The organism is Massilia phyllostachyos (assembly GCF_021044825.1).
GTDB classification, from domain to species: Bacteria; Pseudomonadota; Gammaproteobacteria; order Burkholderiales; family Burkholderiaceae_D; genus Telluria; species Telluria phyllostachyos.
In genome coordinates this window covers 282,258-339,928 of record NZ_JAJNOC010000005.1, presented here as the reverse complement: position 1 = coordinate 339,928, position 57,671 = coordinate 282,258, and the positions used below count along the sequence as shown (strand labels likewise).

Sequence of the window (57,671 nt, the reverse complement as noted above, 5' to 3'; positions counted from 1 at the left end):
CGTCATGCCCACGAAAAGTTTGCGCAGGGTGAGTTCGTCCATCTCCTCGAAGTCGATCTCGGTGAAGATCAGCGCCGGCGCCGACTGGCCCTTGAAGCGGTAGACCGATTCGGCCAGCAATCCGCCTTCGCGGAACACCGGGTTGCCGAACAGGTCGTAGGCGCCGGTGAAGGAGCGCAGCGTGTGTGCGTCGCTCAGTTTATCGAGCTTGAGGATGGCGGATTTCTCGCGTCCGCGGAAGGAACAGATCGCGATGTCCTGGCGCCCGAAGCCAGCGGCCAGGCAGGAGGTGACGGCGCGCCGGGTCTGGTTCAGCATGGCCTCGACGTCGCCTTCCGGGTACAGCATCTCCTCGATGTCGGCGCCCTTGAACGGGCTGCCCGCCTCCACCGGCTGGCTCACCGCGCCGATCGAGGACAGCATCTGCACCACTTCCCGCGGACTGCGGTAGTTGGTGTTCGAGTGCAGCACCACCCAGCCGGGCAGCGCCACCATCTCTTTGCCATACAGATTCTGGTCCGGGTCTTCCAGCCAAATGGCGCGCCCGCCGTTCTTCAGCATGCGCAGCACGATGTCGCGCCAGGCCTGGGTGAAATCCTGGCCCTCGTCGACGATCAGGACGTCGTAGTGCCAGGTCTCGGGCAGGTCGGCCGAGGCCAGCACGCCCTCGATCTCGGTCCAGACGTCGGGCTTGCCGTAGTCCGGGCTCTCGCCTTTGGCGCGCAGCCAGGCGTCGCACAGTTCGTGGAAGTTGGCGACCCGCCCGCCGGGCGGCACCAGGCGCTGGATGTGGTCGGCCAGCGGCCGGTTGAAGCAGACATAGAGCGGGCGCAGGCCGGCGTCGATGGCGGCCGTGTATTCGCTCAGGGCCAGCTGGGTCTTGCCGCTGCCGGCGGTGCCGACCACGCGCAGGCGGAACGGCGAGAATTCGAGCCGGCGCGCCCAGGTGGCCAGGCCGCCGGACAGGCGCGTCACCATCTGCGTGGCGCAGCCGATCATCGAGCTCGGGTCGGGGCGCAGGCTCAGGGTGTCGCCGAGGTAGCGGGTGACGCGGTCGAACTCCTCGGTGCGCGCGGTGACGGGCAGGATCTCGCGGATCTTGGCGCCCAGGCGGCCCTTGGTGGTGGCGTCGATGATGTGGCTGGGGTCGATGCCGGCCTGGACCGGGTCCTTGACGATGTAGTCGGGGCAGTACAGCAGGTAGTCGATCGACAGCTCGCCCTGGTAGCGCTTGGCGAAGCCTTCGATGGTGTGGATGATCTGGTGGCGGATCTTGCGCGGCTTGCCCTGGTAGTTCTTGACCAGGCCATCGCGCGTCTCGCCCAGGAAACCGGCGATCTGCTCGATAAGGAGCAGGCGGCCATTGGGCGCAAGGATGATGAAGTCGATGTCGCCGTAGGCCGAGAAGCCGTGCTCGACGTTGGTCCAGTGCACGCCGTGGTAGATCTCGTAGGGCGTGTCGGACAGACGCTTTTCCAGCAGCGTCAGCGTTTCGATCTCGCGGGCGGCGGCGCCGGTGACGGACATCTCGCGCCAGCCGGCTGGATGGATGTGGGCCATGGTCGGATTCGCCTGTATTTTGAGTTATCAACATTGTAATGCCGATCACACGATGGCAAACACGCGGTAGGTATGGACGAAAAAAAAGCCCGCGTTTGCGAGCTTCATTTCAAGCATTACCGATTTATCGCCGCTCCAGCCCATGCTATCTGCGTGGTGCGGAGCTGATGGCCACCAATGCTATCTGCAAGGTGTGGCCGCTGTACAGGCTGACTGATATGTCGAAAACACACCGTCCGCGAAAGCCGCGCACTGCACAGGCGCGGGAACTGGTTCGGACGGGTCTGGCGGAGCCACAGGCTCTACCCGAAAACAGAGTATAAAAGGTTTTTTGTGCAGTGCACAAAAAATGTGAGCCGGCCTTCCTGCGCCGGCTCCTTCTCGCAGCGCCCCGTGGATGGGCGCCTGCGGTTTAGCGGCGGCGCGGGGCCGGACGCGGGCCGGACGGGCCACGATTTTCGATGTGGCGGAAGGTGATGCGACCCTTGTTGAGGTCGTACGGCGACATCTCGAGGGTGACGCGGTCGCCCGCGATGATGCGGATATGGTTCTTCTTCATGCGGCCCGAGGTATAGGCGATCAACTGGTGACCGTTGTCGAGGTCGACGCGGAAACGCATTTCGGGCAGGATTTCGGAAACGAGCCCGTTCATTTCGATGAGTTCTTCTTTGGCCATGCTGGTTCTCCTGATGCATTGCATGTACGGCCCGGGCGGCGCACGGGTTCGGTAAAGCGTCGGTCGCACCGCCGATGCTGCCTGGCAGTGTTTGGTGCTGGCCGGACCGGGCCAGGTGGAGAGAGAAAAGCGCGCGAGGCGTGGACGGCGGCGCAGCGTTGCGAATCGACTACGGGGCCGGGGGAGAGTCGGAAAGCTTCTTCGACGACACGAAGCCAGTATACCACTTACCGTGCTGCGCTGCAGGACGGCCCCGGTTTTCGTAGGATGGGCGGTCCTCCGCCCACGCGTCCAACTCCCTCTGAACCGACGAAACGGCTGATCATCGGCTGCCTGAACGCGTGGGCGGGGACCGCCCACCCTACGGAAAACCAGAATAATCACGAGCAAAATGTACGATGCGCCGCACAAATTTTTGCTTGACACACCAAAAATACTCTTCTAAAGTCTTTTGCATGTCTTTCCACCCGCATCTGCCATCCCTCCTACCTGCCACCGGCGCGCTAGCGCTGGGCCTGCTACTACGCGCGTAATCCACGCCGTACGTCCCGGCCACAAGCCGGCCCCACAAGCAGTCGCGCAGTCCCAGGAAGTGAACAGATGTCCCCCTTCTCCACCCCAGCATCACCCAGCAAGTCCTCCGGCCCTATCCTGCCGTCAGGTTCGCGCGCATTCGTCCGCCTGCTGCTAAAGCTACCGATCGGTTGCCTGGCCTAGCGTTCCCGCGGCCCGCCCGGCAGCCCCATCGCCGCACTCCCGCCCCATCCAGGGCCTGAAGCGCCACGTAGTCATGCAACCAGGAGCACACGATCATGCTGAAGAATCCCGCCGCCAAATACCGTCCCTTCCCCGCCGTTCCGCTCGCCGACCGCCAGTGGCCAGGCCGCACCATCACCCAGCCGCCGATCTGGATGAGCACCGACCTGCGCGACGGCAACCAGGCCCTGATCGAGCCCATGAGCCCGGAGAAGAAGCTGCGTTTCTTCGAGATGCTGGTGAAAATCGGCGTCAAGGAAATCGAAGTCGGCTTCCCCTCGGCATCGCAGACCGACTTCGACTTCGTGCGCATGCTGGTCGAGGAAAACCGCATCCCGGACGACGTCACCATCATCGTCCTGACCCAGGCGCGCGATGAGCTGATCCGCCGCACCGTGGAATCGGCGGTGGGCGCCAAGCGCGCCATCGTCCACATCTACAACTCGGTGGCGCCAGTGTTCCGCCGCGTGGTGTTCGGCATGGAGCGCGAGGAGATCGTGCAGATCGCCGTGAAGGGCACGCAGCTGATCAAGGAACTGGTCGCCCAGCACCCGCAGACGCAATGGGGCCTCGAGTATTCGCCGGAGTCGTTCTCGACCACCGAGCTCGATTTCTCCAAGCAGATCGTCGATGCAGTGGGCGCCGTGTGGCAGCCGACGCCCGGCAACAAGATGATCGTCAACCTGCCCTCCACCGTGGAAGCGGCCACCCCGAACGTCTACGCCGACCAGATCGAGTGGATGTGCCGTCACCTCGACAATCGCGAGTCGCTCGTCATCAGCGTCCACCCGCACAACGACCGCGGCACGGCGGTGGCGGCCGCCGAACTGGCCGTGATGGCCGGCGCCGACCGGGTCGAGGGCTGCCTGTTCGGCAACGGCGAACGCACCGGCAACGTCGACCTGGTCACCCTCGCCATGAACCTCTACACGCAAGGCGTCGCCCCGGGCCTGGACTTCTCCGACATCGACGCGGTGCGCCAGCTGGTCGAGGAATGCAACCAGCTGCCGGTCCACCCGCGCCACCCCTATGTGGGCGACCTGGTGTTCACGGCGTTTTCCGGCTCGCACCAGGATGCGATCAAGAAGGGTTTTGCGAAGCAGCAGCCGGACGCGATCTGGGAAGTGCCCTACCTCCCGATCGACCCGGCCGACCTGGGACGCAGCTACGACGCCGTCATCCGCGTCAACAGCCAGTCGGGCAAGGGCGGCATGGCCTACCTGCTGCAGCAGGAATATGGCCTCGAGCTGCCGCGCCGCCTGCAGATCGAATTCTCGCGCGCGGTGCAGCGCATGGCCGATAGCACCGGCCGCGAAGTGGTGGCCTCCGACATCCACGCCCTGTTCTCGCGCGAATACCTGGAGCAGGACCGGCCCTACGACTACGTGGCCCACCGCATGGTCGAGGACAGCGCGCACGGCGTGCAGATCGACCTCGACGTCACCCAGGGCGGCGCGAAGCAGGCCTGCCGCGGCGCCGGCAACGGCCCGATCGACGCCTTCGTGAATGCGCTCGGCCTCGACATCCGCCTGATGGACTACCACGAGCACGCGATCGGCCGCGGCGCCGACGCCCGCGCCGCCTGCTACGTCGAGCTGCGCGTCGGCGATGGCGCGACCCTGTTCGGGGTCGGCATCGACAGCAATATCGTGACGGCTTCGTTCCGCGCGGTGCTGTCGGCGGTGAACCGCCACCTGGCGCAGGCCGGGGAGCAGGGTGCGCCGGTCGCCCGGGCAGCGTAAAACAGACGGGTTCGTTATCAGCTTGACCAGAGGAGGTTGCTTTAACGAAAAATTCGTTGTGGCGTTCCATTAACTCATGCACACTTTCGGGAATTGACGCTTTGATACAAGACAAGTTGTGTCCATTCCCTACCCATTCATGCTGAACCTTGCCCGCGCGCTCACGAAGCGCCGCGGACCGTCGGCATGGATGGCGGCCTGCCTGCTGGCGCTGGCGGGCATGCTGGGCAGCGGCGCGGCGCAGGCCACCACCTACACCTTCAACGGCAACGCCGTCGACAGCTGCACCCTGTCGAACAAGGTCTACACCTGCCCCTATCCGGCCTATCTGGAATGGAACGATGCGGTCGTCATCGGCAGCGGCTACACGCTCAAGGTCACCAACAACGTCGCGGTCGGCTGGAACCAGGGCCTGTCGATGGGCAGCGGCGCCAGGCTCATCGTCACGGGCGACCTGGACCTCAACGCCATCAATCCGGCCAACCTGAAAATCTCCGGCGGCGACATCGAAGTCGGCGGCACCTTCTCGATGGGCGCCTCGCAGCACACGGCGACCGCCAACATCAGCGCCGGCGCCATCCAGCTGGGCACCGACCGCGTCACCATCACCGGCAACCTCACCTCGCGCGGCGTGGTCAACATCAGCTCCTCGTCGCGCATCACCGGCGACGTCAGGGGCACGGTCGTGACGGCCGGTTCGCCGGTCACCATCACCGGCGACGTCAATGCCAGCAGCAAGTTCTCGCTCGGATCCGGCAGCACCGTCAGCGGCGACGTCACGGCGCCGGTGTTCGACATGCTGGCCTCCGGCAGCCGGGTGACGGGGACCATCGTCGCCACCACCTCGATGACCATGGGTTCCGGGAACACCGTCACCGGCAGCATCACGACCGGCACCTTCAGCATGGAAGCCTCGGGCAGCAAGGTCACCGGCAACGTGACCGCGACGAAAAGCATGACCATGGGTTCGGGCAATGCGGTCACCGGCAACGTCGACACCGGCGACCTGCTGCTGCAATCTTCCAGCGCCGTCATCACCGGCGACGCGCGCGTGAACTGGGCGACGCTGGAGTGGGCCGGACGGGTGACCGGCACGATCTACTGCAAGAACGGCACCGCGAAGAACAAGTGCGACTGCGTGACCAACAACAGCGGCTACCAGGTGAATTCCACCAACGGGCCGCGCTGCGAAGGACTGGCGCCGGCCACCCCGCACCACTTCCTGATCACGCATGACGGCGAAGGCGACACCTGCCTCGAAGAGAAGATCACCGTCACCGCCTGCGCCAACGCGGCCTGCACCGCGCCGCACTTCGCAGGGGCCGTCACCGGAGGGAAGCTGAAACCCTTCGACGCCGCCTTCTCGATTCCTGCCAATGCCGGCTCGCAGACCGTAAACGTGACCCGCTTCGCCGCAGGCGCGGTCACCCTGGCCCTGGAGGGCGTCAGCGCCCAGGCAGCGACCACCTGCTACCGCACCGGCAACAACAGCGGCAGCTGTTCCATGACCTTCGCAGGCGGGATCAAGCTGCGCGTCGACGTGCCCGACCACGCGGCAGGCGCCGGCGGCATCCTGGCCACGATCCAGGGCGTCAAGGCGAACGCCAGCCAGACCGCCTGCGTCGCCGCCTTCGAGAACAAGACCTACGACGTGAGCTACAGCTGCAACTACAGCAAGCCGAAGACCGGCTCGGAAAAGCTGACGCTGGGCGGCAAGGCGCTCAGCTGCGGCGCCGCCACCGCCAGCGCCGCAACCACCAGCATCCGGACCGAATTCAAGACCGCCGGCATCGCCACGCTGGCGCTGTCCTATCCGGACGCGGGCGAGGTCAGGCTGAACGCCTCCGCCGCCATTCCCGACGACGTGACCGCCACCGGCGCGGGCAACTTCATCACGGTCCCGGCGAAATTCACGCTGGCCCCCGCCGCCGGCCCGCTGCGCGCCGGCGCCGCCTTCAGCGTCGGCGTCACGGCGGTCAACACGGCCGGCGTCAAGACCCCGAATTTCGATACCGCGGCGCTGGACGCCGCCGGCGCGGTCGCGCCCAAGGTCACGCTCGACATCGCCTGCCGCGCGCAGAACGGCGTCACCGACGACGCCTTCGCTTCCGATCTGCTCGCGTTCAAAGGCGGTGTCGCGACCCCGAACGCCAGGTGGTCCGAGGTCGGCAGGATCGACCTTGCCGCCAGCCTGGACGGCTTCATGGGCAACGATGCCCTCAAGGCTGCCGGGTCGACCAATACTGCGGCGGCCGGCAAGTGCTCGGGCAGCGTGGGCGCCTTCATTCCGCAGTACTTCCAGGTGGCGATCGAGCGGCCGGGGACCGAGACGGAACGCACCTGGCACTATTCGCGCGAGCCCTTCGTCATGAAGGTCACGGCCATGAACGCGGCCGGCATCGCTACCCGGAACTTCGATGCCGGGGTCAGGAACCAGACCACGAATGCCGCCTATACCGAGGACGTCAACCTGTCGGTGGTCGACGAGAACGGCGCCGCACTCGCCGCGACGCCGGGCGCCCTGAATGTGGCAGGCGTCGCGCTTACCAAAATCCAGGCGGCGCAGTTCGTGAAGGGCAGCGTGACGCTGCTGCCGAACTATGCGTTCACGAACCTCAAGACCGCGCCGCTCACGATCCGCCTGCGCGGCGCCAACGGCAAGGTGGCGCCGGCCGACGTGACGTCGGCATTCAGCGCCAGCCCCGACCCGGACGCCGGCAAGGAAGCGAAGACCAATATCCGCAGCGGCCGCCTGCGCCTGGTGAACCGCTTCGGCAGCGCGCGCGGCGAACTCAAGATGCCGGTGCTCGCCGAGGTCTGGCGCGGCAGCAGCTGGGTGCAGCATACCGACGACGTCTACACCGCCATCCCGCTCGACGCCTTCGTGGTGGTTCCGAAAAAACAGTCGAATGCGGCTGCGAGCGGAGCGCCGTTCAAGGTGAACAAGTCCAACACCGAGGTCAAGCTCAAGCTCGTGGGCGGCATCGGCGCGCTCGGGCTGATGCCCAGCGGCGGCGGCCCGGGCTGGGGCGACGTCGCCGCCAACCTCGGCGACACCGCTGCCGACAGCGCCTGCATGGAACAGCTTGTCAAGCCGGTGTCGACCGGCGCCAAGCTGCCCTGGCTGCGTTCCCTGAACGTCTGCTCGAAGGACAACAAGCCCGACACCGATCCGTGGGCGCGCGCCACCTTCGGCGTGTTCGAGCCCGAGACCAAGCGCATCATCCACGTGCGCGAGGTGTTCCGATGAAGCGTGCAATGCGGCGCCAGCAGGGCTTCACGATGATCGAGCTGGTCACGGTGATGGTCCTGATCGGCGTCCTGGCGGCGATCGGCATCCCGCGCCTGATGGGCAGCGACAGCACCGGCACGCTGGTGTTCGGCGAGCAGGTCGTGAACGCGGTGCGTTACGCGCACAAGACCGCGATCGCGCGCCGGCGCCTGGTGTGCGCGACCCTGTCCGGCAAGACGGTCCGGCTGCGCATGCGCGAAGCGCCCGGCCTGCCGGCGGCGGGCGGCGCCGCCTGCGCGCTCGGCATCGGCGTCTCGGACACCGAATACGACAGCACCAACAACAGCACGGTGGCGGGCGGCGGCGGCTTCGCGGGCGCGGCGGCGGTGGCGCTGTTCTTCCACCCGGACGGCAGCATCACCCGCGACGCGGCCGGGACCAGCCCGGTGGGCGCGGCCGACACGCTGCAGATCATGGACGGCGGCGTCGCCCAGCGCACCATCAGGATGGAAGGGACGACCGGCTATGTCCAGTAGGCGCATGGAGACCATGATGCGCATGCGCGGCGTCACCCTGGTCGAACTGGTGATCGCCATCGTCATCATCGCGGTCGCGCTCGCGGGCCTGGTGGCCGCCTTTACCCGCGCCACCCGCGCCAGCGTCGATCCGCTGCTGACCCAGCAGATGATCGCGATCGGCGAAAGCATGCTGGAGGAAGCGATGCTCAAGCCCTACACCAACAACAAGGCGCAGGAAGCCAGCCGCGCCGACTACACCGACATCTGGGACTACAACGGCTACCCCGCCGACAGCCCGGTCACCGACGTCGCCGGCAATGCGATCCCGGGACTGGAACGCTACCGCGTCACCGTGCGCGTCAGCCAGGTGGCGCTGACCGATGTCCCGCAAGCGCAGGCGGCGCGCATCAGCGTCACGGTCCGCAGCGGGAACGAGAGCCTGGTGCTGCACGGGTGGAGGACAGAACCATGAAGCGCCAGCATGGATTCACCCTGGTCGAACTGATCGTCGTGATGGTCCTGATCGGCATCATCGCCGGCGTGCTGGCGCTGCAGGTCGGCCCCACCATCCAGGGCTACCTGGCCGTCGAGCGGCGCGCCACCCTCACCAGCCTGGCCGACACCGCGCTGCGCAAGGTCGCGACCGACGTGCGCAGCGCGGTGCCGAACTCGCTGCGCCTGATCACGCCGCAGTGCCTGGAACTGGTGCCGACCATCGACGGCGGCCGCTACCGCGCGGGCCCGGACCGCGACAACGCCGCCGATCCGGGGCGCTTCCTCGATCCCTTCGAGAAGAAGAGCAGCTTCGACGTGCTGACCGCATTCACCAACCCCGTGAGCGCCGGGGACGCGGTCGTGATCGGCAACCAGAACACCGAGGACCTGTACAGCGGCGCCAACATGTTCGGGATCGCGGCCATCGCCAACACGCCGGGCGCCAGCACCGGCGAGCACCGCATCACCCTGGACGCGCCGCAGGAGCTGCCGGCGGGTTACGACGGCGGCCGTTTCGTGGTGGTGCCGGGCGGGCAGCGCTCGGTCATCTATGTCTGTGACGCCACCGGCAAGGTGGCGAACGGCAAGGGCACCGGCACCTTGTACCGGGTCACCAGCGCCACCCTGAACGCCCAGCCCACCTGCCCCACGGTCACCGCCGCCATGCCGATCGTGGCCACCCACGTCGAGAGCTGCGGCTTCGTGTATTCGCCGAACCAGGGCGCGACCCAGGAGAGCGGCTTCGCCCAGCTCCGGCTCAAGCTCACCAACGGCGGCGAGTCGGTGTCGCTGACCATGGGCGCCCACGTGGTGAACGTGCCATGATGCGCCGGCCTCAACGCGGCTTCGCCTACATCGCCGCGGTGGTCATCCTGCTGCTGGTGGCGGGCGTCTCGGTGGCGCTGGTCAGGATGAGCGGCACCCAGCACAGCACCGTCAACCAGACCCTGCTCGGCGTGCGCGCCGGCCAGGCGGCGCGCGCCGGCATCGAATGGATGTTCTACCGCCTGACCCACGACGGCAAGCCGGCCGGCTGCCCGGACAATTCCGCGCTGGTCCAGTTGAACGACTTCAAGGCCGATACCGGCTTCCTGGTCAGCGTCAGCTGCAGCATCACCGCCCAGCAGCCCTTCAACGAGGGCGAGAAGCCGGACGGCACGGTATCGAAGAAATACGTCTACCGGATCGAGGCGGTCGCCTGCAACGGCGGGGCCGCATCCTGCATCGGCAATGCCGGCGTGACCCAGCCGGACTACGTCGAGCGCCGCCGCGTGGCGACCGTGTGCATGACCAGCGAGGGCAGCGACTGCTATTGAGGCATCGCCGCCATTGTTGATCGCAATGGAATAATCAAGCCAGTATTATTGTAATTATCTCTCGCCTGGAATCGTTCATCATGTGGGTATCGCATCCAACCCAAGGAGAAACCGCATGAACCAGGACACCCGACAAGTCGCCATCGTCACCGGCGCATCGCGCGGCATCGGCGCCGCCATCGCCCAGCGCCTGGCCGAGGACGGCTACCGCATCGTTGTCAACTACGCCAGCAATGCCGCCGAAGCCGAGCGCGTGGTGGCCGGCCTGCAGGCCGGCGGCCACGGCGCCGTGGCGATCAAGGCCGACGTCTCCAAAGCCGACGAGGTGCGCGCCCTGTTCGACGGCGCCGAGGGCGCATTCGGCCGGGTCGACGTACTGGTCAACAATGCCGGCGTGCTGAAGACCATGCCGCTGGCCGAGACCAGCGACGAATTGTTCGAGAACACCTTCGGCATCAATGTGCAGGGCACCTTCAACACCCTGCGCGAAGCGGCGCGCCGCCTGAACGACGGCGGGCGCATCGTGAACTTTTCCACCACCGTGCTGGCGATGAAGCTGCCGGGCTATGCGATCTACAGCGCCAGCAAGGCGGCGGTCGAGGCCATGAGCGGCGTGTTCGCCAAGGAATTGCGCGGCCGCCGGATCCGCGTCAACACCGTGGCGCCGGGGCCGGTTGCCACCGAGCTGTTCTTCTCCGGAAAAACGCAGGAACAGATCGACAACTTCGCGAAGATGCCGCCGCTCGAACGCCTCGGCGAGCCGGAGGATATCGCGCGCGTGGTCTCCTTCCTGGTGAGCGAAGAGTCGGGCTGGGTCAATGGCCAGGTGCTGCGCGCCAACGGAGGCACGGCCTGACGCATCCCCTATAATCGGGCGCATGTCCTACCGCCTCGCCATCTTCGACTTCGACGGCACGCTCGCCGATTCCTTCCCGTTCTTCGTGAGCGTGTTCAACCGCATCGCGGACCAGCATGGCTTCCGCCGCGTCGACGCCGAGCAGGTGCAGCAGCTGCGCCACCACGACACCCGCACCATCATGCGCCAGGTCGGCATGCCGGCCTGGAAGCTGCCGCTGGCCTCGCGCAGCTTCATCGGCCTGATGCGCGAGAACGCCGCGCGCATTCCGCTGTTCGAAGGCATCCATGACGTGCTGCACGCACTGGATCGCGAAGGCGTGCGCCTCGCCATCGTGTCCTCGAATTCGGAGCAGAACGTGCGCCTGGTGCTGGGGCCGGCGCTGGAAGAGCTGTTCCACCACTACGAATGCGGCATGTCGATCTTCGGCAAGGCGGCGCGCATCCGCAAGGTGGTCAAGCAGGCCGCGGTGCCGGCCGCGCATGCGCTCTACGTGGGCGACCAGGCCATGGATGCCGAGGCGGCGCGCAAGGTGGGCGTGGCCTTCGGCGCGGTCAGCTGGGGCTATGCGCCAATCGAGGCCCTGCGCCGCATCAAGCCGGACCGCGAGTTCGGCACGCCGGCCGAACTGCTGCAGATCGGGCGCTCACAGGCGCAGCCAGGCTAGCCGTGTCCGGCTTGCACGGCCCGGGGCGCCCTTCTATACTCGGTGGAACATGCACTCCTGCATCATCGACAAGGGTACCACCATGCGCCATCGCTCCCTCCTGCTCGTCCCGCTGCTCGCGCCGCTGCTGCTGGCCGGCTGCGTCAACGATACGGCCAGCTACCAGATCGAAGGCAATGACCACGCCCTGACGGTGCGCGTGGTGCAGGATGTTTTCTGGAGCAAGGAGGGAACGGTGAAATTGACGGCGGCGCACCTGCCGGATTGCCAGCGCCAGATCAGTCTGGGGGACATGCCCTTGTCCGGCCTGGAAATCGAACTGTTCGCTAGCGGCCCCAACCTCTACACCCTGCGCGCGGGCGAGGACACCTGGCAGGTCGAGACCGCCGGCTGCACCCAGCTCGAGGCGCCGGAGGCGGACGCCGTCACCGGCCAGGCGCTGGGCGCCTTCCACTTCGACGCCAACAAGAAACTGGTGTTCGAGGCGGCGGACGCGGCGCCGGGAGCGGATACAGGCAGCAATACGGAAGCGCAGTAGGAGCGCGCGGCCGGCGTGCGGAATACGTCCACGCGTCCTGCGTGCGGCGGACCCGCTCGCGTCAAGCGCCAGGCCTGATGCGATGCCGGCCGCGTCGTCCCTACACGGTCGCCTTCATCAACTTTTTCAAGGGCGCAGCCAGCCGCGTCCGATCGGCAGCGCCAGCACGCGGCGGTACAGGGTCTCTACCCGCGGCAGCACGGCGGCGCTGGCGGCGCGGCCGGCGGCGCTCGACATCAACATGGCCATCGCCGCGGACACCACGAGTGCGCCAAACATGTCCTTCGGCCAATGCACGCCAAGATAGACCCGCGACCAGGCCACCACCAGCGCCAGCGGCAACAGCACCAGGCCGATCCGGCGCACCTGCGCCACCCCGCTGAAGACCAGCACCAGGGCGACCGAGAAGATGCTGGTGGCGTGGTCGCTCGGGAAAGAGCTGTCCGGAGCGTGCAATAGGAAGGTGTGGCCGATCTCCGCGACGAAGGGGCGCGGGCTGTACCAGAGGTGGCCGATCAGGTTGTTGAGGGTCAGGGCGCAGACGGCGGCAAGGAAGGCGCGCAGCGCGATCTCGCGGCGCGGGCCGCTGCCGCCGGTCCACAGCAGCACCAGGGTCAGCGGCACCAGGAAGATCAGCCACTCGGCCGCGAACACGGCGCCGAGCAATTGCCACCCACCCAAGCTGGCTTCGGCGTTGAGGGTGGAGAAGAGGATCAGGTTGAGATGCTCGAACATGGCGCCGCCGAAAGTGATATCAGGAAGTTATCGATCAGCTTAGCGGAGCTCATCCGTCGCACGTTTCGAGAAGTGCAACAGTTTGTGACAATGACGTGACAATACGGCGAAGCACTGCCCCGGCTCAAGCGCGGTTCAGCATGCGCCGCAGCTGGGCCAGCTCGACCTCGCGTCCGGACGCTTCCAGCACGGTTTCCAGCAGCGTACGGTCGCCTTCGCGCAGCATGGTCCACTGGGTGAAATACTCGTGCACCGTGCGCCAGGGCGGAAAGCCGGCCGGCATGTTGCGCCAGGTGCTGCCGGTGTGGAGGAAATACAGGACCGCGCAGAATACGTCGTAGAGATCGTGCTTGCGTGGCCGGGTCTTGCGCCGCGCCGCTTCCAGCATGCGGCGCACGGGCTCAAACTGCTCGCGAGAAATATCGCTGGGATAGGCCGGACGGTCCATGGTCGTCCCCTCCAAAGTAACTTGGAGGGGAGCGATCCGGAACAGGTTCCAAGGCGGGCTGGACTGTCGTAGGGTAGGCGGTCCTCCGCCCACGCGTTCAACCCATGTATGCAGGCCTGCTCAACGGCCTGTCGCTGGCCGGCACATCAATCCCGCGTCAACGCCAGAAACTCGGTCCGCAATGCCAGATTCGGCTGCAACTCACCCAGCATCGCCGAGGTGATGGTCTCTTCGCCGATAGCGCGGATGCCGCGGCTTTCCATGCACATGTGGCGGCACTTGACGACCACGCCGACCGCCTTCGGTTCCAGCACTTCCATCAGCGCGTTGGCGATCTGGATCGTCATGCGCTCCTGCACCTGCAGGCGCTTGGAGAAGATGTCGACCAGGCGGGTCAGCTTCGACAGTCCGACGATCTTCCCGTTCGGCAGGTAGCCGACGGTGGCCTTGCCGAAGAAGGGCGCCAGGTGGTGCTCGCAATGGCTGTAGACCGGGATGCCGCGCACCACGATCAGCTCGTTGTATTCCTCGGCGCCGTCCTCGAAGGCCTTGAGCACTTCGACGGGATCCTGGTCATAGCCCGAGGTCCAGTGCTTCCAGGCCTTCGCCACGCGGTGCGGCGTCTCCTGCAGGCCCGGACGGTCCGGGTCCTCGCCCAGGCTGGTCAAGAGGCGGCGCCAGTCGTGTTCGGAGAAAGCTTCTTTGTCGGACATGGTGAACCTTAAAAAATCGAGTGCCGCAAGTATACAGAAAATGCGCGGGGCCGACCGGACACTGCCAATTTCTTGAGCAAAGTTAATGTGTTCGCATCAAGGCCGGCGTAGCGTGAAAAATTGTTCCCGCTATGGAGACTGCCATGTTCGGAAGCACTGTCCTCGAAGTCGCCATCGGCCTGACATTTTGCTACGGCACCCTGGCGCTGGTCGTCAGTACCTTGCAGGAAGCGCTGGCGGCAGCCTTCAGCCTGCGCGCCAACATGCTCTGCGCCGCCATCAAGCGCATGCTGGACGACCCGCGCTGCGAGGCGCTGGCGCAGAGTCTCTATGACCATCCGCTGGTCAATCCGCACGGCAGCACCGCCAACCGCCGGCCGCTGTCGGTGCGGCTGGCGCGCCCCGGGCCATCCTACATCGAACCGGCCTACTTCGCGATCGCCCTGCTCGACTCGCTGCGCAGCAACCCGGCGATCCCGCTGCAGGCCGCCATCGAAGCCCTGCCCGACGAGCAAGTGAAACGCGTGCTGCTGGCCTTGTACCGCCAGTCGAGCGGCGACTTGCAACGCTTCCAGGACGGCATCGCCGGCTGGTTCAACAGCGCCATGGAACGCCTGTCCGGCGTCTATAAACGGCGCCAGCTCCTGATCTCCTTCCTGCTGGCCCTGCTGCTCACCATCCTGCTCAACGTCGACAGCATCCACCTGTTCCAGACCCTGTGGCAGAACCCGGCCCTCGCCGCCCGGATCAAGGCCGCCCCGACCGCACTCGATGCCGAAGCGCTGCGCCAGCTATGGGTGCTGCCGATCGGCTGGAGCAGCTTCCCGCCGCATCTCGATTCCGCCTTCGCCCTGCAGGTGGCAGGCTGGCTGATCACCGCCGGCACCACCCTGTTCGGCGCACCGTTCTGGTTCGACCTGCTGCAGCGCGCGGTCCAGCTGCGCGGCACCGGCGCCAAGCCGCAGCCGGCGCCGGCGCCTGCGCCCGTCAGGGAAAATGTACCGGCATCGTAGGGTAGTCGGCCGACCGCCCTACCGCCCCGGCGGCCGGTGCGCATCCACCAGCACGCTCGACACCGAAATGTGCGGCACCCGCTCCGGCCATTCGTCATCCGGCCCGAACCAGCGCGCCTCGGCCAGCTCGGTCGCATCGACCCGGATCTCGCCATCCAGGTAGTCGGCCGTAAACGCCAGCATCAGCGAGTGCGGGAAAGGCCAGGCCTGGCTGGCGAAATAGCGCAGGTTCCGCACGCGCAGCCCTACCTCCTCGTACACCTCGCGGTGGATCGCCTCTTCCACCGACTCCCCCGCTTCCAGGAAGCCGGCCAGCGGCACGAAGCGCTTGGTGGGCGAATGCAGGTGCATGGCCAGCAGCACGCTATCGCCCTTCCTGATCAAGACCATCATGGCCGGCGAGATGCGCGGATACGCCATGTGCCCGCATTGCTCGCATTTGTAGCAGCGCTCGCCGGCGGCCAGCAGGGTCGCCCCGCCGCAGGCGCCGCAGAAGCGGTGGGTGCGCGCCCACTCGGCCACCTGGGCCGCGCGCGCCGCCAGGCTGCGCAGCGATTCCTCCATGGTCGAGAACAGCACCGCGCGCAGGCCGAGCAGCACATAGCCCGGCGGTAGCGCCGGCTCGCTGTCGAACCAGCCCGTTTCGCAATAGCGTTCGCCCAGCAGGCCGAGCGGCTGCAGGCGCGTGCGGTCGACGCCGAGGCCTTCGAGCACGGCCGCGTCCGGCAGCGCCAGGTCGTGCTCGCGCACCAGCAGGCGGCCGGCATGGAACAGGAAACTCAGGGGATGGGAATCGGGACGGGCGGCGAACAGCGGGGTGAAGGAGGGCGGTGTCTGGAGCATGGCGGCAAGGTAGAGAACGCGGGGCTTGATGATACCGCCTTTCGCGCGCGTCTTCGTCCGACCCGGTCAGAACGGCGCGCTGCCGCCATGCGAACTATTCGCTGCTCATCCGGCTCAAAGTGTGGCTGATCGCTGCTTGCCCTGGCGGTCTTTTCACACCCTCCACGGAGAGGACCATGGATGATTTCCCTGTCGTGCTCGGCATCAACCGGATTCAGGACGCCAGCATCTGCCTGATGCAGGGCGCGCACCTGGCCTGGGCCATCCAGAAAGAGCGCATCACGCGCCGCAAGCACCACTGGGGCACGCCGGGCGACCTGCGTGATCATTACTGTCCGCGCCTGCCCGGGCTCGACCGGCCGATCGACATCGTGGTCGAATGCTTTTCCTCCGACGAGGAAGAACTGGGCGCCACCCTGCGCCTGGCGCAGGGAGCACGGCGGGTCCGCATCTCGCATCACCTGGCCCACCTCTACAGCGTGTTCCATCCATCGCCCTTCGACGAGGCGGCGGTGATGGTGATCGACGGCCAGGGCAGCCCGGTGGCCGACTTCACCGAGCACTGGAGCGGCGCGGCGACCACGCCGGGCGACTGGCGCGAGGTGTCCTCCTTCTACACCGCCGGCCGCAACGGGGGCGTGCAGTGCATCGGCAAGCAGGTCTGGGATCGCGACGACGAGCGCCTGGTGGGCCTCGGCATGTTCTACTTCCTGCTGACGCAGGCGCTCTTCCCCGGCGAAGGCAACGAAGGCAAGGTCATGGGCCTGGCGCCCTACGGCGACCCGGACGTGCTCGAACTGCCCGCGCTCGAGGTCGAGGGCATGGCGGTCGGCATCCCGCAAGCCTGGCGCGCGCTGCTGCGCGAGCGCAAGCGCTTCCGCTTCGGCGGCGTGGACGCGCGCTTCACCGACAGCGCCAACCTGGCCGCCGCCGGCCAGCGCGCCTTCGAGGACGCCCTGCTGGCGCTGGCGCACTGGCTATACCGCCAGACCGGCGCCGAACACCTGTGCTTCGCCGGCGGCGCCGCCCTGAACTGCTCGGCCAACGCGCGCCTGCTGCGCGAGACCCCGTTCCGGCGCGTCTTCCTGCCGCCCGCGCCCAGCGACGCCGGCACCGCGCTCGGCTGCGCCGTCTACGGCCTGGCGGAACTGGCCGGCGTGCGCAAGCGTTTTCGCTGGACCAGCGACTACCTCGGTCCGCCGCCCCGGCTGGCCGACATCGAAGCCGCGCTCGACGGCGCAAACGACCTCGTCATCGAACAGCCGCGCGGACGCGACGCCCTGTGCGCGCGCATGCTCGATCTGCTGTGCAGCGGCCGCGTGATCGGCCTCTACCAGGGCCGCAGCGAATTCGGCCCGCGCGCGCTGGGCCACCGCAGCATCCTGGCCGACCCGCGCCGCGACCGCGTGCGCGACTGGATCAATGCGCGCGTCAAGGGCCGCGAATGGTTCCGGCCCCTGGCCCCGGTGGTGCCGGAAGAACGCGCGCCGGCCTATTTCGACCTGAGCGGCGCCTCGCCCTTCATGCAGTTCGCCGTCCCGGTGCGTCCCGAGATCGCGCCGATGCTGCCGGCCATCACCCACGTCGACGGCACCGCGCGCCTGCAGACCGTCGGCCCGGACGACGACCCGCTGCTGCGCGCCCTGCTGGCCGGCTTCGAGGTCCGCACCGGGGTGCCGGTGCTGCTCAACACCTCCTTCAACGGCCACGACGAGCCGATCGTCGAGACGCCCTTCGAAGCCGTCGCCGCCTTCCGCAGGACGCCCCTGCACGCGCTGGCCATGCCGCCCTTCCTCGTCACCAAGCGCCACGAGCCGGAGCGGCCCTCATGATCCAGGACATGGCGCACACCAGTCACGGCAGGACGCCGGCATGAAGGGCCGCAGCTTTCTGCAGCGGCATGATGTCCGCAGCGCCATCGTGTTCCGCGCGCTGGAGCTCGGAGACATGCTGTGCGCGGTTCCCGCCTTGCGCGCCCTGCGCGCAGCCTTGCCGGCAGCACGGATCGTACTAGCCGGCCTGCCGTGGATGGCGCAGTTCGTGCAGCGCTTCTCGTCCTATCTGGACGACTTCGTCGCTTTCCCCGGCCATCCCTTGCTGCCCGGGCAGGCGACGCGTCACGACGACTTGCCCGGCTTTTATGCCGGCGTCCGCAAGCAGGGCTTCGATCTGGCTCTCCAGCTGCACGATGGCGCCGAGGTCAGCAATCACATCGTCTCTTTCTTCGGCGCCCGGGCCATGGCAGGTTTTGCGCGCGACACGCCGTCCAGCAGCAACCGTACCCTGCTGCTCCCCTATCCCGGGTCCGGGACGGAATCCGAGCGTTTGCTGCACTTGTGCGAGCGGCTCGGCGCCCCGGCTGCCGGCCGTCATTTCGAATTTCCCTTGCGACCCGGCGACCTGAAGGAGCTCGAAGACAGCCAGGTTGCGCCTGGCCTCGCAACGGGAAGCTATCTCTGCATTCATCCGGGCGCGGGCGGCCAGGCGCAATGCTGGCCGCCGGAACGTTTCGCCACGGTGGCAGACCAGCTGCATGCCGAATTCAGGCTCGCCACGGTCCTGACAGGCGGCAGGAACGACGCTCCCCTCGCGCGCAAGGTCGCGGAGCACATGCGATCGCCCGCGATCGAGGCCGCAGCACCGATATCGATCGGCGCAATGGCTGCACTGATGAGCCGCTCACGCCTGCTGGTCTGCAGCGATACGGGGATCGCCCACATCGCCGCCGGGCTCGGCCTGAACAGCGTCGTCGTATCCGGCAAGGCCGACATCGCGCGCTGGGCGCCGCCGGACCGATTGCGCCATCGCTGCATCTGGGATCCTGGGGCAGAGCGCGGCGCCGTGGTGCTGGAACACGCCCGCGCGCTCCTCACGGGCACGGCGCCCAGCGGGCAACGCGCAGCCGGAATGTGGCCCTACTGGTAATCACGAAAAAAACGCAGACGGCCTTGCGGGCGTCTGCGTCGAAGTGCGGCTTGCGCCGCGCGAGGAAAGGGGCGCCGGCCAGGCCGGCGAAATGCTTACTTCAGCAGGCGGGTGCGGCTGGCGACCAGCGCGATCACCAGGGACAGGCCGCCGACGTAGGCGATGGCTGCCTGCATGCCGACGAAGTGGGCGACGGCGCCGATCACCGGCGGGCCCACCAGGCTGCCGCTGTAGGCCATGCTGGCCACTGCCGCCAGGGCCATCGGGCCTTGGGCGCCGGCCGCGCTGAACACGAAGGGGAACAGCAGCGACATGCCGAGCCCGGCGGCCGCGAAGCCGCCCAGGGCCACGTAGGCGTTCGGGGCCACGACGGCGAAGAACAGGCCGCTTGCCGACACCATCGCACCCAGGGTCACCAGGCGCTGGGCGCCGAAGCGCACTTTCAGCTTGTCGCCGACCAGGCGCGACAGCAGCATCATGACCGAGAAAGCCGACAGGGCCAGCGGCGCCAGGCCGTCGGAGGCGCCGAAGTGTTCTTTCAGGAACACGCCGCTCCAGTCGGCAATGCTGCCTTCCGACATCGAGCCCAGGAAGCCCAGCAGGCCCAGCAGTGCCAGCGGACCGCGCGGCAGCGAGAACGATTTCTTTTCGACCTTCTCGACGCTGTCGTCGGCGTCCATCATGCTGTAGGCGCCCCACAGGACCATGGCCAGGGGACCGGCCAGCATCAGGAAGTGGGTTGCCGGGGCGATCTTCATGCTCGCCATCAGACTGCCGAGCGTCGCGCCCGCCAGGCCGCCGGCGCAGCAAAGACCGTGCAGCATCGACAGTTCCGATTTGCCGGTCAGCTTTTCACGCTTGGTGGCGGAGGAGTTGATGGCGACGTTGAAGGTGCTGGCGGTGATGCCCAGCATCAGGACCGACAGCATCAGGCGCGGCACGGTCGGCGCCATGCCGATCGAGACCAGCACGCACAGCAGGGCCATGCCGGAGATCAGCAGCGCCTTGCGGGCGCCGAAGCGGCCCATCAGGAACGACGAGATCGGATACGACACGACGGCGCCCAGGCCGCCACACAGCAGGACCATCGACAGCGCCGAGTGCGAAACCTGCACGCGCTCGGCCAGGGCCGGGATGCGGCCGGCCCAGGAGCCCATGATCAGGCCGAACAGCGCGAACAGGACCGGTAGTGCCAGCTGCTGTGTTTGCGGAAGAGAAAACGAACGCGGAGTTGAAACAGTGGTTTGCATCGGCTTGCTTGAATTGTTAAATTTTTTCGGTGAACGTTATTTAAATGCAGCCAATCCTGATCGCCTGAAATAATTCCGTCAGGAAGCTGATGGGAGGCAATTTTAAACACCGGAAAAAGTTTTTGTTTGCCGCGCGGAAAAATATTTGAAAGCGTTGTTTTGTGTCGACGCAAAGATGGCAACTTCATTGATGGACAACTATCAAAAGCGCCAAAACAGGGCAATCAATGTATAAAACAAGCTAAATCTCAGCAATTATTGCTGAGTTGCTGGGCAGTGCGCCTTCACCTGCACATCGTTGGAAGACCACCGATCAATGAAGAATGTGCCATTCAAACCGGCCCGACGTATAAAACATTGGTCCAAATGAATTAACAAATCGGTCATTCTCTACGCGTTTTTCGGTTTGTTTATATCCATTATTTTCCTAGCCTATTACCACTGATTAATAATCAGATTGTGAAATCCCTGAATACGCCAATCAGCGATACAAGAAATATCCAGACATAAGCAAATCCATTGTCAAAAACGCAGAAAGCCAGCCGCGCCGGTTCCGGCGGAGGCTGGCCTTTCAGAGAGTCCGGCAAGCCGGACCGTCCATCAAACGAGTTGCAGGGTCACGTCGATATTGCCGCGGGTGGCATTCGAGTACGGGCAGACGATGTGGGCGCGGTCGATCAGGGTGCGCGCCTCGTCTTCCGGCACGCCCGGCAGGCTGATCTGCAGCAGCACTTCGATGCCGAAGCCGGTCGGGATCGGGCCGATGCCGACGCTGCCCTGCACCGACACATCCGGCGAGATTTTGAGCTTGTCGCGCGCCGCGACGAACTTCATCGCTCCCAGGAAGCAGGCCGAGTAACCGGCCGCAAACAGCTGCTCGGGGTTGGTGCCGTCACCGCCGGCGCCGCCCAGCTCCTTCGGGGTCGACAGCTTGACGTCGAGCGCGTTGTCGGAGGAAACGGCGCGGCCGTCACGGCCGCCGGTGGCTTTGGCGCTTGCACGGTAGAGGACTTTTTCGATTGCCATGATGATGCTCCTTGTCTGGTCGGGCTCGCGCCCATGATTAAAACACTATTTAATAGTGCGCTACTTATATACTGGCAGCGCTCGGGTAGATCCTTGCCCCTGCTGCTGCCAATTCCTGAACTCGGAATCGATAATACATAGCGCGCTATCTAATTGCAAGCGATTTTATTCATTTCATGCGCCATGCATGAAAGGGGCACGCGCAAGCTCAAACACGCCGCACCGACTCCCGCACGATCAGGCTCAGCGGCGGCATCTCCATGTGCGGCTGCGCATGCCCCAGCATGCCCAGCATCATGCGGCCGATATTCGTGCCGACCTCGTACAGCGGCTGACGCACCGTGGTCAGGGGCGGCGTCGTGTACATCGAGCTGTGCAGGTCGTCGAAGCCGACGATCGAGATGTCGTCCGGCACCCGGATGCTGCGCCGGTACAGGGCGAGGCGCGCGCCATAGGCGGTCAGGTCGTTGCCGGCGAAGATCGCAGTGAAGCGCTGGTGCGAGGCAAGCAGCTGGTTCACCGCCAGCAGGCCGCCCGACTCCTGGAAGTCGCCCGCCACGATGAGTTGCGGATCGACCTCGATCCGGTGTTTCGCCAGGGTGTCGCGGTAGCCGGCCAGGCGTGCGCGCGCATCCTCGTGGTCGGCCGGGCCGGTGATCATGGCGATGCGGCGGTGCCCCTGCTCCACCAGGAAGTCGACCGCTTCGCAGGCGCCGCGGTAGTTGTCGAGGCCGAAGCTCAGCACCCGTTCGGCCGCCACCTTGCGCCCGAATGCCACGATCGGCACGCGGCGCGAGAAATCGAGGATCTGGCGGTCGCTCATGTTCCCGGTCAGGATGGCGACGCCGTCGACGCGGCGGCCGATCAGCAGCTCGACCCGCTCGGCCTCCTCGTCCGCATGCCAGTGGCCGCTCATGATGAGCAGGGCGTAGCCGGACTCCTTGACCGCATCCTCGATGCCGACCATGGCGCGATTGAAGTAACCGCTCTCGAGCGACTGGGTGAGCACGCCGATGGTGCGGGTGCTGCCCATCTTGAGGCTTTGCGCCAGGCGGTTCGGCTTGTAGTTGAGCTCCTCGATCACGCGCTCGATGGTGCGGCGCTTTTCATCCGACACCTTGGCGGTGCCGTTCAAGAAACGCGACACCGTGGCGGGGGATACGCCGGCGGCGCTTGCGACCTGGTTCAGGGTGGTGGTGCCGCTGCTGCTCTCGTCGTTCTTCATGAATGGGTATGCCGGTCGGGTGCGAGACCTGAGCTTAACACGCCATGAAAATCTTTCATAGCTTTTGCACCGGTGCAAACAGAACGCCTGTTCGTTAACTTTTTTAAAATTTCGTTTGACACCGACTCAGAAGCAGATTTAGCATGAAATCGTTTTCAAGATTTATGAAATCGATTTCTTGAAACGCCGGCACAAAAGCAATAAAACAAGATAATTCAAATATTGGAGACAACATGTACACCTCTGCACCGCAGCGTCGCGGCGTCACGCGCCGGAGTCTGACCCTCGCCCCTATTCAACTGGCCGTCCTGACCTTCGTCGCCGGCATCGGCAGCGCCTCCGCCCAGACCGCGGCCGACATGGTTCGCCCGGGCGACGCCACCAACCCGGCGGCCGCCACCAGCCCGGCCGCCACCCCTACCCCGGCCGTGAACAGCAACGGCATGGCCGAAGTCATCGTCACCGCGACCAAGCGCTCGACCTCGCTGCAGAAGACCCCGATCGCGATCACCGCCCTGTCGGCCGCGACCCTGGCCGACAACCACGTGCAGACCATGCTCGACGTGGTGCAACTGGTGCCCGGCTTCCAGGCCACCGCCCAGGGCGACCACGGCGTCACCACCATGACCCTGCGCGGCATCGGCAACGACAGCGCCAAGACCCAGTACGCCGACCCGGAAGTCGCCTCCTTCGTCGACAACATCTACTCGCCGCGCGCCGAGGGCGCCACCGCCCTGCTGTTCGACGTCGAGGGCATCGAGGTACTGCGCGGCCCGCAGGGCACGCTGTGGGGCCGCAACTCGACCGTCGGCGCGGTGAATATCCAGACCGTGAAACCGGAGCTGGGCAGCCGCGCCGGCTACATCGAAGGCGGCATCGGCGACTACAACCGCTATGGCATGCGCGGCGCGGTCAACATCCCGATCTCGGACAACGCGGCGCTGCGCTTCGCCGTGGTGCACGAGCAGCACGACGGCTATGTCGACTACCAGAAATTCCCGGGCGTGCCGGCCGAGCAGCAGCGCGCCGCCTATCTCGCCGCGGGCGGCGACCCGGCCAAGTTCCGCCTGATCAACCCGAACGACTTCGCCGTCGGCGACAAGAAGTACAACGCCCAGGACCAGAGCGCCGCGCGCCTGAGCCTCTTGTGGCAGATCACGCCAGGCCTGCGCTGGAACGTCGCCTACGAAAAATTCGACGACCGCGGCACCCCGAGCGCCAACCTGATGCAGACCCCGCGCCCCGGCCAGGACCACTGGTCGACCTTGAGCGACAGCGCGCCCTGGATCGACCGCACCAGCCACAACGTGCGCAGCCGCCTGAGCTGGGACATCGGCCAGGACATGGCCCTGCACTACGTGGCCGGCTATTCCAAGTACAAGGGCACGATGCGCTTCGACCAGGACGGCGGCGCCACCGTGCCCACCTCGGTCATCTCGGGCGCCAAGTGGCAGGAGCACACCACCACCGATTCCGACTACCGCAGCCACAGCCACGAACTGCTGCTGCAGTCGACCGGCACCCGCACCGTCGACTGGCAGACCGGCCTGTACTACGGCGCCGAGAAGAACAGCATCCGCTTCGACATCCCGGTCATGCTGGGCACCAAGGACAGCGGCAAGGTCGACTGGCAGGGTTCCTTCATCCAGCCGAAGGAGACCGTCGATTCGGCGGCCGTATTCGGCCAGGCCACCTGGAACGTGTCCGACCAGCTGCACCTCACCGGCGGCGCGCGCTACACCCACGACAAGCGCGAGAACATCGGCGGCCGCGCCTTTACCTGGGCCTACGATGCGACCGCGCCGCAGCTGCCGCTCAACCCGTCCATCGACCCCCGCGTGCAGCCGGGCTTCAAGGAAGACAAGCCGGGCAACGACGGCAAGTTCAGCGGCAGCAAGGTCACCTGGCTGGGCCGCATCAACTACGACATCAGCAAGGATCACATGGTCTACGCCAGCGTCTCGACCGGCTACAAATCCGGCGGCACGCAGGACCGCGGCCTGACCTACCAGCCCGAGACGCTGACCAACTACGAAGTCGGTTCGAAGAGCTCCTTCATGAACGGCGCCGTGAAGGTCAACAACGCCCTGTTCTACATGGACTTCAAGGACTTCCAGTTCAACTCGCCCGTGAACTTCTCGGACGGTAGCCGCGGCCTGTCGATCGAGAACGCCGACGGGGCCGAAGTCTACGGCCTCGAGACCGAAATCGCGGCGCGCCTGACCCCGGTCGACCGCCTGTCGGTCAGCTTCGCCCTGCTGAAGACCAAGCTGGGCGCGCTGGTCGCCGGCTCCAACGACTACACCCTGCCGAGCCCCTGCGCCGTCAAGCCGGAGTTCGACCGCTGCCTTGACGTCACCGGCAACACCCTGCCGCACGCGCCGCGCTTCTCGACCACGATCATGTACCAGCACACCTTCAACCTGGCCAACGGTGGCACCCTGATCCCGCGGGTGACGGCGCATTACGAGACCGACGCCGAACTCTCGGTGTTCAACTACGGTCCGGAAGACCGCCAGGAATCGTATGCGACGGCCGACCTCGGCCTGCGCTACCAGAACAAGGGCTGGTGGGTCGATGCCTTCGTTCGCAACGTGAACGACAAGAAGATCAAGACCAGCGCCTTCAACGGCTTCGGTCCGTGGCTGGCCCAGTACAAGCCGCCGCGCACCGTCGGCATCAACACCGGCTTCGATTTCTGAGCCGCCTGACGGCGGGCCACGGGACGTTCACTCGTCCCGGCCCGCCGATTTTTCACCCGCTTTTCCTTCACGCCCCATGACCCAACGCCCCATGTTCACCTCCGCTTTCGACAGCGTCCGCGACTTCCCGACCGACTTCACCTGGGGCGTGGCCACCAGCGCCTTCCAGATCGAGGGAGCGTCCCGCGCCGACGGCAAGGGCCCGTCGATCTGGGACACCTTCTGCGCCGATCCGCGCAACATCAAGGATGCCAGCGACGGCCACATCGCCTGCGACCACTACCACCGCTACCGCGAGGACGTGGCGCTGATGGCGAGCCTGGGCGTGGACGCCTACCGCTTCTCGATGGCCTGGTCGCGCGTCCAGCCGGACGGCAAGGGCGCCTGGAACGAGAAGGGCTTCGACTTCTACGACCGCCTGCTCGACGCCCTCCTCGAGAAAAACATCCGCGCCCACATGACGCTCTACCATTGGGACCTGCCGCAAGCCCTGCAGGATGAAGGCGGCTGGATGAATCGCGAGACCGCGCATCGTTTCGCCGACTATGCCTACGAAGTGACACGCCGCTTCGGCAAGCGCATCGAGGCGATCGCTACCCACAACGAACCCTGGTGCACGGCCAACCTCGGCTACGGCAACGCCCAGTTCGCGCCGGGCGTGCGCGATGTCAAACAGTCGATCCAGGTCTCGCACCACCTGCTGCTGTCGCACGGCCTGGCCATGCGCGCCATGCGCGCCATCGACAGCCCGGCGAAGCTCGGCATCGTCCTGAACCAGTGGACCGCCGACCCGGCCACCGACTCCCAGGCCGACCGCGACATGGCCGCCTTCGAATACGCGCGCTCGACCCAGTGGTTCATGGACCCGATCTTCAAGGGCCACTACCCGGAACTGGCCCTGCGCGGCCACGGCGCCAATGCGCCGGAAGTGCGCGAGGGCGACTTCGACATCATCCGGCAGCCGATCGACTTCCTGGGTTGTAACTACTACTTCCGCTCCTGGTGCAGCGCCGACACGCCGCCCAAGCCGATGCCGGGCAAGCACGGGTTCACCGACATGGGCTGGGAGATCTACCCGGAAGGCCTGCCCGAGCTGCTGCTGAAACTGAAAAGCGAATACGACCTGCCGCCGATCTACATCACCGAAAACGGCATGGCCGCGCCGGACGTGGTCGAGGGCGGCCAGGTGCACGACCTGCAACGCATCGAATTCGTGCGCAGCCACCTGGCGGCGCTGCACGCGGCGATGGCGCAGGGGGTCGACGTCAAGGGATACTTCCTGTGGAGTCTGTTGGATAATTTCGAGTGGAATTCGGGGTATGCGAAGCGCTTCGGGATCGTGCATGTGGACTATGCGACGCAGAAGCGCACGCTGAAGGACAGCGCGCTGTGGTATCGCGAATTTCTCGCAGCCCGCGCCTAATGCTCGTCGTTCCGGCGAAGGCCGGAACCCAAGTTCTGCCAGCGTATCGATACGCATGAAACTTGGGCACCGGCCTCCGCCGGTGCGACGGTCTCGCAGCTAACGGAAGAAGAAAAGGGAGGAGACATGCATAATTACTTAAATGGCCCCCGCCTGCTGGCCGACATCGGCGGCACCAATGCGCGCTTCGCGCTCGAAACCGGCCCAGGCGCCATCACGGCCATGCTCACCCTGGCCTGCGCCGACTACCCGCGCTTCGAAGACGCCGTGCACGCCTACCTGGCCCACTGCGCCATGCCGGTCCAGCACGCGGTCATCGCCATCGCCAACCCGATCGACGGCGACGCAGTCCGGATGACCAACCACCACTGGGCCTTCTCGGTCGCGAGCGCGCGCGCCGAGCTGAAACTCGACACCCTGCTGGTAGTGAACGACTTCACCGCCCTGGCCATGGCCCTGCCCGTGCTGGGAAGCGCCGACCTGATGCAGGTCGGCGGCGGCATCGCGCGCGCCGGCTGCGCCATCGGCCTGGTCGGCGCCGGCACCGGCCTCGGGGTCTCCGGCCTGGTGCCCAGCAACGGGCGCTGGGTGCCGCTGCACAGCGAGGGCGGCCACGTCGCCTTCTCGCCGCTGGACGAGCGCGAGGTCGACGTGCTGCGCTATTGCTGGCAGCGTTACGACCACGTCTCGGCCGAGCGCTTCGTTTCCGGCCCCGGCATCGCCCTGATCCGCGAGGCGCTGGCCGCCAGCCGCGGCGCGGCGCCGGCGCCAAGCTTGAGCCCGGCCGACATCGTGGCGCGCGCGCTCGCGGGCGGCGATACCCTCAGCCGCGAAGCCGTGGACTGCTTCTGCGGCATGCTCGGCACCGTGGCCGCCAATCTGGCGGTGACCCTTGGCGCGCAGGGCGGCGTCTACATCGGCGGCGGCGTGGTGCCGAAGCTCGGCGCGTACTTTGCAGAGTCGCCGTTCCGTGCGCGCTTCGAAAAGAAGGGCCGCTTCAGCGCCTTCACCGCACGCATCCCGACCTGGGTCATCGCCGCGCCCTATCCGGCCCTGAGCGGCGCCTCGGCGATCCTGGCCGACCACCTGGCCCAGCATCCGCCGGCGCAGGCGCGCCGTCGCCTGCGCGCCGTTCCTTATCCGCACACGGAAGCCGACCATGCGCACCGCTGAACCGTCACGCTCGCCGCTGCTGTGGGTCCCGACCGGCTACTTCACGATGGCGCTCGGCTACGTGATGCTCACCAGCGTCACCGCCATCATGTTCAAGAACCTCGGCATGGACAACGGCCGCGCCGCCCAGTATTCGAGCCTGTTGATCCTGGCCTATACCATCAAGCCGCTGTTCGCGCCGTTCGTCGAGATGTACCGCACCAAGAAGTTCTTCGTGCTGTGCGCGCAGGTCGCGATCGGCCTCGGCTTCGCCGGCGTCGGCCTGGCCCTCGGCCTGCCCGGCTACATGGGCATCCTGATGGCGGTGTTCTTCGGCCTGTCGTTCATCGGCGCGACCCAGGACATCGCCAGCGACGGCGTCTACGTGACTTCGCTCGACACCCGCGCGCAATCGCTCTACTGCGGCATCCAGAGCCTGTCCTGGAACATCGGGCCGATCGTCGCCTCCGGCGGCATGGTGTTCCTGAGCGGCTACCTGCACACGCAGGTGTTCGGCCACGACCCCAAGGTATTCGGTCCGGACTGGATCGACGCCTGGCGCATCATCTTCTTCCTCGCCGCCGGGATCACCCTCCTGATGGCGGTGTGGCACCTGCGCTTCATGCCGGAAGGCGCGCGCGCCGCCGACACGCCGTCCAGCGTGGGCGACGCCGGCCGCATCCTGCTGGATGCCTTCGTGACCCTGTTCCAGAAGCGCGGCGTGTGGCGCATGATCGCCTTCGCCTTCCTGTTCCGGCTCAGCATTGGCTTCCTCGAGAAGATCGGGCCCTTCTTCATGGTCGACCCGGTGTCGAAAGGCGGGCTCGGATTGTCGAACGAGATGCTGGGACTGATCTACGGCACCTACGGCCTGGCCGCCGTGCTGCTCGGTTCCCTGCTGGGCGGCTGGTACGTGGCGAAACGCGGCTTGAAATCGACCCTGTTCGTGCTGTGCTGCGCGGTTAACATCCCGAACGTCACCTTCCTCATCATGAGCATCTACCTCCCGAGCAGCCTGTTCGCCATCACGGCGGGCGTGGTGATCGAGAAGTTCTTCTTCGGCTTCGGTGCGGTCGGCTTCATGATCTACCTGATGCAGCAGCTCGCGCCGGGCAAGTACACCACCACCCACTACGCCTTCGGCACCGGGCTGATGGGCCTGTGCGGAATGGTCACGGGCATCGTCAGCGGACACTTGCAGGAGATGATGGGCTACGTCAGCTACTTCGTGTTCGTGATGGTGGCGACGATTCCCTCCTTCCTCGCCACCTGGTACGCGCCCTTCCACCATGACGACGGCAGCGCGCCGAGCGCGGACGGACAGGCGAAGGCGGTGCCGGCATGAGGCGCCTGCTCCTGGTGCTGTTGTGCGTTGCCGGCAGCGCCGCGGCCGGGACGCCGATCGTGAAAGTCAACCAGCTTGGCTTCCTGCCTGATGCGCAGAAGCTGGCCGTGGCGCCGCAATCCGCCGGCTCTCGCTTCGAGGTAGTGCCGGCGGCGGGCGGCAAGGCGGTGTTCTCCGGCGCCCTCGGTGCGCCGGTGAGGTGGGAAGCATCCGGCGAGACCGTGCGCATCGCCGACTTCAGCGGCCTCGTCGCGCCAGGGTCGTACCGGATCAAGGTGGAGGGCCTGCCGCTGTCGGATGCCTTTACGGTCAAGCCGGACAACTACCGCGCGCTGAGCGTCGCGTCGCTGAAAGCCCTCTACTTCAACCGCACCGCGATCGCACTGGCGCCGCAGTACGCCGGCGCCTGGGCGCGTCCGGCCGGGCATCCGGACGACAAGGTGCTGGTCCACGCCTCGGCCGCCTCGAGTACTCGCCCGGCCGGGACGGTGATCGCCGCCAGCCGCGGCTGGTACGATGCCGGCGACTACAACAAATACCTGCCCAGTTCCGGCATCACGACCTATACCCTGCTGGCCGCGTACGAGCACTTCCCGCGCTGGTTCGACAGGCTCGACGTGAACATCCCGGAATCCGGCAACGGCGTCCCCGACATCATCGACGAGGCGATGTGGAACCTCGCATGGATGCTGTCGATGCAGGACCCGGCGGACGGTGGCGTCTACCACAAGCTCACCAACCTGAAGTTCGATGCGATGGTGATGCCGCACCTGGCGCAGAAAGAACCGCGCTACGTGGTCGCCAAGAGCACCTCGGCTGCGCTCAACTTCGCCGCCACCATGGCCGCCGCCAGCCGCGTGCTGGCGCCGTACCAGAAGCAGTATCCGGGCACGGCGGCGAAGATGCTGGCGGCCAGCGAAGCCGCGTTCAAGTGGGCGCAGGCCAATCCGGCGGTCCTGTTCAAGAATCCGGCGGACGTCGTCACCGGCGAATACGGCGATGCGCGCGTGGACGACGAATTCGCCTGGGCCGCGGCGGAGCTCTACATCAGCACCGGCAAGGACAGCTACTACACGGCGCTGCAGCCGGAGACGGTGTCGAACACCTACCCCGCCTGGGACGACGTACGCGGCCTTGCCTGGACGTCGCTGGCCCATCACCGCGACCGCCTCACGCCGCTGGCCGACCGCACCTTGATCACCGCCCGCGTCGACGGCCTGGCAGCACGCCTCGCGAATGAGTGGCGCACGTCCGGCTACCGGGTGCCGATGCGGGCATCCGACTTCGTCTGGGGCAGCAATGCCGTCATGCTGAACCAGGCCATGATGCTGCTGCAGGGTTATCGGCTGAACGGAAAACCGGAATACCTGCAGGCGAGCCAGTCGGCGCTCGACTACGTCCTGGGCCGCAACGCCCTCGGCCAATCCTTCGTCACCGGCTTTGGCGCGCGGCCGTCCATGCATCCGCACCACCGGCCCTCGCAGGGCGACAGCGTGGCCGCGCCGGTGCCGGGCTGGGTCACGGGCGGCCCGCAGCCCTTCCAGCAAGACAAGGCCGAGTGCCCGCCCTACCCGAGCACCCTGCCCGCCCTGTCCTACCTCGACCACGTGTGCAGCTTCGCCAGCAACGAGGTCGCCATCAACTGGAACGCGCCGCTGGTCTACGTGACCGCGGCGCTGTCCGAACTGACGCCGAAGGCCACCACCGCGATGCACACCAATTCGCCCCTCGACCTGCTGCGCCGCCAGGAACAGCTGCTGCAATTCGACCGCTTCGGCAACGACATGGCGCTCGACATCGGCCTCAGGCTGGTGGAGCGGGCAAAAGCCCGGAAGCAGACCGTCAGCGTCGAGATCGCGCGCAACGGCCAGGTGCTGTTCGCGCATGGCATGGAAGGCGCGCCGCGCGACCACGCCGACTGGATCCGCCGCAAGAGCAACCTCGCCAACCGCACCGGCCACAGTTCCTTCTTCATCCACACGCAGGCGGTGCTGGACGGCCTGGACTACGACGCCATTCCAACCTTCGATCCGCGGGAGTATGCTGCACATGGCGGCGCCTTTCCGGTCGTCGTGCGCGGCACCGGCCAGGTCGGCACCATCACGGTGTCGGGCCTGCCGGGGCCGGAAGACCACCAGCTGGTGGTGGACGTGCTGAAGGATTACCTGCAAGTGAAAGGGGAGATCTGATGAGCGATACGGTACGCTGGGGCATCCTGGGTACGGGCGGCATCGCGCGCGCGTTTGCGCTCGGCCTGAAGCATGCGCCGGGAGCGGTGCTGGCCGCGGTCGGCTCGCGCACCCTGGACAGTGCGCAAACCTTCGCCCGCGAGCTGGACATCGAACAGGCCTACGGCTCCTACCAGGCGCTGGCCGACGCGCCGGACGTCGACATCATCTACATCGGCACGCCGCATCCCATGCATGCCGAGAACGCCCTATTGGCGCTGGGCGGCGGCAAGGCGGTCCTGTGCGAGAAGCCTTTCACCATGAACCGGGTCGAGGCCGGCGAAGTCGTGGCGCTGGCGCGCGCCAAGGGCCTGTTCCTGATGGAGGCGATGTGGACGCGCTTCATGCCGGCGCTGGCCGAGGTCAAGCGCATCATGGCCTCGGGCGAGATCGGGACCATCACCCAGATGCACGCCGACTTCGGCTATTCGGCCACGCTCGACCCGGAACACCGCGTCAACAAGCTCGAACTCGGCGGCGGCGCCCTGCTCGACCTCGGCATCTATCCGCTGTCGATCGCCTGCGCCCTGCTGGGCAACGTGGACAGCGTGCGCGCGCAAGCCGTGTTCACCGACACCGGCGTCGATGCCACGACCGCCTTCACCATGAAGCACAGCGGCGGCACGCTGTCGGTCTGCAGCTGCTCGATGCGGGCGCGCTCGGCTTCCGAGCTGATCGTCTCCGGCACCAGGGGCAGCATCCGCATGCGCCGCATGTTCCACTTGGCGGAGCGCATCACGGTGGAGCTGATGGATGGTTCCTCGCGCACCATCCCGACGCCCTGGCTCGGCAACGGCTACACGCATGAGGCCATCGAAGCCGGCCGCTGCCTGCGCGAAGGCTTGCTGGAACATCCGTGGATGACGCTGGACGACAGTTTGACCTTGATGGCGCTGCTGGACGACATCCGTTCCCAGATCGGGCTGCGTTATCCGTCCGATGCGTGATCCGTGGTGACCGGCACCGGCCGCTCGCCGATCTGCTGGCGCCACATCGCGTAATACAAGCCCTTCTGCGCCACCAGCGCCTCGTGCGAGCCGGTCTCCACGACGCGCCCCTTCTCCAGGACGTAGATCGTGTCCGCATGCATGACGGTCGACAGCCGGTGCGCGATCAGGATCGTGATCTGCGTCGCGCGCGCCGAGATCTGGCGCACCGTATTCGTGATCTGCTCCTCGGTCAGCGAATCCAGCGCCGACGTGGCCTCGTCGAAGATCAGCAGGCGCGGCTCGCGCACCAGCGCCCGCGCAATTGACAGGCGCTGCTTCTCGCCGCCCGACAGCTTCATGCCGCGCTCGCCGATGACGGTGTCCAGCCCCTCGGGCGACTTCGCCAGCAGCTTGAGGCAGGAAGCCTGCTCCATCGCCGCCATGATCTGGGCGTCGCTCGCATCCGGCTTCACGAACAGCAGGTTGTCGCGGATGGTGCCGGCGAACAGGTTGGTCTCCTGCGTCACGAAACCGATCTGGCGGCGCGCCTCGTTGTAGCGCAGGTCTTCGGTCGAGATCTCGTTGTAGTACACCTTGCCGCGCGCCGGCGTGTACAGGCCGACCAGCAGCTTCACCAGGGTCGACTTGCCCGAGCCGGACGGACCGACAAAGGCCACGGTCTGGCCGAGCGAGGCGGCGAACGACACGTCCACCAGCGAATCCTCCGGCGCGCCCTTGTGGCGGAAGCCCACGTCGGCGAAGCGGATCTGGGTCAGCGCGCCGATCTCTACGAAATCCTGCGGCCGGCGCTCGATCGGCTTGTCCATCAGCGTGCGGAAGTTGAGCAAGGACGCCTCCACCTCGCGATGCGCGAGGATGATGTTGCCCAGTTCCTGCAGCGGCGCGAAGATCGCCACCGAGATGAACTGCATCGCGATCAGTTCCCCGGTCGAGAGCACGTGGCGGAAGATCAGCCACAAGAGCGCGAACAGGATCGCCAGCCTCAGGAGGCTCAGGGTGCTGCCCTGTAAAAAGGAGAGCAGGCGGATGCGCTTCACCTTCTGCATCTCGAGTTCGAAGATGCTGTCGGTCTGTTCGCGCAGGCGGCGGATCTCGGTGAAGGTCAGGCCCAGGCTCTTGATCAACTCGATGTTGCGCAGCGACTCGGTGATGAAGCCGGAGTTGCGGTTGGTCTCGCGCACGATCGAGCGCTGCTGGGTCTTGATCTCGCGGCTCAGTAATCCGGTGAGGCCGCCCAGCACCAGCACCCCGACCAGGAACACCGGCACCAGCAGCCAGTGCTTGGTCACCGCATACCAGACCAGGAAGGAGACGCCGACGATCGAGGCGAACACCGTATTGATGAAGGTATTGATGAAGCGCTCGCTGTCGGCGCGCACCTTCTGCAGCAGCGACAGGGTCTCGCCGCTCCTCAGGTCTTCGAACTCCTGGTACTTCAGGCGCAGCACGTGGCGCAGGCCGTCGTTGAAGATCGCCACGCCGAGGCGCTGCACGGTCAGGCGCGTCACGTATTCCTGCAGCGCCTTGGCCAGGCGCGAGAGCAGGGCGACCAGCACCGCGAGGCCGAGCAGGCGCAGCACGCCGGAAACCAGTTCGTCATCGGTCCTGGCGCCGGGGTTCAGCGCATAGTCGTCGATGATCTTCCCGAAGATGATCGGGTCGACCAGGTTCAGGACCTGCGCCACGCCGGCCAGCAGCAGGGCGAGGGCGGCGAGGCGCCAGTGCGGGCGCAGGTAAGTCCAGAGGATGTGCATGCCGCCATGCTACCAAGCCGGCCCGGGCCGGCGCGCACGTCCTCATGCCATCGGGTCGAGCACTGCCCGTGGCGCGCCACTGATGAGTTGACCCGGGGTAACGCGTTGCCGTAATCCATGTAAAAAAAGTAAAGTGGACGCATTTGCCACTTTGCCAAGGCATGGAGAGACGCGTGAACGACAGCACCCGCGGGCCCTCGCCCCAGCGCCTGCTGCTCGCCACGGACCTGTGCGCGCGCTGCGACCGCCCACTGGACCGTGCGAAGCAGCTGGCCAGCGAATTCCAGTCCGACCTGCACGTCCTGACCGTGCGCGAAGGCCCGCGCACGCCGGACGAAGTCGCGTCCTGGCTCGAGCGCGACGGCGCCCCCCAGGGTTTCGAACTGGCCGCGCGCCGCGAGCTGGACGAGGAATTCGCGGGCAGCGGATTGTCGCCGACCCTGCAGGTGGTCGAGGGCGACGTGACCGACGCCATCCTCGAGGTGGCGGGCGGCATGGACGACGCGCTGGTGCTGACCGGCGCGTCGAACGAAGACAGCTTCCAGCGCCTGATCCTCGGCTCCACCGCCGAGCGTCTGGCCCAGGACCTGGTCCACCCGCTGCTGGTGGTGCGCCAGCGCACCCGCGGGCCGTACGCGCGCATCCTCGTGGCGAACGATTTCTCGCATGCCGCGCGCCAGGCCCTCGAGACCGCCGCGCGCCTGTTCCCGGGCCGCCGCATCGTGCTGTTCCACGTGCTGGAAGAACTGGCCGAGCCGGTCGCCGGCGCGGTGCAGGACGCGCTGGAGGCGAGCGAACGCTTCCTCGACACCTGCATCCTGCCGACGGAGGCGCGCGCCGCCGTCGCCACCTTCATCGGCCACGGCAGCCTGACCGACACCCTGCCGCGCTACGTGCGCGACGAAGCGATCCAGCTGGCGGTGCTCGGCATCCACCCGCAATCCGGCATGGCGCGCATGTTCATGGGCAGCCGCAGCGAAGACCTGCTGCAGCAGCTGGCCTGCGACACGCTGCTGGTGCGCAGCCGGAAGGACAAGGACGATGGCTGACCGCGCCCTGCCCGGGGAGCGCTGATGCTGCTCCTGCTCGTCCTCCTGCCCTTCGGCGCCGCCTTCATGGCGGCCTGCATGCCGTCCGGCTCGCGCCACCGGCCGGCCGCCGTCTCCGCCCTCGCCACGCTGGCGGCGCTGATCCTCGCCGCCGCCCAGTTCGACCCCATCGCCGCCGGCGAAGTGCCCAAGGAATACCACCCCTGGCTGCCCACCTTCGGCCTCGACATCATCCTGCGCATGGACGGCCTGGCCTGGGTCTTCACCATGATGGTGCTCGGCATCGGCGTGCTGGTGCTGCTGTACGCGCGCTACTACATGTCGAAACGCGACCCGGTCGCGCGCTTCTACGCCTGCATCATGGCCTTCATGGGCGCCATGCTGGGCGTGGTCCTGTCCGGGAACCTGATCCAGCTGGTGGTGTTCTGGGAGCTCACCAGCGTCACTTCTTTTCTGCTGATCGGCTACTGGCAGGAGCGCAACGACGCCCGCCGCGGCGCGCGCATGGCGTTCACGGTGACCACCATCGGCGGCCTGTGCATGCTGGCCGGGATGCTGCTGCTCGGGCAGATGGCGGGCAGCTACGAACTCGAGAAGGTGCTCGCGGCCGGCAACATCATCCGCGCCCACGACTGGTACCTGCCGGCGCTGGTGCTGGTGCTGCTGGGCGCCCTGACCAAGAGCGCGCAGTTCCCCTTCCACTTCTGGCTGCCGCATGCGATGGCGGCGCCGACGCCGGTCTCCGCCTACCTGCATTCCGCCACCATGGTGAAGGCCGGCGTGTTCCTGCTGATGCGCCTGTGGCCGGCCCTGGCGGGCACCGAGGCCTGGTTCTGGATCCTCGCCGGCGCCGGCGTCTGCACCCTGCTGATCGGCTCCCTGTTCGCCATCTTCCAGCACGACATGAAGGGGCTGCTGGCCTATTCGACCATCAGCCACCTCGGCCTGATCACGATCCTGATGGGCATCGGCACGCCGCTGTCGGTGGTGGCGGCCATCTTCCACACCATGAACCATGCGGTGTTCAAGGCTTCGCTGTTCATGGCGGTCGGCATCGTCGACCACGAGAGCGGCACCCGCGACATGCGCCTGCTGCGCGGCCTGCGGCGCGCGATGCCGCACACGGCGGCGCTGGCCATCGTCGCCAGCGCGGCGATGGCCGGCGTGCCGCTGATGAACGGCTTCCTCTCGAAAGAGATGTTCTTCGCCGAGACCATGATCGTCGGCGGCCTCGATAATTGGTGGATGTCGGTGGTGGCTGTCCTCATGGGCATATTCAGCGTGGTGTACTCGCTGCGCTTCATCAGCGTGTTCTTCGGACCGCTGGCGCGCGACCTGCCCGAGACGCCGCACGAACCGGCGCGCTGGATGCGGGTGCCGATCGAGTGCCTGGTGCTGCTGTGCATCGCGGTTGGGGTGATGCCCGAGCGCGTGATCGGGCGCATCCTGGAAGTGGCGGCCGGCGCCGTGCTCGGTCCCACGCTGCCCGAGTACAGCCTGGCGATCTGGCACGGCGTCAACCTGCCGCTGATGATGAGCGTGGCTGCCCTGGGCGGCGGCGTGCTGGTCTACCTGCTGCTGCGTAACCGCTTCGAACTGCGCGAGCGCGACCGGGTGCCGCTGCTGCACCGCCTGAAGGGCGCGCAGATGTACGAATCGACCATGCTGGCCTTGTCGTCGGGCGCGGCCTGGCTGCTGCGCGTGACCGGCACCCGGCGCCTGCAGCCGCAGCTGCTGGTCCTGATGTGCGCGATGGTCGCGGTGCCGCTGCTGCTGGCGCGCCCGGTGCACGACCTGGTCACGCCCTCTCTGCTGGACGCCGACCCGCTGTTCGCCATGCTCTGGCTGATCGGGGCCGGCTGCGCCGTGGCCGCGGCCTGGCAGGCCAAGTATCACCGCCTGACGGCGCTGGCGCTGGTGGGCGGCACCGGCATGGTCACCAGCATCACCTTCCTGTGGCTGTCGGCGCCCGACCTGGCGCTGACCCAGCTGATGGTGGAAACCGTGACCACGGTGCTGATCCTGCTCGGCCTGCGCTGGCTGCCGCCGCGCTTTCAGCCGGAGTACCTGAAGGGCCGTCTCCCTCTCGGCTCCTGGCTGCGCCGCTCGCGCGACCTGCTGGTGGCCGCCTTCGGCGGCCTCGCGCTGGCCGCCGCCAGCTACGCGGTCCTCACCCGCCCCGGCCCCGCGTCCCTGCGCGAATTCTTCGTGGCGCACGCCCTGCCGGAAGGCGGCGGCGCCAACGTGGTCAACGTGCTGCTGGTCGACTTCCGCAGCTTCGACACGATGGGCGAGATCACCGTGCTGTCGGCGGTGGCCCTGACCGTGTATGCGCTGCTGCGCCGCTTCAGGCCGGCGCCGGAAAGCATCGCGATTCCGATCCAGCAGGCGAGCGACGTCGACCCTGCCGTCAGCCAGAAGCCGGCGCGCCAGGCGCGCGACGGCTACCTGATGGTGCAGGCGGTCTACCTGCGCCTGCTGCTGCCGGTGATGGGCGTGATCGCGGTCTACTTCTTCATGCGCGGCCACAACCTGCCGGGCGGCGGCTTCGTCGCCGGCCTGATCTTCGCCACCGCCCTGATCGTGCAGTACATGGTGGCCGGCACCGACTGGGTCGAATCGCACCTGCGCCTGCGGCCGCACCGCTGGATTTGCCTCGGCCTCTTGTGTGCCTGCGGCACCGGTATCGGCGCCTGGCTGTTCGGCTACCCCTTCCTCACCAGCCACACGGCCCACCTCACCCTGCCGCTGCTGGGCGAGCTGCACCTGCCCTCGGCCTTCGTGTTCGACCTCGGCGTGTTCCTGGTGGTGGTCGGCACCACCATGCTGATCCTGGTGGCGCTGGCCCACCAGTCGCTGCGCAGCCGGCGCATGCCGGGTGCCGCCGCCAGCGCGCCGCGCAGCACCAGCCTGTCCTCGCTCGCCCCGACCAAGGAGATCCAGTAATGGAAGCCGCGCTCGCCATCGCCATCGGCATCGTGTTCGGATCGGGCATCTGGCTGATCCTGCGTCCGCGCAGCTTCCAGGTCTTGACCGGCCTGATGCTGATGTCCTACGCCGTCAACCTGTTCATCTTCGCCATGGGGCGCCTGAGCGTCGACCGCCCGCCCCTGACCCCGGCCGGCACGCCGCCCGATCCGGCGCTGCTGGCCGACCCGGTGCCGCAGGCCCTGGTGCTGACCGCGATCGTGATCGGCTTCGCCACTACGGCGCTCTACCTGGTGGTCATGATCGGCGCGCGCGGCCTGACCGGCACCGACCACGTGGACGGGGAGGAACCAGGCGAATGAACCTCGACTGGACCCGCCACCTCGTGATCCTGCCGGTGCTGCTGCCGCTGCTGTGCGGCGCGCTGCTGGCGCCGCTCACCCAGGGCCGGCATCGATTGAAGTTCGCCGCCAGCTACGGCGCCGCGCTGCTGCTGCTCGTGAATGCGCTGGCGCTGGTCTATTTCAGCGACGGGCAGTGGTCGGGAAGCGTGGGGGTCTACCTCGCCGCCAACTGGGCCGCGCCCTTCGGCATCGCGCTGGTGGCCGACCGCCTGTCGAGCATGATGCTGGTGCTGACCGCCGTGCTGGCCCTGTGCGCCCTGCACTACGCCCAGCCGCGCTGGAGCCGCATCGGCGTGCACTTCCACTCGCTGTTCCAGTTCCTGCTCATGGGGATCAACGGCGCCTTCCTCACCCACGACCTGTTCAACCTGTTCGTATTTTTTGAAGTGATGCTGGCCGCCTCCTACGGCCTGGTCCTGCACGGCTACAACGTGGCGCGCCTGCGCGCCAGCATGCAGTACATCGCCGTCAACCTGGTCGCCGCGCTGATGTTCCTGATCGGCGTGGCGCTGATCTACGCCACTACCGGCACCCTCAACATGGCCGACCTGGCCGCGCGCGTGCCAGGCCTGGCGGGGCCGGATGCGGGCCTGCTGCGCACCGGGGTCGCGGTCCTGGCCCTGGCCTTCCTGGTGAAGGGCGCGATGTGGCCGCTCGGCTTCTGGCTGCCGACCACCTATGCGGCCGCCTCGCCGCCGGTGGCCGTCATGCTGGTGTTGATGACCAAGGTCGGCGCCTACGTCATCCTGCGTATCTGGCTGCTGGTGTTCGGGATGGAGGCCGGCCCGGCCGCCCACTTCGGCTACGACGCCCTGCTGTGGGGCGGCATGGCAACCATCGTGTTCGGCGCGGCCGGCATGCTGGCCACCGACACCGCCGGACGCATGGCCGGCTATGCGGCCATCGTCTCCTCGGGCACGCTGCTGGCGGTGATCGGCTACGGCGAGCCGCTCCTGGTCACGGCGGGCCTCTACTACTACCTGGCGTCGACGATCGCGATCGCCGCCTTCGTGCTGCTGATCGAACTGGTCGACCGCATCCGCACGCCGGGCGCCGCGATGCTGGCGCTGACCATGGAAGCGTATGCGGTCGAGGACATGCCGGCCGAACCGAAGGGCAAGGGGGTGCCGGCCGCGATGGCCTTCCTGTCGCTCGCCTTCGCGGCCTGCTCGCTGACGATCGCCGGCCTGCCGCCGCTGTCCGGTTTCGTCGCCAAGTTCGGCATGTTCCACGCGCTGCTGCAGCCGCACGCGGATGGCGGCGCCATCGGAGCGACCGGCTGGTCGCTGATGGCCCTGGTCATCCTGTCCGGCCTGGTCGCCATCGTGTCGCTGATGCGCTTCGGGGTACGCACCTTCTGGGCCACCGAGACCGTCGGTCCGCCGCGCCTGCACACGGCCGAGGTGATGCCGGTGGCGGCGCTGCTGGCGGCGTCGGTGGTGCTGACGATCCAGGCGCAGCCGGTGTTCTCGTATCTCGCGCGCGCCGGCGCGGACATCCACAATCCGCGGCTCTACATCGATGCGGTGCTGGGCACGGCGCCGGTGCCTGGGCCGGCAGCGCAGGAGGTGGCGCCATGACGCCCTGGCTGCCCTATCCCTTCGTGTCGCTGCTGCTCGGCGCCCTGTGGCTGCTGCTGAACCAGGCGATCGATCCGGCCAACCTGCTGTTCGGCGCGCTGCTCGGCGTCGCCATCCCCCTGCTGACGCGCCGCCTGCAGCCGCTCGGCTATCCGCGCCTGCGCAAGCCCCTGGTGTTCCTGCGCCTGATCGGGATGGCATCGAGGGAGGTGGTGCGCTCCTGCTTCAACGTGTGCCGCATCATCCTGTTCCGCGACTACCAGACCGTGCGCGCCGAATTCATGCGCGTGCCCCTGACCCTGCGCGACCCCTACGGGCTGGCCATGCTGTCCTGCCTGATCAACATGACGCCGGGGACGGTGTGGGTCGAGGTCCTGCCGGAGACGCACGAGCTGTCGCTGCACGTGTTCGACCTGCACGACCAGCAGTGGTGGATCGACACCATCAAGGACCGCTACGAGCGGCCGCTGATCGAGATATTCGAATCGGAGTCACCGGAGAATGACCATGCAAACCCTGCTTGAACTGTCGATCGGCTACGCCCTGGTATGCGTGCTGGTGGCGATGGCCTTCTGCGCCGTGCGCCTGCTGCGCGGCCCCTCGGCGCACGACCGCGTGCTGGCCCTGGATACCTTGTGGATGTGCGGGATGCTGCTGGCGCTGGTGCTGGGCATCCGCTTCGGCACGCAAGTTTATTTCGAGGCGGCGATCCTGGTCGCCCTGGTCGGCTTCGTGTCGACCATTGCGATGGCGAAGTTCCTGATGCGCGGGGAGATCATCGAATGAAGGGCGTCGACACCATTCCCGCCTGGGCCGCATTGCCGGTGGCGCTGCTGCTGGTGCTGGGCGCCAGCATCATCCTGACCGGCGCACTGGGGCTGCTGCGGCTGCCGACCTTCTACCAGCGCATGCACGGGCCGGCCATCACCATCACGCTGGGCGCCGGCTGCCTGCTGCTGGCGTCGATGCTCTACTTCACGGTGGAGCAGTCGCGCCTGGTGATCCACGAATTGATCATTTCTCTGTTCCTGCTGCTCACCGCCCCGGTGGTGGCGATGACGATCATGCGCGCCGCCGTCTACCGCGACCTGCGGGCGCGCAAGCACGACGCGGGGGCGACGGCGGGCAAGGTCTACATCATTCCCGAGGAGCCGGACGACAACGTCCCCGAGACGCGGCCGTGATCAGCTTTTCAGGAAGTCCAGCATCAGCGCATTGAGTTCCTGCGCATGGGTGGCCGCGAAGCCGTGCGGCGCGCCCTTGACGACCTCCAGCCGGCTGCCGGCGATCAGCGCGTGCGAGCGCTGGCCGGACACTTCGAGCGGCACGATCTGGTCCTTGTCGCCATGCGCGACCAGGGTCGGGATGTCGAACTTCGCCAGGTCGGCGCGGAAGTCGGTGGCGCCGAAGGCGACGATGCACTGCTGGGTCGCCAGCGGCGAGGCTTCCCAGGCCAGCCACTTGCTGAAGGCGAGCAGCTCGCGGCCATCCTTGCCGTCCGGGTCCAGGTTGTAGAAGCCGGGGAAGAAGTCGCCCAGGAAGGCGACGCGGTCCTGGCGCACGCCGTCGAGCATGCCGTCGAACACCGACTTGTCGACGCCTTCCGGATTGTCGTCGGTCTTGAGCAGGAAGGGCGGCACCGCGCCCAGCAGCATGGCTTTGGACAGGCGCGAGGTGCCGAATCGGCCGATGTAGCGCGCCACTTCGCCGCCGCCCATCGAGAAGCCGGCCAGGGCCACGTCGCGCAGGTCGAGCTGGGTGATGATCTCGTTCAGGTCGATGGCGAAGGTGTCGTAGTCGTAGCCAGCCGTCGGACGGCCGGACTGGCCGAAGCCGCGGCGGTCGTAGGCGATCACGCGGTAGCCGGCTTCGGACAGGGCGGTGATCTGCGATTCCCACATGCGGTGGCTGAGCGGCCAGCCGTGGATCAGCACGACGGGCTGGCCCTTGCCTTGTTCGTAGTAATACAGCTCGGTGGCGTTGGCGCCGGAGGTCTGGATGCGGGGCATGGGTGTCCTTTCGATCTGGTGGGTACGTTGGGCGGGAACTGCTCGGCTGTAAAGTGTAAACGCTCGTCGGCAAACGCCTCGCACGCAAGCTCGCCGCAAGCTTATGTGACGATGCGCTGTCGCATCCTGCGCGTGATGGAGGCCACCTTGTCGACGATCCTTTGTGCGAGGACGCGCTCGCTCGCCCCCAGCCTGGTCATGACTTCAGTTGCCGCGGCCGGCACCGCGGCATCGACGGCATCGGCCATGCTGTCGGCCACCTTGTCGAGATATTTCGCACCGATGCCCAACTGTCCCGCCAGCTCCACGACGTGCTCCCGCGTGAGCTTCCCGGGATCGGATTCTCCGGCAATCGAGAAGGCGAAATGCGCGCCTAGACCGGCATAGGCGCGGGTACACATCAGGTCATAGAAGGGCGCCAGCCGCATGCCGCGCCCGACGGCGATCATGGACAGGTTCTTCGCGTGCGAATCGTTGTTCCCCGTGTAGAGGTTGAAGAACAGCCAGCGCAGTAACTGACGCTGATCGACGCCTGGCTGGGCGGACCGTTGCAGTAGCGCGAAGCATTCCGCGAATCCGGGGCCGCCGTCGTGCTCGTATTTGACGTCCGACGCCTTGCCGAGCAGCTGGCAGAAATCGGCCTGCCATATGCGGCGCACCGTGCCGTCTTCCATGCGCCGGCGGTCGTAGCGCTCGACCAGGCAAGCGCGCGTCACGGGCTGGTAGGCCACCGCGGCCGTAGGCAGGCCGCACTTGCTTGCCGCAAGCATCATGATGGTTTCGTTGACCGCCGATGCGAAGATGTTGATGTCGGACCTGACGATATCGGGCTTGAGGATATGCGTGGAGGGAGAACTGCCCATCGGCCGCTGGGGAGTGCCATCTGCGTCGATATACAGCAGCAGCTTGTGCTGCGCGCCCGAGATCGACATCCGGGGCGTCGGCAAATCCTTGGCGGCTTCTTCGATGGCCTCGCGTTCGGCCGGATTGGCGTCACGATGCATCAGGGCGTCGACCTGCTCCCAGGTCAGCGGCTGATAGACGGGACTTTCCGGTTCCTCTCCTTCAGGCAGCAAGACGACCGAGCCGGCACTTTCTCCTCCGACGCGCGACAGCAGGCCGAAGACCGTCGATACCTGCTCGCGCATGCTGATGAGCGTGCGCTGGTCGCCCTCCGGAAGCAGGTTTTCGAAAAACGCCGTGACGAAAGGAGAATCGAAGAGTTCCGCACTCAGCGGCAAGGCCGGGTGTAATGGTTGCGCGTCACGTTTTTCCAGCCAGCCCCGACTGTAGCGGAAGCTCAGGGGCTCGGATGGATAGAGTGTCCCCATCAGTTCATCCGGACCAAATACCGACAGGGCCGATGGCAAGGACTTTGCCATGATCACGTCTTGCGCACGATGAGTTCAAGGCCCAGCAGGCCAAGCACGTCGATGGCCTTTTGCATCTGGATGGTTTCCTTGCCACGCTCAAGGTCGATGATGAAACGATTGCCGAGTCCCGCAAGGCCGCTGACATCTTCCTGTGTCATCCCTTGACCCTTGCGTACTTCGCGCACCAGCTTGCCCAACTCATCCATGGAACGTACGGACTTTTCGTTCCAGTCTTCAGGCTTGGTCGGCCTTTTCATCTTCGCCCCCGAATCTGCATGATCGGTAAGATTATAAGAAGAAAGTACGCACGAAATTTCAAAAAATGATAGATCGGTAATATTTGGGTCAGATGGACGAAAGATTGCTAGTGAGCTTACCGAACGGTAATTAATTATTGATACAACAGATAAAAAAACCCTCTTCATGGAAGAGGGTTTTAGTCATGAGGCAAATTGCAATCAGAACGGAATATCGTCATCCATGTCCGAGAAATTCGGCGCAGGACGCTGCGGCTGCGGACGTGCTGCCGGCGCCGGCGGGGCCTGGCGCGGGGCCGGGCGCTGTTGCGGCTCGTAGCCGCCGTCGTCCATGCCGCCACCCATGCTGTCGCCGCCGCCCATGCCCTGGCGGCCGCCCAGCATCTGCATGTTTTCCGCGATGATGTCGGTCGCGTAGCGCTCGATGCCGTCCTTGTCGGTGTACTTGCGGGTCTGCAGGCGGCCTTCGACGTAGACCGAGGAGCCCTTCTTGAGGTACTGGCCGACGATTTCAGCCAGGCGGCCGAAGAAGGAAATGCGGTGCCATTCGGTCAGCTCCTTCTGCTCGCCGGTCTGGCGGTCTTTCGACTTGTACGAGGTGGCGACCGCGATGTTCGCGATGGCGTCGCCGCTCGGCATGTAGCGGATTTCCGGGTCACGGCCGAGGTTGCCGACGATGATGACTTTGTTAACGGATGCCATGTTTCTTGCTCCAATGAGTTTTGTAGAGCCCTGACTCTGCGTGATTTCCAAGCGTCAGGGAACGTGGTGCTGCAGCCAAGTATTATGGGGCCGATGAGCAGACAAAAAAAGAGATTTTTTACGTCATGCCGGGGCACACGATTGAGGCGGATTGACAAGTGATGATCAGGCTTTGACCCGGCGTCCCACAAAAATTTTCGTCTTCTGGCCGCTTTGTCATTGAAGAGGCCGCGATACGGCCCACATACGACGAACCTGGTTTCCGAAGGTTGGATTTCCTATGCCAGACTGGCATCGAAACGTATTCCAGCGGCACAAAACTGCTGGATGCATGTACAGCCTTTCGGAAAACGCGCTACACTACCTGGTTCTCCCCGACAGGCCCGCTCACACCAAGCTGTACCCCGTGCGCCGGCCCCGCAAACTTACAGAAAGCCATCAAAAACTTAATGGAAGAAATTCGGATCCGCGGCGCACGCACGCACAACCTGAAAAACATCAACCTCGACCTTCCGCGCAACAAGCTGATCGTCATCACGGGCCTTTCGGGTTCGGGCAAGTCCTCGCTCGCTTTCGATACCCTGTACGCCGAAGGCCAGCGCCGCTACGTCGAGTCGCTGTCGGCCTACGCGCGCCAGTTCCTGCAGCTGATGGAAAAGCCGGACGTCGACCTGATCGAAGGCCTGTCGCCGGCGATCTCGATCGAGCAGAAGGCGACCTCGCACAACCCGCGCTCGACCGTGGGCACCGTCACCGAGATTCACGACTACCTGCGCCTGCTGTATGCGCGCGTCGGCACCCCGTATTGCCCGGACCACCCGCACGAGCCGCTGGCCGCGCAGACCGTGTCGCAGATGGTCGATGCCGTCCTCGCCATGCCGGAAGGCACCAAGCTGATGATCCTGGCGCCGGTCGTGGCCAACCGCAAGGGCGAGCACGGCGACCTGTTCCAGGCCATGCAGGCCCAGGGCTTCGTGCGCTTCCGCATCGCCAGCGGCGTCAATGCGGCCAAGATCTATGAAATCGACGAGCTGCCCAAGCTCAAGAAGACCGAGAAGCACACCATCGACGTCGTCATCGACCGCGTCAAGGTGAATGCCGAGATCAAGCAGCGCCTGGCCGAAAGCTTCGAAACCGCGCTGCGCCTGGCCGACGGCCGCGCCGTGGCCTACGAGATGGATACCGAGAAGGAAACCGTCTTCTCGAACAAGTTCGCCTGCAACGTCTGCGGCTATTCGCTGCAGGAGCTCGAGCCGCGCCTGTTCTCCTTCAACAACCCGATGGGCGCCTGCCAGGAATGCGATGGCCTGGGCCACATCGAGTTCTTCGATCCGAAGCGCATCGTCGCCTTCCCGCACCTGTCCCTGGCCTCCGGCGCCGTGAAGGGTTGGGACCGCCGCAACCAGTTCTACTACCAGATGCTGCAGAACCTGGCGGCCTACTACGAGTTCGACCTCGACAAGCCATTCGACAGCCTGCCGAAGTCGGCCCAGGATGCGGTGCTGCACGGCTCCGGCAAGACCTCGATCCCGTTCAGCTACGTGAACGAACGCGGCCGCACCGTGATCCGCGAGCACACCTTCGAGGGCGTGGTGAACAACCTGCAGCGCCGCTACCGCGAGACCGATTCGATGGCGGTCAAGGAAGAGCTGGCGAAGTTCATCAACGAGAAGAAATGCCCGGCCTGCGACGGCGCGCGCCTGCGCACCGAAGCGCGCTTCGTCAAGATCGGACAAGGAGCGCAGCAACGCGCCATTTACGAGGTCTCGGACAAGCCGCTGCGCGACACCCTGGACTTCTTCGAGAAGCTGGAACTGACCGGCGCCAAGAAGGATATCGCCGAGCGCGTCATCAAGGAAATCACGGCGCGCCTGAAGTTCCTGAACAACGTCGGCCTCGATTACCTGTCGCTCGACCGCAGCGCCGACACCCTGTCGGGCGGCGAGGCGCAGCGCATCCGCCTGGCCTCGCAGATCGGTTCCGGCCTGACCGGCGTGATGTACGTGCTCGATGAACCGTCGATCGGCCTGCACCAGCGCGACAACGACCGCCTGATCGCGACGCTCAAACATTTGCGCGACATCGGCAACTCGGTGCTGGTGGTCGAGCACGACGAGGATGCGATCCGCACCGCCGACTACATCGTCGACATGGGCCCGGGCGCCGGCGTGCACGGCGGCGCGGTGATCGCGGCCGGCTCGCTGCCGGAGATCATGCAGAGCGAGCATTCGCTGACCGCCCAGTACCTGGACGGCCGCCGCAAGATCCACGTGCCGAAGAAGCGTACCAAGATGGACCCGGCGCGCCAGCTGGTGATCACTGGCGCCAAGGGCAACAACCTGAAGAACGTGTCGCTCACCCTGCCCGTGGGCCTGATGACCTGCGTCACCGGGGTCTCGGGTTCCGGTAAATCGACCCTGATCAACGACACCCTGTACCCGGCCCTGTCGCGCCACCTGTATGGTTCGCAGACCGAGCCGGCCGAACACGAGTCCATCCACGGCCTCGAGCACTTCGACAAGGTGATCTCGGTCGACCAGGCGCCGATCGGCCGCACCCCGCGTTCGAACCCGGCGACCTACACCGGCCTGTTCACGCCGATCCGCGACCTGTTCGCCACCGTGCCGACCGCCAAGGAACGCGGCTACTCGGCGGGCCGCTTCTCGTTCAACGTGAAGGGCGGCCGCTGCGAAGCCTGCCAGGGCGACGGCGTGATCAAGGTCGAGATGCACTTCCTGCCGGACGTGTACGTGCCTTGCGACGTCTGCCACGGCAAGCGCTACAACCGCGAGACGCTCGAGGTGCAGTACAAGGGCAAGAACATCACCGAAGTGCTGGAGATGACGGTCGAGGATGCGCACGAGTTCTTCAAGCCGGTGCCGGTCATCGCACGTAAACTCCAGACCCTGCTGGATGTCGGCCTCGGCTACATCAAGCTCGGGCAGAGTGCGACCACCCTGTCCGGCGGCGAGGCGCAGCGCGTCAAGCTGTCGCTGGAACTGTCCAAGCGCGACACGGGCCGCACCCTGTACATCCTGGACGAACCGACCACCGGCCTGCACTTCGCCGACATCGACCTGCTGCTGAAGGTGATCCACCGCCTGCGCGACCAGGGCAATACGCTGGCGATCATCGAGCACAATCTCGACGTGATCAAGACGGCGGACTGGATCGTCGACCTGGGGCCGGAAGGCGGCGCTGGCGGCGGGACGATCGTTGCGAGCGGGACGCCGGAAGAGGTGGCGAAGAACAAGGCCAGTGTGACGGGCAAGTATCTGAAGCCGTTGTTGAAAGGTTAAATACAGGCTTCGCCTGATTCACTTGTTAGCCCAAAGACCGTCGTACGCCCCACTGGGGCCTACGACTACCGGCGAAGGCCGGTACCCAATTTTGCTTGCAAACCTGTAGCTGTCGAAGCAGTCACAGGGCAAAGGAATTGGGCTCCGGCCTTCGCCGGAGCGACGGTCTTCGGGCTGGTGGCATTAAATGAAACAGGGGCAGCGCCACCAGGCACTGCCCCTGTTCTTTTGTGCGCGTCTATCTGCTGCGCTCCCGCTCCGCCTCGCTCTTCATCTCCATCTTGACAAGGCGTCAAGCCCGCGCGACATTGGAAGCCCCTGCTCATCCGCTCCCCGGACATGATCGATTTCTTCCTCGCCAGCGTTCACCACCTGATCGTATTCGGCATCGCGGCCGTGCTGGCCGCGGAGCTGGCCCTGATGCGTCCGGCGGCGATGTCGCCGCACACGGTGCGGCTGCTGGGACGCTTCGACGCCGCCTACGGCCTGCTGGCGATCGCCATCCTGTTCGCCGGCTTCGCCCGGGTCTGGCGCGGCGCCAAGGGAGCCGAGTTCTACATGGACAATCCGATGTTCTGGGCCAAGATCGCCGCCTTCGGCGTGGTCGGCATCCTGTCGATCCGGCCGACGATGCGCATCGCGGCCTGGCAGAAGCGGCTCAAGCTCGATGCGAGTTTCGTACCGCCGCTGGAAGAGATCAGCATGCTGCGCCGCATCCTGCTGGCCGAAATTCACGTGTTCGCGCTGATCCCGATTTTCGCAGCGGCCATGGCACGCGGGATCGGGTATTAAAGGCGGCAACAAAAAAGGGACAGGCTGCTTGCCTGTCCCTTTTTCATTGGCTGGCGGTCTATGTCGCCTCTACCACTCCCCCTACTCCATAACCCTTACGCGCCCAGGCGCCCCTCCAGCTGCTGCTTGGTATCGACCAGTTCCTGCGGCAGGCGATAAGCGAGCTTCTCGAACAGTTCGGTGTGCAGCTTCAGTTCCTCGACCCAGGCGTCCTTGTCGATCGAGGTGATCTGGGTGAACTGCACTTCGCTGAACTCCGCGCCCTCCCAGTTCAGGTCGCCGTAGTTCGGCGAGGTGCCGAACATGTGCTGCTGGCCGGCCGGGGCGCTGCCGTCGGCGCGGTCCAGCACCCACTTCAGCACGCGCATATTGTCGCCATAGCCCGGCCACACGAAGCCGCCGTCTTCGCCGGTGCGGAACCAGTTGACGCAGAAGATCTTCGGCAGCGTGCCCTTGGCTTCGACTTTCTTGCCGAGGTCCAGCCAGTGCTGGAAGTAGTCGCTCATGTTGTAGCCGATGAAGGGCAGCATCGCGAACGGGTCGCGGCGCACCACGCCCATCTGGCCGGCGGCGGCGGCGGTGGTTTCCGAACCCATGGTCGCGGCCATGTAGACGCCTTCGACCCAGTTGTTCGCTTCGGTCACCAGCGGCACGGTGGTCGAGCGGCGACCGCCGAAGATGAAGGCCGAGATCGGCACGCCGGCCGGGTCGTCCCAGGCGGCGTCGATGACCGGGTTCTGGGTCGCGGCGACGGTGAAGCGCGCGTTCGGGTGGGCGGCCTTGGTGCTAGACGCCGGGGTCCAGTCCTTGCCCTGCCAGTCGATCAGGTGATCGGGCGCCTGCTTGGTCATGCCTTCCCACCAGACGTCGCCGTCGTCGGTCAGCGCCACGTTGGTGAAGATGACGTTCTCGCGCAGCGAGGCCATGCAATTCGGGTTGGTCTTGTCGTTGGTGCCCGGGGCCACGCCGAAGTAGCCGGCTTCCGGGTTGATGGCGTACAGCTTGCCGTCCGCGCCCGGCTTGATCCAGGCGATGTCGTCGCCGATGGTCGTGACCTTCCAGCCGTCGAAGGCCTTCGGCGGGATCAGCATCGCGAAGTTGGTCTTGCCGCAGGCCGAGGGGAAGGCGGCCGCCACGTATTTCTTGTCGCCCTTGGGCGATTCGACGCCCAGGATCAGCATGTGTTCGGCCAGCCAGCCGGTGCCGCCCTGCTGCGCTTCCTGGTAGCCCATGTTCGAGGCGATGCGCAGCGCGAAGCATTTCTTGCCAAGCAGCGCGTTGCCGCCATAACCCGAGCCGAAGGACCAGATCTCGCGGGTTTCCGGATAGTGGACGATGTACTTGGTGGCGTTGCACGGCCACGGCACGTCCTTCTGGCCGGCAGCCAGCGGCATGCCGACGGTGTGCACGCAGGGCACGAAGTCGCCGTCCGTGCCGAGCACGTCGAACACGGCCTTGCCCATGCGCGTCATGATGCGCATGTTGACGGCGACATAGGGCGAGTCGGACAGTTCGACGCCGATGTGGGCGATCGGCGAACCCAGCGGGCCCATCGAGAACGGCACCACGTACAGGGTGCGGCCGGCCATGCAGCCGTCGAACAGGCCATGCAGGGTGCGGCGCATCTCGGCCGGGTCCATCCAGTTGTTGGTCGGGCCGGCCTGCTCTTTCGTGCTCGAACAGATGAAGGTGCGGTCTTCGACACGTGCCACGTCCGACGGATCCGACCATGCCAGGTAGGAATTCGGGCGCTTGGCCGGGTTCAGTTTCTTCATGGTGCCGGCTTCGACCATCTGCGCGCACAGGCGATCGTACTCTTCCTCGGAACCGTCGCACCAGTAGATGCTGTCAGGCTTCGTCAGGGCAGCGATTTCCGCGACCCAATTGATGAGCTTCTGGTGTTTGACGTGAGCTGGAACGTTCAGTGCGGCGACGCCGCCCATGACGGGCTGGTTCATACATACCTCCAATGCCAATTAAGAATACTGTCACGGCAGGATCGTCCGTCTGGCCGTGCCCTGAGTAAAATGGCTGATCGCTCCAGCGGAGCGCGGCGAGGTGTTACAACTACGGGCGATCGTGTCGACGGTCTCGAAAGGAGACCGGAACGGTGCTGAACAAGTCGGCGAATGATGCGCCAGACCCCTCAGGAATTGGCCGATTGTACACCCCAAAAACGCGGATTTAGCTCAGCTACTACAAAAAAGTAGTCAAAAATGTCCGACTAATGTAGTAGGCTATTTATGATCTTTTTAGAAGCTGTTATTTCGCTACGCACAGTCCCTTAACTTGAAGCAACTCATATGAAAATAGCTGTTCTCGACGATTATCAGGACGCCGTCCGGGGCCTGTCCTGCTTCCGCCTGCTCGATGGGCACGAGGTCAAGGTCTTCAACCATCCGACCCGCGGACTGGGACAGCTGGCGATCCGGCTGGCGCCCTACGACGCCCTGGTGCTGATCCGTGAACGCACCGCCTTCCCCGCCGCCCTGCTCGCCCGGCTGCCGAACCTGAAGCTGATCTCGCAGACCGGCAAGGTCAGCGGCCACATCGACGTGGCGGCCGCGACCGAACACGGCATTGCGATCGCCGAGGGCATCGGCTCGCCGGTGGCGCCGTCGGAGCTGACCTGGGCGCTGATCATGGCGGCCAGCCGCAAGATCGTGCCGTATGCGAACAACCTGAAGGATGGGCTGTGGCAGACCGCTTCGGTGAACCCGGTGCTCAACGGCCTCGGACGCTCGCTGCGCGGACGCACCTTGGCGATCTGGGGCTACGGCAAGATCGGGCAACTGGTTGCAGGCTATGCGCGCGCCTTCGGCATGCGGGTGCTGGTGTGGGGGAGCGAAGGCAGCCGGCAACGGGCGCTGGCGGACGGCCTGGAAGCGGCGGCGTCGCGCGAGACCTTGTTCGCGCAGGCCGATGTGCTGACCTTGCACCTGCGGCTGGCGGAAGAGACGCGCGGCATCGTAAAGGCCGATGATTTCGCGCGCATGAAGCCGGATGCGCTGTTCGTGAATACCAGCCGGGCGGAGCTGGTGGAAGAAGGCGCGCTGGAGCAGGCGCTGCGTTCAGGGAGGCCGGGATATGCGGCGCTGGATGTGTTCACCAGTGAACCGTTGCGGGCGGATGCGCCGCTGCTGCGGATTCCGACGGTGCTGGCGACGCCGCATTTGGGGTATGTGGAGCAGGATAGTTACGAGATTTATTTCCAGACGGCGTTCGAGAATGTGGTGCGGTTTGCTGGTGGGCAGCCGGATAACATTTTGAATCCGGAAACGTTGGGGAAGCGGTAGGTGCTGCGACTTCGGTGGGGAAATTGGGCTCCGGCCTGCGCCGGAGCGACGGTCTTCGAGCTAGCAACTAGCGGTAGAGTCGTCGTACGCCCCACTGGGGCCTACGACTTCCGGCGAAGGCCGGAACCCAATTCCAAAGCACAATGAGACCAGACCCGAGCGCAGCGAGCCACCAAGCTCAGCGCAACTCCGGCTCCCCCGTAATGAGATTGACCTTCCTCGCCGGCATCACATGCCTGCCACTCCACAACCCCGCCCACCCCGGCGGCCAGCCGATGTCCGGCCCCGCATAAGGCTGCAAGCCCGCCCGCACCGGCACGATGGGCACCGGCGGCGCCTCGACCAGCGCGCCGCCTGCGGGCCGTTCCATGTTCAGGCTGTACATGTACCCCGGCAGCAGCAGCTCGCATGCCTGCTCGAACCACGCCGTGTGATCCTCGTCGCGCCCCAGCGCCTGCGCCAGCCCCTGCGGATCGAACTTCGCCAGCGCATGGATCAGCTCTTCGGTGGTGGCGCCCGGCGAATCGCCCCAGCCCATCACCGGGTTGTTGTTGTACTCCGCCCCCGAGCCATACCAGCCTTCGCGCCAGGTGCGCTGCATCCAGTTGCGCGGGCCGGTGAACAGGTGCCAGCGCCAGTGCAGGCCGGATGGCTTGGGCCAGGAATACAGGTACAGCTTCTGGTAGCCGGCCTTGTGCAGCTCGCGCACCACGTCCATCAGGCGCGCGTGCGGCATGCGGTCCGGCGGGGCGCGGCGGAACAGGATCGGTTCGCCGTCGGCGTGCTGCACTTCGTCGCTCGACAGGTTGAGGTCGAGGGTGCGTGCTTCGTTGCCGAAGCGCGCCGAAATCCACCCGGTCAAGAGGTTGACGTGGGTGATCACGCCATAGCCTCGATGGCGGTGGAAAATGACGGTGCCCGGTGCGACGGCTTTCATGGGAGGAAGTAGAGAAGAGGAAAAAGACGACAGAGTTTACTCAACCGATCCGGACGATTCTAGCGCAGTCACATATGGATACACTACCGTTTGCGGCTATCATTACCAACCTTTTTTCTGCACGTGGATAAACCAACATGACTCTGCGAATCATCGCCACCGGCGGCACTTTCGACAAACACTACAATGAACTGAACGGCGTGCTCGGCTTTGCCGACAGCCACCTGCCGGCCGTGATCGCGCGCTCGCGCATGACCGTGCCGTGCGCGCTGGAAGTGCTGCCGCTGCTCGATTCGCTCGACATGCAGGACCCCGACCGCCAGCGCGTACTGGCTTCCTGCCAGGCGGCGAGCGAACAGGCGATCGTCATCATCCACGGCACCGACACCATGCGCGAAACGGCCGCCGTGCTGGGCGCCGCGAACCTCGGCCAGACCATCGTCCTGACCGGCGCCATGATCCCCTACGAGATCGCCAACTCGGACGCGCTGTTCAATCTCGGCTTCGCCTGCGGCGTGGCGCAGACCCTGCCCGCCGGCGTCTACGTCGCCATGAATGGCCAGGTTTTCCCGTGGGATAACGTCACCAAGAACCGCGCCGCCGGCGTATTCCAGCAGCTCTAATAAACAGCTTTTTCCGCAGGGCAGCCGCGCGCTGCCCGACGCGGCCTCTTCCTATACTCGCTTCTCCCGTGTACCCGTAACAAGGAGAGAAGCATGAGCGAGCAGCGTCCCATCCTGACCACCCGCCAGGGCCACCCCGTCAGCGACAACCAGTCCCTGCGCTCGGTGGGCGAACGTGGTCCGGCCACGCTCGAGAATTACCAGTTCATCGAGAAGATCACGCACTTCGACCGCGAGCGCATCCCCGAGCGCGTGGTGCATGCGCGCGGCACCGGCGCCCACGGCGTGTTCGAGGCCTACGGCACCATCGGCGGCGAGCCGGCCAGCAAGTACACGCGGGCGCGCGTGCTGAACGAGGTCGGCGTGCAGACCCCGGTGTTCGTGCGCTTCTCGACCGTGATCGGCGCCAAGGAGTCCCCGGAAACGGCGCGCGACCCGCGCGGCTTCGCGATCAAGTTCAAGACCGTCGACGGCAACTGGGACTTGGTGGGCAATAACCTGAAGGTCTTCTTCATCCGCGACGCGATCAAGTTCCCCGACATGATCCATGCCTTCAAGCCGGACCCGGTCACCAACCAGCAGGAGCCGTGGCGCTTCTACGATTTCATCTGCAGCCATCCGGAAGCGCTGCACATGGTCACCTGGGTCAAGAGCCCATGGGGCATTCCTGCGACTTATCGTGAAATGGAAGGCTCGGGCGTGAACACCTACAAGCTGGTCAATGACCAAGGCGTGGCCCACCTGGTGAAGTTTCACTTCGAACCGAAGCAGGGCGTACGCAACCTGACGTCGCAACAGGCGGCCGAGATCCAGGCCCAGGACACCAGCCACGCCACGCGCGACCTCTACGATGCGATCGAGCGCGGCGATTATCCGGAATGGGAATTCTGCGTGCAGATCATGTCCGACGGCGAACATCCCGAACTCGACTTCGACCCGCTCGACGACACCAAGCGCTGGCCGGAAGACCAGTTCCCGCTGCTGCCGGTGGGGCGCCTGGTCCTGAACAAGAATCCGGACAATGTGTTCGCCGAGACCGAGCAGTCGGCCTTCGGCACCGGCGTGCTGGTGGACGGCATCGACTTCTCGGACGACAAGATGCTGCAGGGCCGCACCCTGTCCTATTCCGACACCCAGCGCTACCGCGTCGGGCCGAACTACCTGCAGCTGCCGATCAACCAGCCGCAAGCCGGTGCCGCGGCGCGCACCAACCAGCGCGACGGCCAGATGACCTTTTATGTCGACGGCCGCGGCGAGGACAAGCACATCAACTACGAACCGAGCCTGGTGGGCGGCTACCAGGAAGCGCCGAAGCCGGAGAAGGAATACCACCAGTGGGTCGAGGGGCACCTGGGGCGCTACCAGACCACGCGCACCGCTGACGACTACGCGCAGGCGGGGGCGCGCTATCGTACATTCGAGGACTGGGAGCGCGACGACCTGGTGAACAACGTCGGGGGCGACCTGAAGAAATGCCCGGAACCGATCCAGCTGCGCATGGTGTGGCATCTGTGGCACTGCGACGAAGACTACGGGCGGCGCGTGGCGGAGGTGGCGGGGATCGACCTGGAAAAGGCGAAGGCGCTGCCGCCGCTGGCGGGCAAGCCGGCGCCGGGGCAAAAGCGCGAAGGGGCGACGTATTCGAGCGGGAAGCGCGAGGCGGGGGATGCGACGGGTACGGAGCCGTCGACGAGTGAGGAGATGGCGAAGTAAGTGTTAGCGGATGAGCCGTCGCACCGGCGGAGGCCGGTGCCCAAGATCTGCGTGCGCTATCGAAACGCATGCAAAAATTGGGTTACGGCCTTCGCCGGAAGTCGTAGGCGCCAGTGGCGCGTACGACGTTCTACTGCTCACTAATTAATCAGGCTTTGGCTTCGCCGCCCAGCGCCTCGACCACATCCGCCAGCAGCTTGGCCAGCTCCCCCGTCATCAACACGATGTCGTTATCAAACCGCTCATCATCGCTATAAGTAACCGCTTCCCCTTCCTTGATCACATCCAGCGGCTTGATCCCCTTGATCGCCAGCGACTCGGTCAGCACGAAGCTGATGCGGTCGTTCCAGGTCATGGCCAGGCGGGTGCATTGCTTGCCGGCGGCGATGTGGCGGCGGATGTCGTCCGGTTCCAGGGTGTGCTTCACGTAGCGCACGGCGGCGCGGCTTTCGCCGGTGGCGCGCAGTTCGGTGTCCTGGTCGATGGTGAAGCCGTACGGCGCTTCATCGGCTTCCAGCCAGCCGGTCATCACGGCGACCGGCGATTTCTGCACGCGCAACGATTCCAGCGGCATGCGGTCGACTGCTTTCAGCAGCAGCTTGATGACGTCGTCCGCCTTCGACGGGCTGGCGGCGTCGACCACCAGCCAGCCGTTGACCGGGTCGATCCAGACCCAGACGTTGCTGCGGATCGAGAAGGCGCGCGGCAGCAGTTCATCGGCCACGCGTTCCTTCAGGTCCTTCATCGCCTTCTTGCCCGGCGGGAAGCCCTGCTGTTCTTCCAGCTCGGCGGCCTTGGCCTTGGCGACCTGGTTGATGACCGAGCTCGGCAGCAGCTTCTTCTCGTTACCCAGCATCATCAGCATCTGCTTGTTGACGACGTGGACCAGCTTGCCGTTGCCGCGTGGCGAATCCCAGCCCTGGCGCAGCAGCTCGTTGCTGCTGGCGGGCGTGAAAGCCTGCGACTGCAGTGCTTCTTCCATCTGTTCCGGGGTGAATGCCCAGGGAGCGGGCAGGCGATAAATCTGGAGATTCTTGAACCACATACGCGTGTTATCCGTTGTATCAATTTTGTGGGGAACGACATTCTACGCCGACGTTGATGCCTGCGAGAATGAAAAAATTATTCTGTTGTCGGGTCGCTAACGGCCTCGACGATCGCTGCCGGCAGCGCATCCTCGAACAGGCGCAATTGCTCGACGATTTCGGTATCGCTCAAGCGCACGCCGACACCGAGCAGGCGCACCGGGCGGCTGGCCCTGGCCCAGCCGGTCTCCATCAGGCGTGCAAAGGTCGGGATATGTGGCGCATAGCCAACACACTCGACCGTCGTCTGCTGGAAGTCCGAAAACTTGATCTTCACGAACAGCTTGTTGATGAACTTTTCGGCGCCGTTGCGCTTGATGCGTCCAAGCAGGTGCTCATATAAATCCGGCAGCAGGCGCAGGCAGGCGTCCAGGTCCGGCACGTCCGGCGTATAGGTCTCCTCGGTGCTGATCGACTTGCGTTCGCGCGAGGTATTCACTTCGCGTTCGTCGATGCCGCGGCACAGCTTGTGCAGGCGGTAGCCGAAGCTGCCGAAGTGTTCCGTCAAGCGCTCGATGCTCCATTCGCGCATGTCGCCGCAGGTCTGCAGGCCGAGACGGTGCATCTTTTCCGCCGTCACCTTACCGACGCCATACAGCTTCTTCACCGGCAATGCCGCGACGAATGCATCCACCTCGTCGGGGCGCACCAGGAACAGCCCGTCCGGCTTGTTCCAGTCGCTCGCGATCTTGGCCACGAACTTGTTCGGCGCCACGCCGGCCGAGGCGGTGATACCGACGGTGTCGAAAATCCGCTGGCGGATTTCCTGCGCGATCAGGGTGGCGCTGCCCTTGCAGTGCGGCGAATCGCTGACGTCGAGATAGGCTTCGTCGAGCGAGAGCGGCTCCACCAGCTCGGTATAGTCGCGGTAGATGTCCATGATCTGGCGCGAAGCAATCCGGTACTTTTCCATCGCCGGCGGGATCACCAGCAGGCCCGGGCACAGCTTCATGGCTTGCGCCGTGGCCATGGCCGAATGGATGCCGAAGCGCCGCGCCTCGTAGTTGCAGGTCGCCACCACCCCGCGCTGGTCGGGACGGCCGCCGACCGCGAGCGGACGCCCGCGCAGGGACGGATCGTCGCGCATCTCGACCGATGCGTAGAAACAGTCGCAATCGCAGTGGATGATTTTACGAAGGGGGGCGTTCACACGGACGCAAGGCCGACTACTGTAATTGCATACAGTATCGGTCGAAAGTGGAGTTAATGCAATACCGGCGAAGCCCACAAAAAAAGAACGCGCGGCACGCCGCGCGTTCCCGGATGACAGCGGCGCAAGGGGAAGCGCGCCGCGTCGTCCTGAAATTACCAGCTCAGCTTCAGCGTGTACTTGCCGTTGGTCGAGCCGGTGCCGCCGCTGTAGTAGACCACGCGCACATAGCGGGTCGAGGCGCTGGTGCCGGTGTTGGCGCTGGAAACGCTGTCCACCGCACCGGCCGGGTTCTCGCTGGCGCCGAGCTGGGTGCCCGAGGCGTTGTACACGACCAGGTCGTAGTCGGCGCTTGCGCCCGGGGTCATGACGGCGCTCAGGGTTTT

Annotated in this window: 48 protein-coding genes and 1 pseudogene (2 of these 49 cut by a window edge); 30 read left to right on the top strand and 19 right to left on the bottom strand. The window is 65.8% G+C overall.

The features are described from left to right. Positions 1–1,560 carry the 5' portion of an ATP-binding domain-containing protein gene (locus LQ564_RS17015; RefSeq protein ID WP_231059300.1) on the bottom strand. It extends 93 nt beyond the left edge of the window, so only the first 1,560 of its 1,653 coding nucleotides appear in the window; the start codon lies at positions 1,558–1,560; the stop codon falls past the left edge of the window. Positions 1,561–1,972: 412 nt separating this feature from the next. Next, entirely contained in the window at positions 1,973–2,236 is a 264-nt protein-coding gene (infA, locus tag LQ564_RS17010; RefSeq protein ID WP_231059299.1) for a translation initiation factor IF-1, read from the bottom strand. An 809-nt stretch (positions 2,237–3,045) separates the two neighbouring features. On the opposite strand from infA, the gene leuA reads away from it, so the two are divergent. From leuA to LQ564_RS16965, 9 genes are all read left to right on the top strand, one after another. Next, positions 3,046–4,734: a 2-isopropylmalate synthase gene (leuA, locus tag LQ564_RS17005; RefSeq protein WP_231059344.1), complete on the top strand. Its 1,689-nt coding sequence runs from the start codon at positions 3,046–3,048 to the stop codon at positions 4,732–4,734. 139 nt (positions 4,735–4,873) lie between these two features. Then, positions 4,874–7,984 (top strand): polymer-forming cytoskeletal protein, encoded by a 3,111-nt coding sequence (locus LQ564_RS17000; RefSeq protein WP_231059298.1) that lies wholly within the window; start codon positions 4,874–4,876, stop codon positions 7,982–7,984. Continuing rightward, complete coding sequence (locus LQ564_RS25855; RefSeq protein WP_269143578.1) at positions 7,981–8,502, top strand: pilus assembly FimT family protein; 522 nt, start codon at positions 7,981–7,983, stop codon at positions 8,500–8,502. Before LQ564_RS17000 ends, LQ564_RS25855 begins: the two co-directional genes overlap by 4 nt. 13 nt (positions 8,503–8,515) lie before the next feature. Next, positions 8,516–8,956 (top strand): prepilin-type N-terminal cleavage/methylation domain-containing protein, encoded by a 441-nt coding sequence (locus LQ564_RS16990; protein ID WP_231059297.1) that lies wholly within the window; start codon positions 8,516–8,518, stop codon positions 8,954–8,956. Next, entirely contained in the window at positions 8,953–9,804 is an 852-nt protein-coding gene (locus LQ564_RS16985; protein ID WP_231059296.1) for a type II secretion system protein, read from the top strand. Before LQ564_RS16990 ends, LQ564_RS16985 begins: the two co-directional genes overlap by 4 nt. Continuing rightward, positions 9,801–10,295: an MSHA biogenesis protein MshP gene (locus LQ564_RS16980; RefSeq protein WP_231059295.1), complete on the top strand. Its 495-nt coding sequence runs from the start codon at positions 9,801–9,803 to the stop codon at positions 10,293–10,295. The genes LQ564_RS16985 and LQ564_RS16980 overlap by 4 nt, the downstream gene beginning before the upstream one ends. 115 nt (positions 10,296–10,410) lie before the next feature. Further along, positions 10,411–11,151, top strand: a complete 741-nt coding sequence (locus tag LQ564_RS16975; RefSeq protein ID WP_231059294.1) for an SDR family oxidoreductase — start codon at positions 10,411–10,413, stop codon at positions 11,149–11,151. Between the two features lie 22 nt (positions 11,152–11,173). Next, complete coding sequence (locus tag LQ564_RS16970; protein ID WP_231059293.1) at positions 11,174–11,818, top strand: HAD-IA family hydrolase; 645 nt, start codon at positions 11,174–11,176, stop codon at positions 11,816–11,818. 82 nt (positions 11,819–11,900) lie between these two features. Next, entirely contained in the window at positions 11,901–12,356 is a 456-nt protein-coding gene (locus tag LQ564_RS16965; RefSeq protein WP_231059292.1) for a hypothetical protein, read from the top strand. Positions 12,357–12,482: 126 nt separating this feature from the next. Here LQ564_RS16965 and LQ564_RS16960 read toward each other — a convergent pair whose 3' ends face one another. The 3 genes and pseudogenes from LQ564_RS16960 to folE form a co-directional block, all read right to left on the bottom strand. Further along, a complete protein-coding gene (locus tag LQ564_RS16960; RefSeq protein ID WP_231059291.1) occupies positions 12,483–13,091 on the bottom strand; it encodes a phosphatase PAP2 family protein in 609 nt (202 codons plus the stop codon). A 172-nt stretch (positions 13,092–13,263) separates the two neighbouring features. After that, positions 13,264–13,539 (bottom strand): annotated as a pseudogene (locus LQ564_RS16955) (transposase); the annotation flags it as partial. 146 nt (positions 13,540–13,685) lie between these two features. Further along, the gene (gene folE, locus LQ564_RS16950; protein ID WP_231059290.1) at positions 13,686–14,252 is read right to left on the bottom strand and encodes a GTP cyclohydrolase I FolE; all 567 of its coding nucleotides are present in this window, start codon (positions 14,250–14,252) and stop codon (positions 13,686–13,688) included. 143 nt (positions 14,253–14,395) lie between these two features. Between folE and LQ564_RS16945 the strand changes: the two genes are divergently transcribed. Further along, positions 14,396–15,265 carry a hypothetical protein gene (locus LQ564_RS16945; protein WP_231059289.1) on the top strand — a complete coding sequence of 290 codons (870 nt, stop codon included), beginning with the start codon at positions 14,396–14,398 and terminating at the stop codon, positions 15,263–15,265. A gap of 18 nt (positions 15,266–15,283) precedes the next feature. Here the strand turns inward: LQ564_RS16945 and nudC are convergent, their stop codons facing one another. Continuing rightward, entirely contained in the window at positions 15,284–16,108 is an 825-nt protein-coding gene (gene nudC / locus LQ564_RS16940; RefSeq protein ID WP_231059288.1) for an NAD(+) diphosphatase, read from the bottom strand. A 176-nt stretch (positions 16,109–16,284) separates the two neighbouring features. Between nudC and LQ564_RS16935 the strand changes: the two genes are divergently transcribed. Then, positions 16,285–17,940 (top strand): carbamoyltransferase family protein, encoded by a 1,656-nt coding sequence (locus LQ564_RS16935; RefSeq protein ID WP_231059287.1) that lies wholly within the window; start codon positions 16,285–16,287, stop codon positions 17,938–17,940. Between the two features lie 40 nt (positions 17,941–17,980). Next, positions 17,981–19,033: a glycosyltransferase family 9 protein gene (locus tag LQ564_RS16930; RefSeq protein ID WP_231059286.1), complete on the top strand. Its 1,053-nt coding sequence runs from the start codon at positions 17,981–17,983 to the stop codon at positions 19,031–19,033. 95 nt (positions 19,034–19,128) lie between these two features. Here the strand turns inward: LQ564_RS16930 and LQ564_RS16925 are convergent, their stop codons facing one another. From LQ564_RS16925 to LQ564_RS16915, 3 genes are all read right to left on the bottom strand, one after another. Next, a complete protein-coding gene (locus LQ564_RS16925; protein ID WP_231059285.1) occupies positions 19,129–20,283 on the bottom strand; it encodes an MFS transporter in 1,155 nt (384 codons plus the stop codon). A 600-nt stretch (positions 20,284–20,883) separates the two neighbouring features. Next, positions 20,884–21,309: an organic hydroperoxide resistance protein gene (locus LQ564_RS16920; RefSeq protein ID WP_231059284.1), complete on the bottom strand. Its 426-nt coding sequence runs from the start codon at positions 21,307–21,309 to the stop codon at positions 20,884–20,886. Positions 21,310–21,517: 208 nt separating this feature from the next. Continuing rightward, a complete protein-coding gene (locus tag LQ564_RS16915) occupies positions 21,518–22,534 on the bottom strand; it encodes a LacI family DNA-binding transcriptional regulator (protein ID WP_231059283.1) in 1,017 nt (338 codons plus the stop codon). Positions 22,535–22,767: 233 nt separating this feature from the next. On the opposite strand from LQ564_RS16915, the gene LQ564_RS16910 reads away from it, so the two are divergent. From LQ564_RS16910 to LQ564_RS16885, 6 genes are all read left to right on the top strand, one after another. After that, complete coding sequence (locus LQ564_RS16910) at positions 22,768–25,236, top strand: TonB-dependent receptor (RefSeq protein WP_231059282.1); 2,469 nt, start codon at positions 22,768–22,770, stop codon at positions 25,234–25,236. A gap of 91 nt (positions 25,237–25,327) precedes the next feature. Next, on the top strand, positions 25,328–26,659 hold the full coding sequence (locus tag LQ564_RS16905) for a GH1 family beta-glucosidase (protein WP_231059281.1): 1,332 nt from the start codon (positions 25,328–25,330) through the stop codon (positions 26,657–26,659). 126 nt (positions 26,660–26,785) lie between these two features. Continuing rightward, a complete protein-coding gene (locus tag LQ564_RS16900) occupies positions 26,786–27,832 on the top strand; it encodes a glucokinase (protein WP_231059280.1) in 1,047 nt (348 codons plus the stop codon). After that, positions 27,819–29,156, top strand: coding sequence for an MFS transporter (locus LQ564_RS16895; RefSeq protein ID WP_231059279.1), 1,338 nt, complete (start codon positions 27,819–27,821; stop codon positions 29,154–29,156). The genes LQ564_RS16900 and LQ564_RS16895 overlap by 14 nt, the downstream gene beginning before the upstream one ends. After that, the gene (locus LQ564_RS16890; protein ID WP_231059278.1) at positions 29,153–31,345 is read left to right on the top strand and encodes a heme-degrading domain-containing protein; all 2,193 of its coding nucleotides are present in this window, start codon (positions 29,153–29,155) and stop codon (positions 31,343–31,345) included. The genes LQ564_RS16895 and LQ564_RS16890 overlap by 4 nt, the downstream gene beginning before the upstream one ends. Further along, positions 31,345–32,331: a Gfo/Idh/MocA family protein gene (locus tag LQ564_RS16885; protein ID WP_231059277.1), complete on the top strand. Its 987-nt coding sequence runs from the start codon at positions 31,345–31,347 to the stop codon at positions 32,329–32,331. The genes LQ564_RS16890 and LQ564_RS16885 overlap by 1 nt, the downstream gene beginning before the upstream one ends. On the opposite strand, the gene LQ564_RS16880 is transcribed toward LQ564_RS16885, so the two are convergent. Further along, positions 32,313–34,088 carry an ABC transporter ATP-binding protein gene (locus LQ564_RS16880; RefSeq protein ID WP_231059276.1) on the bottom strand — a complete coding sequence of 592 codons (1,776 nt, stop codon included), beginning with the start codon at positions 34,086–34,088 and terminating at the stop codon, positions 32,313–32,315. The genes LQ564_RS16885 and LQ564_RS16880 overlap by 19 nt on opposite strands. Positions 34,089–34,261: 173 nt before the next feature. Here LQ564_RS16880 and LQ564_RS16875 point away from each other — a divergent pair, with 173 nt between their 5' ends. From LQ564_RS16875 to mnhG, 7 genes are read left to right on the top strand one after another with little or no spacing between them, the layout of a single operon-like run. Then, entirely contained in the window at positions 34,262–35,137 is an 876-nt protein-coding gene (locus LQ564_RS16875) for a universal stress protein (RefSeq protein WP_231059275.1), read from the top strand. Between the two features lie 24 nt (positions 35,138–35,161). Next, positions 35,162–38,083 carry a monovalent cation/H+ antiporter subunit A gene (locus LQ564_RS16870; RefSeq protein ID WP_231059274.1) on the top strand — a complete coding sequence of 974 codons (2,922 nt, stop codon included), beginning with the start codon at positions 35,162–35,164 and terminating at the stop codon, positions 38,081–38,083. Beyond that, on the top strand, positions 38,083–38,427 hold the full coding sequence (locus LQ564_RS16865) for a Na+/H+ antiporter subunit C (protein ID WP_231059273.1): 345 nt from the start codon (positions 38,083–38,085) through the stop codon (positions 38,425–38,427). The genes LQ564_RS16870 and LQ564_RS16865 overlap by 1 nt, the downstream gene beginning before the upstream one ends. Continuing rightward, positions 38,424–40,049, top strand: coding sequence for a monovalent cation/H+ antiporter subunit D (locus tag LQ564_RS16860; RefSeq protein ID WP_231059272.1), 1,626 nt, complete (start codon positions 38,424–38,426; stop codon positions 40,047–40,049). Before LQ564_RS16865 ends, LQ564_RS16860 begins: the two co-directional genes overlap by 4 nt. Next, on the top strand, positions 40,046–40,573 hold the full coding sequence (locus LQ564_RS16855) for a Na+/H+ antiporter subunit E (RefSeq protein ID WP_231059271.1): 528 nt from the start codon (positions 40,046–40,048) through the stop codon (positions 40,571–40,573). The genes LQ564_RS16860 and LQ564_RS16855 overlap by 4 nt, the downstream gene beginning before the upstream one ends. After that, entirely contained in the window at positions 40,557–40,835 is a 279-nt protein-coding gene (locus LQ564_RS16850; RefSeq protein WP_231059270.1) for a K+/H+ antiporter subunit F, read from the top strand. The genes LQ564_RS16855 and LQ564_RS16850 overlap by 17 nt, the downstream gene beginning before the upstream one ends. Beyond that, the gene (gene mnhG, locus LQ564_RS16845) at positions 40,832–41,233 is read left to right on the top strand and encodes a monovalent cation/H(+) antiporter subunit G (RefSeq protein ID WP_231059269.1); all 402 of its coding nucleotides are present in this window, start codon (positions 40,832–40,834) and stop codon (positions 41,231–41,233) included. The genes LQ564_RS16850 and mnhG overlap by 4 nt, the downstream gene beginning before the upstream one ends. Here the strand turns inward: mnhG and LQ564_RS16840 are convergent, their stop codons facing one another. From LQ564_RS16840 to ssb, 4 genes are all read right to left on the bottom strand, one after another. Beyond that, positions 41,234–42,058 (bottom strand): alpha/beta fold hydrolase, encoded by an 825-nt coding sequence (locus LQ564_RS16840; RefSeq protein WP_231059268.1) that lies wholly within the window; start codon positions 42,056–42,058, stop codon positions 41,234–41,236. A gap of 101 nt (positions 42,059–42,159) precedes the next feature. Further along, on the bottom strand, positions 42,160–43,440 hold the full coding sequence (locus LQ564_RS16835; RefSeq protein ID WP_231059267.1) for a type II toxin-antitoxin system HipA family toxin: 1,281 nt from the start codon (positions 43,438–43,440) through the stop codon (positions 42,160–42,162). Positions 43,441–43,442: 2 nt separating this feature from the next. Beyond that, positions 43,443–43,688 (bottom strand): helix-turn-helix domain-containing protein, encoded by a 246-nt coding sequence (locus LQ564_RS16830; RefSeq protein WP_231059266.1) that lies wholly within the window; start codon positions 43,686–43,688, stop codon positions 43,443–43,445. 201 nt (positions 43,689–43,889) lie between these two features. Beyond that, positions 43,890–44,390, bottom strand: a complete 501-nt coding sequence (ssb, locus tag LQ564_RS16825) for a single-stranded DNA-binding protein (protein ID WP_209589756.1) — start codon at positions 44,388–44,390, stop codon at positions 43,890–43,892. A 449-nt stretch (positions 44,391–44,839) separates the two neighbouring features. Between ssb and uvrA the strand changes: the two genes are divergently transcribed. After that, the gene (uvrA, locus tag LQ564_RS16820; protein WP_231059265.1) at positions 44,840–47,689 is read left to right on the top strand and encodes an excinuclease ABC subunit UvrA; all 2,850 of its coding nucleotides are present in this window, start codon (positions 44,840–44,842) and stop codon (positions 47,687–47,689) included. 339 nt (positions 47,690–48,028) lie between these two features. Further along, complete coding sequence (locus tag LQ564_RS16815; protein WP_231059264.1) at positions 48,029–48,481, top strand: DUF2214 family protein; 453 nt, start codon at positions 48,029–48,031, stop codon at positions 48,479–48,481. A gap of 95 nt (positions 48,482–48,576) precedes the next feature. On the opposite strand, the gene LQ564_RS16810 is transcribed toward LQ564_RS16815, so the two are convergent. Further along, complete coding sequence (locus LQ564_RS16810) at positions 48,577–50,439, bottom strand: phosphoenolpyruvate carboxykinase (GTP) (RefSeq protein ID WP_231059263.1); 1,863 nt, start codon at positions 50,437–50,439, stop codon at positions 48,577–48,579. Between the two features lie 345 nt (positions 50,440–50,784). On the opposite strand from LQ564_RS16810, the gene LQ564_RS16805 reads away from it, so the two are divergent. Further along, positions 50,785–51,777, top strand: coding sequence for a D-2-hydroxyacid dehydrogenase family protein (locus tag LQ564_RS16805; protein ID WP_231059262.1), 993 nt, complete (start codon positions 50,785–50,787; stop codon positions 51,775–51,777). 178 nt (positions 51,778–51,955) lie between these two features. On the opposite strand, the gene LQ564_RS16800 is transcribed toward LQ564_RS16805, so the two are convergent. Next, positions 51,956–52,714 carry an L-asparaginase gene (locus LQ564_RS16800; RefSeq protein ID WP_231059261.1) on the bottom strand — a complete coding sequence of 253 codons (759 nt, stop codon included), beginning with the start codon at positions 52,712–52,714 and terminating at the stop codon, positions 51,956–51,958. A gap of 137 nt (positions 52,715–52,851) precedes the next feature. On the opposite strand from LQ564_RS16800, the gene LQ564_RS16795 reads away from it, so the two are divergent. Together LQ564_RS16795 and LQ564_RS16790 are read left to right on the top strand one after the other, a co-directional pair. Then, a complete protein-coding gene (locus LQ564_RS16795) occupies positions 52,852–53,337 on the top strand; it encodes an asparaginase domain-containing protein (RefSeq protein WP_231059260.1) in 486 nt (161 codons plus the stop codon). Positions 53,338–53,430: 93 nt separating this feature from the next. Then, on the top strand, positions 53,431–55,050 hold the full coding sequence (locus tag LQ564_RS16790) for a catalase (protein ID WP_231059259.1): 1,620 nt from the start codon (positions 53,431–53,433) through the stop codon (positions 55,048–55,050). 148 nt (positions 55,051–55,198) lie between these two features. On the opposite strand, the gene LQ564_RS16785 is transcribed toward LQ564_RS16790, so the two are convergent. The 3 genes from LQ564_RS16785 to LQ564_RS16775 all read right to left on the bottom strand — a co-directional run. Continuing rightward, positions 55,199–56,095, bottom strand: coding sequence for a recombination-associated protein RdgC (locus LQ564_RS16785; protein WP_231059258.1), 897 nt, complete (start codon positions 56,093–56,095; stop codon positions 55,199–55,201). Positions 56,096–56,172: 77 nt separating this feature from the next. Next, positions 56,173–57,285 carry a DNA polymerase IV gene (gene dinB, locus LQ564_RS16780; protein WP_288379441.1) on the bottom strand — a complete coding sequence of 371 codons (1,113 nt, stop codon included), beginning with the start codon at positions 57,283–57,285 and terminating at the stop codon, positions 56,173–56,175. 155 nt (positions 57,286–57,440) lie between these two features. Further along, a protein-coding gene (locus LQ564_RS16775; RefSeq protein WP_231059257.1) for a S8 family peptidase crosses the window boundary here: on the bottom strand, positions 57,441–57,671 show its 3' end. The gene runs 1,443 nt beyond the window's last position; only the last 231 of its 1,674 coding nucleotides appear in the window; the start codon falls outside the window, past its right edge — the gene reads right to left on this strand; the stop codon is at positions 57,441–57,443.

Coding starts and splice junctions, on each gene's coding strand:
- LQ564_RS16885 (WP_231059277.1), top strand. CDS start 31,345: ATGAGCGATACGGTACGCTGGGGCATCCTGGGTACGGGCGGCATCGCG.
- LQ564_RS16895 (WP_231059279.1), top strand. CDS start 27,819: ATGCGCACCGCTGAACCGTCACGCTCGCCGCTGCTGTGGGTCCCGACC.
- LQ564_RS17000 (WP_231059298.1), top strand. CDS start 4,874: ATGCTGAACCTTGCCCGCGCGCTCACGAAGCGCCGCGGACCGTCGGCA.
- LQ564_RS16965 (WP_231059292.1), top strand. CDS start 11,901: ATGCGCCATCGCTCCCTCCTGCTCGTCCCGCTGCTCGCGCCGCTGCTG.
- mnhG (WP_231059269.1), top strand. CDS start 40,832: ATGAAGGGCGTCGACACCATTCCCGCCTGGGCCGCATTGCCGGTGGCG.
- LQ564_RS16935 (WP_231059287.1), top strand. CDS start 16,285: ATGGATGATTTCCCTGTCGTGCTCGGCATCAACCGGATTCAGGACGCC.
- LQ564_RS16840 (WP_231059268.1), bottom strand. CDS start 42,058: ATGCCCCGCATCCAGACCTCCGGCGCCAACGCCACCGAGCTGTATTAC.
- uvrA (WP_231059265.1), top strand. CDS start 44,840: ATGGAAGAAATTCGGATCCGCGGCGCACGCACGCACAACCTGAAAAAC.
- LQ564_RS16900 (WP_231059280.1), top strand. CDS start 26,786: ATGCATAATTACTTAAATGGCCCCCGCCTGCTGGCCGACATCGGCGGC.
- LQ564_RS16810 (WP_231059263.1), bottom strand. CDS start 50,439: ATGAACCAGCCCGTCATGGGCGGCGTCGCCGCACTGAACGTTCCAGCT.
- nudC (WP_231059288.1), bottom strand. CDS start 16,108: ATGCTCCAGACACCGCCCTCCTTCACCCCGCTGTTCGCCGCCCGTCCC.
- LQ564_RS25855 (WP_269143578.1), top strand. CDS start 7,981: ATGAAGCGTGCAATGCGGCGCCAGCAGGGCTTCACGATGATCGAGCTG.
- LQ564_RS16860 (WP_231059272.1), top strand. CDS start 38,424: ATGAACCTCGACTGGACCCGCCACCTCGTGATCCTGCCGGTGCTGCTG.
- LQ564_RS16890 (WP_231059278.1), top strand. CDS start 29,153: ATGAGGCGCCTGCTCCTGGTGCTGTTGTGCGTTGCCGGCAGCGCCGCG.
- LQ564_RS16850 (WP_231059270.1), top strand. CDS start 40,557: ATGCAAACCCTGCTTGAACTGTCGATCGGCTACGCCCTGGTATGCGTG.
- ssb (WP_209589756.1), bottom strand. CDS start 44,390: ATGGCATCCGTTAACAAAGTCATCATCGTCGGCAACCTCGGCCGTGAC.
- folE (WP_231059290.1), bottom strand. CDS start 14,252: ATGTCCGACAAAGAAGCTTTCTCCGAACACGACTGGCGCCGCCTCTTG.
- LQ564_RS16920 (WP_231059284.1), bottom strand. CDS start 21,309: ATGGCAATCGAAAAAGTCCTCTACCGTGCAAGCGCCAAAGCCACCGGC.
- LQ564_RS16870 (WP_231059274.1), top strand. CDS start 35,162: ATGCTGCTCCTGCTCGTCCTCCTGCCCTTCGGCGCCGCCTTCATGGCG.
- LQ564_RS16930 (WP_231059286.1), top strand. CDS start 17,981: ATGAAGGGCCGCAGCTTTCTGCAGCGGCATGATGTCCGCAGCGCCATC.
- LQ564_RS16785 (WP_231059258.1), bottom strand. CDS start 56,095: ATGTGGTTCAAGAATCTCCAGATTTATCGCCTGCCCGCTCCCTGGGCA.
- LQ564_RS16925 (WP_231059285.1), bottom strand. CDS start 20,283: ATGCAAACCACTGTTTCAACTCCGCGTTCGTTTTCTCTTCCGCAAACA.
- LQ564_RS16830 (WP_231059266.1), bottom strand. CDS start 43,688: ATGAAAAGGCCGACCAAGCCTGAAGACTGGAACGAAAAGTCCGTACGT.
- LQ564_RS16905 (WP_231059281.1), top strand. CDS start 25,328: ATGTTCACCTCCGCTTTCGACAGCGTCCGCGACTTCCCGACCGACTTC.
- LQ564_RS16945 (WP_231059289.1), top strand. CDS start 14,396: ATGTTCGGAAGCACTGTCCTCGAAGTCGCCATCGGCCTGACATTTTGC.
- LQ564_RS16855 (WP_231059271.1), top strand. CDS start 40,046: ATGACGCCCTGGCTGCCCTATCCCTTCGTGTCGCTGCTGCTCGGCGCC.
- LQ564_RS16960 (WP_231059291.1), bottom strand. CDS start 13,091: ATGTTCGAGCATCTCAACCTGATCCTCTTCTCCACCCTCAACGCCGAA.
- LQ564_RS16975 (WP_231059294.1), top strand. CDS start 10,411: ATGAACCAGGACACCCGACAAGTCGCCATCGTCACCGGCGCATCGCGC.
- LQ564_RS16835 (WP_231059267.1), bottom strand. CDS start 43,440: ATGGCAAAGTCCTTGCCATCGGCCCTGTCGGTATTTGGTCCGGATGAA.
- LQ564_RS16910 (WP_231059282.1), top strand. CDS start 22,768: ATGTACACCTCTGCACCGCAGCGTCGCGGCGTCACGCGCCGGAGTCTG.
- LQ564_RS16980 (WP_231059295.1), top strand. CDS start 9,801: ATGATGCGCCGGCCTCAACGCGGCTTCGCCTACATCGCCGCGGTGGTC.
- LQ564_RS16805 (WP_231059262.1), top strand. CDS start 50,785: ATGAAAATAGCTGTTCTCGACGATTATCAGGACGCCGTCCGGGGCCTG.
- LQ564_RS16915 (WP_231059283.1), bottom strand. CDS start 22,534: ATGAAGAACGACGAGAGCAGCAGCGGCACCACCACCCTGAACCAGGTC.
- infA (WP_231059299.1), bottom strand. CDS start 2,236: ATGGCCAAAGAAGAACTCATCGAAATGAACGGGCTCGTTTCCGAAATC.
- LQ564_RS16790 (WP_231059259.1), top strand. CDS start 53,431: ATGAGCGAGCAGCGTCCCATCCTGACCACCCGCCAGGGCCACCCCGTC.
- LQ564_RS16800 (WP_231059261.1), bottom strand. CDS start 52,714: ATGAAAGCCGTCGCACCGGGCACCGTCATTTTCCACCGCCATCGAGGC.
- LQ564_RS16970 (WP_231059293.1), top strand. CDS start 11,174: ATGTCCTACCGCCTCGCCATCTTCGACTTCGACGGCACGCTCGCCGAT.
- LQ564_RS16880 (WP_231059276.1), bottom strand. CDS start 34,088: ATGCACATCCTCTGGACTTACCTGCGCCCGCACTGGCGCCTCGCCGCC.
- LQ564_RS16985 (WP_231059296.1), top strand. CDS start 8,953: ATGAAGCGCCAGCATGGATTCACCCTGGTCGAACTGATCGTCGTGATG.
- LQ564_RS16795 (WP_231059260.1), top strand. CDS start 52,852: ATGACTCTGCGAATCATCGCCACCGGCGGCACTTTCGACAAACACTAC.
- LQ564_RS16815 (WP_231059264.1), top strand. CDS start 48,029: ATGATCGATTTCTTCCTCGCCAGCGTTCACCACCTGATCGTATTCGGC.
- LQ564_RS16865 (WP_231059273.1), top strand. CDS start 38,083: ATGGAAGCCGCGCTCGCCATCGCCATCGGCATCGTGTTCGGATCGGGC.
- LQ564_RS16990 (WP_231059297.1), top strand. CDS start 8,516: ATGATGCGCATGCGCGGCGTCACCCTGGTCGAACTGGTGATCGCCATC.